48 protein-coding genes, 2 tRNA genes, 2 pseudogenes and 1 other annotated feature are annotated in these 52,319 nt (G+C 62.0%); of the genes and pseudogenes, 37 read left to right on the forward strand and 15 right to left on the reverse strand.

Annotation, left to right across the window (positions count from 1 at the left end):
- The 5 genes and pseudogenes from KW825_RS19565 to KW825_RS19585 form a co-directional block, all read right to left on the reverse strand.
- Window positions 1-82 (reverse strand): annotated as a pseudogene (locus KW825_RS19565) (ribulose phosphate epimerase); the annotation flags it as partial.
- A 103-nt stretch (window positions 83-185) separates the two neighbouring features.
- Window positions 186-1,136, reverse strand: a complete 951-nt coding sequence (gene tal, locus KW825_RS19570) for a transaldolase (RefSeq protein ID WP_218330152.1) — start codon at window positions 1,134-1,136, stop codon at window positions 186-188.
- Window positions 1,137-1,199: 63 nt separating this feature from the next.
- Window positions 1,200-2,699 carry an L-arabinose isomerase gene (gene araA, locus KW825_RS19575; protein WP_218330153.1) on the reverse strand — a complete coding sequence of 500 codons (1,500 nt, stop codon included), beginning with the start codon at window positions 2,697-2,699 and terminating at the stop codon, window positions 1,200-1,202.
- 15 nt (window positions 2,700-2,714) lie between these two features.
- Window positions 2,715-3,413 carry an L-ribulose-5-phosphate 4-epimerase gene (locus KW825_RS19580; RefSeq protein ID WP_305730759.1) on the reverse strand — a complete coding sequence of 233 codons (699 nt, stop codon included), beginning with the start codon at window positions 3,411-3,413 and terminating at the stop codon, window positions 2,715-2,717.
- Complete coding sequence (locus KW825_RS19585) at window positions 3,410-5,086, reverse strand: ribulokinase (RefSeq protein ID WP_218291817.1); 1,677 nt, start codon at window positions 5,084-5,086, stop codon at window positions 3,410-3,412. Before KW825_RS19585 ends, KW825_RS19580 begins: the two co-directional genes overlap by 4 nt.
- A 376-nt stretch (window positions 5,087-5,462) precedes the next feature.
- On the opposite strand from KW825_RS19585, the gene KW825_RS19590 reads away from it, so the two are divergent.
- The 6 genes from KW825_RS19590 (at window position 5,463) to KW825_RS19615 (ending at window position 12,851) form a co-directional block, all read left to right on the forward strand.
- Window positions 5,463-6,446, forward strand: a complete 984-nt coding sequence (locus tag KW825_RS19590) for an arabinose ABC transporter substrate-binding protein (RefSeq protein ID WP_218330154.1) — start codon at window positions 5,463-5,465, stop codon at window positions 6,444-6,446.
- A 73-nt stretch (window positions 6,447-6,519) separates the two neighbouring features.
- Window positions 6,520-8,016, forward strand: a complete 1,497-nt coding sequence (gene araG, locus KW825_RS19595; protein ID WP_218330155.1) for an L-arabinose ABC transporter ATP-binding protein AraG — start codon at window positions 6,520-6,522, stop codon at window positions 8,014-8,016.
- A gap of 49 nt (window positions 8,017-8,065) precedes the next feature.
- Entirely contained in the window at window positions 8,066-9,067 is a 1,002-nt protein-coding gene (gene araH / locus KW825_RS19600) for an L-arabinose ABC transporter permease AraH (RefSeq protein ID WP_218291820.1), read from the forward strand.
- Window positions 9,068-9,199: 132 nt separating this feature from the next.
- Entirely contained in the window at window positions 9,200-10,111 is a 912-nt protein-coding gene (araC, locus tag KW825_RS19605; protein ID WP_218291821.1) for an arabinose operon transcriptional regulator AraC, read from the forward strand.
- 372 nt (window positions 10,112-10,483) lie between these two features.
- Window positions 10,484-11,878: a glycoside-pentoside-hexuronide (GPH):cation symporter gene (locus tag KW825_RS19610; protein WP_218330156.1), complete on the forward strand. Its 1,395-nt coding sequence runs from the start codon at window positions 10,484-10,486 to the stop codon at window positions 11,876-11,878.
- A gap of 16 nt (window positions 11,879-11,894) precedes the next feature.
- A complete protein-coding gene (locus tag KW825_RS19615) occupies window positions 11,895-12,851 on the forward strand; it encodes a family 43 glycosylhydrolase (RefSeq protein ID WP_218330157.1) in 957 nt (318 codons plus the stop codon).
- 165 nt (window positions 12,852-13,016) lie between these two features.
- On the opposite strand, the gene KW825_RS19620 is transcribed toward KW825_RS19615, so the two are convergent.
- Window positions 13,017-13,093, reverse strand: a tRNA-Arg gene (locus tag KW825_RS19620).
- A gap of 50 nt (window positions 13,094-13,143) precedes the next feature.
- Entirely contained in the window at window positions 13,144-14,298 is a 1,155-nt protein-coding gene (locus tag KW825_RS19625; RefSeq protein WP_218330158.1) for a flagellar assembly protein FlgT, read from the reverse strand.
- A 345-nt stretch (window positions 14,299-14,643) separates the two neighbouring features.
- Here KW825_RS19625 and KW825_RS19630 point away from each other — a divergent pair, with 345 nt between their 5' ends.
- Complete coding sequence (locus tag KW825_RS19630; RefSeq protein WP_218330159.1) at window positions 14,644-15,267, forward strand: FlgO family outer membrane protein; 624 nt, start codon at window positions 14,644-14,646, stop codon at window positions 15,265-15,267.
- 15 nt (window positions 15,268-15,282) lie between these two features.
- Window positions 15,283-15,711: an LPP20 family lipoprotein gene (locus KW825_RS19635; RefSeq protein ID WP_218330160.1), complete on the forward strand. Its 429-nt coding sequence runs from the start codon at window positions 15,283-15,285 to the stop codon at window positions 15,709-15,711.
- Window positions 15,712-15,808: 97 nt separating this feature from the next.
- Here KW825_RS19635 and pheA read toward each other — a convergent pair whose 3' ends face one another.
- Entirely contained in the window at window positions 15,809-16,984 is a 1,176-nt protein-coding gene (gene pheA / locus KW825_RS19640) for a prephenate dehydratase (RefSeq protein WP_218330161.1), read from the reverse strand.
- 38 nt (window positions 16,985-17,022) lie between these two features.
- Window positions 17,023-17,145, reverse strand: a sequence feature (Phe leader region).
- A gap of 168 nt (window positions 17,146-17,313) precedes the next feature.
- Between pheA and KW825_RS19645 the strand changes: the two are divergent.
- The 20 genes and pseudogenes from KW825_RS19645 to galE all read left to right on the forward strand — a co-directional run.
- A pseudogene (locus KW825_RS19645) lies at window positions 17,314-17,418 on the forward strand (HAD family phosphatase); the annotation flags it as partial.
- A 136-nt stretch (window positions 17,419-17,554) separates the two neighbouring features.
- Window positions 17,555-18,427 (forward strand): hypothetical protein, encoded by an 873-nt coding sequence (locus KW825_RS19650; protein WP_218330162.1) that lies wholly within the window; start codon window positions 17,555-17,557, stop codon window positions 18,425-18,427.
- Between the two features lie 102 nt (window positions 18,428-18,529).
- Window positions 18,530-19,078: a DUF3157 family protein gene (locus KW825_RS19655; RefSeq protein ID WP_218330163.1), complete on the forward strand. Its 549-nt coding sequence runs from the start codon at window positions 18,530-18,532 to the stop codon at window positions 19,076-19,078.
- Between the two features lie 206 nt (window positions 19,079-19,284).
- The gene (locus tag KW825_RS19660) at window positions 19,285-19,914 is read left to right on the forward strand and encodes an outer membrane beta-barrel protein (protein ID WP_042654140.1); all 630 of its coding nucleotides are present in this window, start codon (window positions 19,285-19,287) and stop codon (window positions 19,912-19,914) included.
- Window positions 19,915-20,082: 168 nt separating this feature from the next.
- Window positions 20,083-21,027, forward strand: a complete 945-nt coding sequence (locus tag KW825_RS19665; protein ID WP_218330164.1) for a DUF523 and DUF1722 domain-containing protein — start codon at window positions 20,083-20,085, stop codon at window positions 21,025-21,027.
- A gap of 69 nt (window positions 21,028-21,096) precedes the next feature.
- Complete coding sequence (locus KW825_RS19670) at window positions 21,097-21,984, forward strand: MerR family transcriptional regulator (RefSeq protein ID WP_218330165.1); 888 nt, start codon at window positions 21,097-21,099, stop codon at window positions 21,982-21,984.
- On the forward strand, window positions 21,981-23,417 hold the full coding sequence (gene phrB, locus KW825_RS19675; RefSeq protein WP_218330166.1) for a deoxyribodipyrimidine photo-lyase: 1,437 nt from the start codon (window positions 21,981-21,983) through the stop codon (window positions 23,415-23,417). The genes KW825_RS19670 and phrB overlap by 4 nt, the downstream gene beginning before the upstream one ends.
- Before the next feature lies 1 nt (window position 23,418).
- Complete coding sequence (locus tag KW825_RS19680; RefSeq protein WP_218330167.1) at window positions 23,419-23,847, forward strand: nuclear transport factor 2 family protein; 429 nt, start codon at window positions 23,419-23,421, stop codon at window positions 23,845-23,847.
- Entirely contained in the window at window positions 23,844-24,578 is a 735-nt protein-coding gene (locus KW825_RS19685) for an SDR family NAD(P)-dependent oxidoreductase (protein WP_218330168.1), read from the forward strand. The genes KW825_RS19680 and KW825_RS19685 overlap by 4 nt, the downstream gene beginning before the upstream one ends.
- A complete protein-coding gene (locus KW825_RS19690) occupies window positions 24,575-25,834 on the forward strand; it encodes an NAD(P)/FAD-dependent oxidoreductase (protein ID WP_218330169.1) in 1,260 nt (419 codons plus the stop codon). The genes KW825_RS19685 and KW825_RS19690 overlap by 4 nt, the downstream gene beginning before the upstream one ends.
- Window positions 25,831-26,577 carry a DUF1365 domain-containing protein gene (locus KW825_RS19695; RefSeq protein ID WP_218330170.1) on the forward strand — a complete coding sequence of 249 codons (747 nt, stop codon included), beginning with the start codon at window positions 25,831-25,833 and terminating at the stop codon, window positions 26,575-26,577. The genes KW825_RS19690 and KW825_RS19695 overlap by 4 nt, the downstream gene beginning before the upstream one ends.
- On the forward strand, window positions 26,577-27,833 hold the full coding sequence (locus KW825_RS19700; RefSeq protein WP_218330171.1) for a cyclopropane-fatty-acyl-phospholipid synthase family protein: 1,257 nt from the start codon (window positions 26,577-26,579) through the stop codon (window positions 27,831-27,833). The genes KW825_RS19695 and KW825_RS19700 overlap by 1 nt, the downstream gene beginning before the upstream one ends.
- A gap of 2 nt (window positions 27,834-27,835) precedes the next feature.
- Complete coding sequence (locus tag KW825_RS19705; RefSeq protein ID WP_218330172.1) at window positions 27,836-28,315, forward strand: DUF2878 domain-containing protein; 480 nt, start codon at window positions 27,836-27,838, stop codon at window positions 28,313-28,315.
- On the forward strand, window positions 28,312-28,530 hold the full coding sequence (locus KW825_RS19710; protein ID WP_042654130.1) for a TIGR02450 family Trp-rich protein: 219 nt from the start codon (window positions 28,312-28,314) through the stop codon (window positions 28,528-28,530). Before KW825_RS19705 ends, KW825_RS19710 begins: the two co-directional genes overlap by 4 nt.
- A complete protein-coding gene (locus tag KW825_RS19715) occupies window positions 28,487-29,029 on the forward strand; it encodes a chalcone isomerase family protein (RefSeq protein ID WP_218330173.1) in 543 nt (180 codons plus the stop codon). Before KW825_RS19710 ends, KW825_RS19715 begins: the two co-directional genes overlap by 44 nt.
- 14 nt (window positions 29,030-29,043) lie before the next feature.
- Window positions 29,044-29,586 (forward strand): DUF3833 domain-containing protein, encoded by a 543-nt coding sequence (locus tag KW825_RS19720; protein ID WP_218330174.1) that lies wholly within the window; start codon window positions 29,044-29,046, stop codon window positions 29,584-29,586.
- A gap of 132 nt (window positions 29,587-29,718) precedes the next feature.
- Window positions 29,719-30,186: a Dps family protein gene (locus KW825_RS19725; protein WP_021140949.1), complete on the forward strand. Its 468-nt coding sequence runs from the start codon at window positions 29,719-29,721 to the stop codon at window positions 30,184-30,186.
- A 198-nt stretch (window positions 30,187-30,384) separates the two neighbouring features.
- Entirely contained in the window at window positions 30,385-32,034 is a 1,650-nt protein-coding gene (gene hcp / locus KW825_RS19730) for a hydroxylamine reductase (protein ID WP_218330175.1), read from the forward strand.
- A 111-nt stretch (window positions 32,035-32,145) separates the two neighbouring features.
- Window positions 32,146-33,147 carry a hybrid-cluster NAD(P)-dependent oxidoreductase gene (locus KW825_RS19735; RefSeq protein ID WP_218291841.1) on the forward strand — a complete coding sequence of 334 codons (1,002 nt, stop codon included), beginning with the start codon at window positions 32,146-32,148 and terminating at the stop codon, window positions 33,145-33,147.
- Window positions 33,148-33,232: 85 nt separating this feature from the next.
- Window positions 33,233-34,246, forward strand: a complete 1,014-nt coding sequence (gene galE, locus KW825_RS19740; RefSeq protein WP_218330176.1) for a UDP-glucose 4-epimerase GalE — start codon at window positions 33,233-33,235, stop codon at window positions 34,244-34,246.
- Window positions 34,247-34,315: 69 nt separating this feature from the next.
- On the opposite strand, the gene KW825_RS19745 is transcribed toward galE, so the two are convergent.
- The gene (locus tag KW825_RS19745) at window positions 34,316-35,065 is read right to left on the reverse strand and encodes a DsbA family protein (protein WP_042654124.1); all 750 of its coding nucleotides are present in this window, start codon (window positions 35,063-35,065) and stop codon (window positions 34,316-34,318) included.
- Between the two features lie 197 nt (window positions 35,066-35,262).
- On the opposite strand from KW825_RS19745, the gene KW825_RS19750 reads away from it, so the two are divergent.
- Window positions 35,263-35,350, forward strand: a tRNA-Ser gene (locus KW825_RS19750).
- 86 nt (window positions 35,351-35,436) lie between these two features.
- Here KW825_RS19750 and KW825_RS19755 read toward each other — a convergent pair.
- Window positions 35,437-36,411 carry an AraC family transcriptional regulator gene (locus tag KW825_RS19755; RefSeq protein ID WP_256354013.1) on the reverse strand — a complete coding sequence of 325 codons (975 nt, stop codon included), beginning with the start codon at window positions 36,409-36,411 and terminating at the stop codon, window positions 35,437-35,439.
- Window positions 36,412-36,540: 129 nt separating this feature from the next.
- On the opposite strand from KW825_RS19755, the gene KW825_RS19760 reads away from it, so the two are divergent.
- Entirely contained in the window at window positions 36,541-38,697 is a 2,157-nt protein-coding gene (locus KW825_RS19760) for a TonB-dependent siderophore receptor (protein WP_218330177.1), read from the forward strand.
- 118 nt (window positions 38,698-38,815) lie between these two features.
- The gene (locus KW825_RS19765) at window positions 38,816-39,856 is read left to right on the forward strand and encodes an alpha/beta hydrolase (protein ID WP_218330178.1); all 1,041 of its coding nucleotides are present in this window, start codon (window positions 38,816-38,818) and stop codon (window positions 39,854-39,856) included.
- A 125-nt stretch (window positions 39,857-39,981) separates the two neighbouring features.
- Here the strand turns inward: KW825_RS19765 and KW825_RS19770 are convergent, their stop codons facing one another.
- The 5 genes from KW825_RS19770 to phnR all read right to left on the reverse strand — a co-directional run bounded on the left by KW825_RS19770 (window position 39,982) and on the right by phnR (window position 46,204).
- Window positions 39,982-41,391, reverse strand: a complete 1,410-nt coding sequence (locus KW825_RS19770) for an FAD-dependent oxidoreductase (protein ID WP_218330179.1) — start codon at window positions 41,389-41,391, stop codon at window positions 39,982-39,984.
- 20 nt (window positions 41,392-41,411) lie between these two features.
- Window positions 41,412-43,142 carry a putative 2-aminoethylphosphonate ABC transporter permease subunit gene (locus KW825_RS19775; protein ID WP_218330180.1) on the reverse strand — a complete coding sequence of 577 codons (1,731 nt, stop codon included), beginning with the start codon at window positions 43,140-43,142 and terminating at the stop codon, window positions 41,412-41,414.
- On the reverse strand, window positions 43,139-44,203 hold the full coding sequence (locus KW825_RS19780; RefSeq protein ID WP_218291847.1) for a putative 2-aminoethylphosphonate ABC transporter ATP-binding protein: 1,065 nt from the start codon (window positions 44,201-44,203) through the stop codon (window positions 43,139-43,141). The genes KW825_RS19775 and KW825_RS19780 overlap by 4 nt, the downstream gene beginning before the upstream one ends.
- Window positions 44,204-44,376: 173 nt before the next feature.
- Complete coding sequence (locus tag KW825_RS19785) at window positions 44,377-45,396, reverse strand: putative 2-aminoethylphosphonate ABC transporter substrate-binding protein (RefSeq protein ID WP_218330181.1); 1,020 nt, start codon at window positions 45,394-45,396, stop codon at window positions 44,377-44,379.
- 100 nt (window positions 45,397-45,496) lie between these two features.
- The gene (gene phnR / locus KW825_RS19790; protein ID WP_218330182.1) at window positions 45,497-46,204 is read right to left on the reverse strand and encodes a phosphonate utilization transcriptional regulator PhnR; all 708 of its coding nucleotides are present in this window, start codon (window positions 46,202-46,204) and stop codon (window positions 45,497-45,499) included.
- Between the two features lie 188 nt (window positions 46,205-46,392).
- Here phnR and phnW point away from each other — a divergent pair, with 188 nt between their 5' ends.
- The 6 genes from phnW (at window position 46,393) to KW825_RS19820 (ending at window position 52,216) form a co-directional block, all read left to right on the forward strand.
- Window positions 46,393-47,535 carry a 2-aminoethylphosphonate--pyruvate transaminase gene (gene phnW / locus KW825_RS19795; RefSeq protein WP_218330183.1) on the forward strand — a complete coding sequence of 381 codons (1,143 nt, stop codon included), beginning with the start codon at window positions 46,393-46,395 and terminating at the stop codon, window positions 47,533-47,535.
- Window positions 47,532-48,947 carry an aspartate aminotransferase family protein gene (locus KW825_RS19800; protein ID WP_218330184.1) on the forward strand — a complete coding sequence of 472 codons (1,416 nt, stop codon included), beginning with the start codon at window positions 47,532-47,534 and terminating at the stop codon, window positions 48,945-48,947. Before phnW ends, KW825_RS19800 begins: the two co-directional genes overlap by 4 nt.
- The gene (gene phnX, locus KW825_RS19805) at window positions 48,922-49,764 is read left to right on the forward strand and encodes a phosphonoacetaldehyde hydrolase (protein WP_218330185.1); all 843 of its coding nucleotides are present in this window, start codon (window positions 48,922-48,924) and stop codon (window positions 49,762-49,764) included. The genes KW825_RS19800 and phnX overlap by 26 nt, the downstream gene beginning before the upstream one ends.
- Before the next feature lie 462 nt (window positions 49,765-50,226).
- Window positions 50,227-50,991 (forward strand): LuxR family transcriptional regulator, encoded by a 765-nt coding sequence (locus KW825_RS19810; protein WP_218330186.1) that lies wholly within the window; start codon window positions 50,227-50,229, stop codon window positions 50,989-50,991.
- Between the two features lie 232 nt (window positions 50,992-51,223).
- Window positions 51,224-51,742: a type VI secretion system effector Hcp1 gene (hcp1, locus tag KW825_RS19815; protein ID WP_010634822.1), complete on the forward strand. Its 519-nt coding sequence runs from the start codon at window positions 51,224-51,226 to the stop codon at window positions 51,740-51,742.
- A 186-nt stretch (window positions 51,743-51,928) separates the two neighbouring features.
- Window positions 51,929-52,216 carry a type VI secretion system PAAR protein gene (locus tag KW825_RS19820; protein ID WP_042653499.1) on the forward strand — a complete coding sequence of 96 codons (288 nt, stop codon included), beginning with the start codon at window positions 51,929-51,931 and terminating at the stop codon, window positions 52,214-52,216.
- The last annotated feature ends 103 nt before the right edge of the window (window positions 52,217-52,319 follow it).

Raw genomic sequence — 52,319 nt, forward strand, 5'->3', positions numbered from 1 at the left:
CCGGGTGACCGGAGTTGGCTTTTTGAACGGCATCCATACTCAATGCGCGAATGGCATTGGCAAGCTCTTTACGAGAAGGCATCTGTATCTCCTGCGATTGCTTCATTTGATGGCCAAGATTAAGGCGAATTACTGTCTAAAGCGGGCGCTCGAGGGCGCCCGACGGGGAGGGTGTACAAGCCCTATCAGAGGCGACCGGCCAGCATGGTTTCCAGCTTGCCCTGGTCGACGGCGAACATGCGGATGCCTTCGGCCAGCTTCTCGACGGCCATGGCGTCCTGGTTCAGTTCCCAGCGGAATTCGGCTTCGCTCAGCGGAGCCGGTTTGGCCTTGCGCTCGCCGGTGTAGTTCAGCTTGCGCACCACGGCGCCTTCGCTCTTGCTCAGCTCTTCCAGCAGGGCAGGGCCTATGGTCAGGCGGTCACAGCCGGCCAGTTCCAGGATCTCGCCGGTGTTGCGGAAGCTGGCACCCATGACCACGGTCTGGTAGTCGTGCTGCTTGTAGTAGTCGTAGATGGCGGTGACGGAGACCACACCCGGATCTTCGCTCGCGCTGTAGTCACGGTTGTGCTTGGCCTTGTACCAGTCGAGGATGCGGCCCACGAACGGGGAGATCAGGAAGGCACCGGCCTCGGCACAGGCGCGGGCCTGGGCGAAGGAGAACAGCAGGGTCAGGTTGCACTGGATGCCTTCTTTCTCCAGCACCTCGGCGGCACGGATCCCTTCCCAGGTGGAGGCCAGCTTGATCAGGATGCGATCGTTGGCGATGCCGGCTTCGTTGTAGAGACGGATCAGCTTGCGCGCCTTGGCGATGCTGGCGTCGGTATCGAAGGAGAGACGGGCATCCACCTCGGTGGAGATGCGGCCCGGGACGATGTTCAGCACTTCCAGACCGATGTTGACCGCCAGCTTGTCGCCCGCGTCGATGATTTGCTGTGCCTTGTCCTGGCTCTGGGCCTTGGCCCAGTAGATGGCGTCTTCGATCAGTGCCGCGTATTCGGGGATCTCGGATGCCTTCAACACCAGGGAGGGGTTGGTGGTGGCATCGATGGGCTGGTAGCGCTTGATGGCTGCGATATCGCCGGTATCGGCAACGACAGGGGTGACGGCGTTAAGTTGCGTCAGCAGACTGGTCATAACATTGTCCTTGGCAAAAATAAGAGCAATAAAAAGCCCCCGTGAGAGGGGGCTGGCAACGGTTTATTTGCAGAGCTTGTAGTAGACCTCGTTCCAGCGGATCTCCTGCTGGAAGGCCGGGATCCGGGTGGCTTCGTCGATCACCAGGAACTCGATGCCCATGATGTCGGCGAAGGTGCGCAGTTGCTCGATATCCACCGCCTGGCTAAACACCGAGTGGTGGGCCGCGCCGGCCAGGATCCAGGCTTCGGCGCTGGTCTGCAGGTTTGGCATCGGGTTCCACAAGGCGCTTGCCACTGGCAGTTTCGGCATGGCCTCTGGCAAGTCCACCACCTCCAGCTGGTTGACCACCAGGCGGAAGCGGTTGCCCATGTCGATGAGGCTGGCATTGACCGCCTTGCCCGCCGGGGCGGAGAACAGCAGACGGGCCGGATCGGCCTTCTTGCCGATGCCCAGATGCTGGGCATCCAGCACGGGTTTGCCGGCGGCGATGGAGGGGCAGACCTCCAGCATATGGGCACCCAGTACCAGGTTGTTGCCTTCTGCCAGATGGTAGGTGTAGTCCTCCATGAAGGAGGTGCCACCCGGCAGACCATGGCCCATCACCTTGAGGGTGCGCAGCAGGGCCGCGGTCTTCCAATCCCCCTCCCCACCAAAGCCGAAGCCTTGCTGCATCAGGCGTTGGCAGGCCAGCCCCGGCAGCTGGTGCAGGCCGTAGAGATCTTCGAAGGTGGTGGTGAAGGCACCAAAGCCGCCGTCGGTGAGGAATTTCTTCATCCCCAACTCCTGACGGGCCGCCTCATAGAGGGACTCCCGCTGTGGGCCGCCCGCCTGCACCGCCTCGGTCAGGGTATAGGTGGCCTCGTACTCCTCCAGCAGCGCCTCGATATCGGCGACCGGCACGGCGTCGATGACCTTGACCAGATCGCCGACCGGGTGATAGTTCACCTGATAGCCAAACTGGATCTGGGCCTCAATCTTGTCACCCTCGGTCACGGCCACGTTGCGCATGTTGTCACCAAAGCGGGCGACTTTCATGTGGCGGCTGTCGTGGATGGCGGCGGCGATGCGCATCCAGTTGCCGATCTTGGTGTGAGCCTCCTTATCTTGCCAGTGACCGACCACCACGGTACGGGGCAGACGCAGACGGGCCCCCATGAAGCCAAACTCGCGGCCGCCGTGGGCGGTCTGGTTCAGGTTCATGAAGTCCATGTCGATCTCGCTCCATGGCAGATCGCGGTTGAACTGGGTGTGGAACTGCAGCAGCGGTTTCTGCAGCTGGCTCAGGGCCGGGATCCACATCTTGGCCGGGGAGAAGGTGTGCATCCACACCATCAGGCCGACGCACTGCTCGTTGTGGTTGGCGTCGCGGGCGACGCTGCTGATCTCATCGAGGGTGGTGCCGGTGGGCTTGATCACGATCTTGATCGGCAGGCCGGCGTGCTCATTGAGCTGGCTGCTGATGGTGTGGGCGTGATCGGCCACCTGCTTGAGGGTGGTGGCGCCATAGAGATGCTGGCTGCCGACCAGGAACCACACTTCCAGCTGTTTCATGAATTCCATCTTGATGTCCTCTGTTTATGCTTTTGTCTGGCCGTAATAGGCGTGCTTGCCATGTTTGCGCTGGTAGTGTTTCTCCAGCAGGTAGTCGGGCAGGGCGTTGGCCTGCGGGTTGATCTGGCCGGTGAGCCAGGCCATGCGCGCCACCTCCTCCAGCACCACGGCGTTGTGCACCGCGTCGCTCGCGTCCTTGCCCCAGCTGAAGGGGCCGTGGTTGGCCACCAATGCTCCCGGCATGGTGAGAATGGGAGTCTGCTTGAGCGTCTCGACGATGAGATGGCCGGTCAGCCCCTCGTAATCCTCCTCGACCTCGCCCGGGGTCAGCAGGCGAGAGCAGGGGATCTCACCGTTGAAGTAGTCGGCCTGGGTGGTGCCGAAGAGCGGGATGGGGCGCCCCGCCTGGGCCCAGGCGGTGGCATGGGTGGAGTGGGTATGTACCACGCCGCCGAGCTCGGGATAGGTGCGATAGAGCACCAGGTGGGTGGCGGTGTCGGAGGAGGGGCGCAGGCTCCCCTCGACCTGCTTGCCAGCGAGATCCAGCACCACCAGATCTTCGAGCAGCATGCTGTCGTAGCTGACACCGCTCGGCTTGATGACCACCAGATTGCGCTCGCGATCGATACCGCTCACATTGCCCCAGGTGAAGGTCACCAGGCCGTGGCGCGGCAGATCCAGGTTGGCGGTCAGCACTTGCTCCTTGAGTGTGCGCAGGTTCATGCCAGGTCCCCCCGATTGTAGAGAGGCTCGGCGGCACTGCTCCATTGGAGATAACGCTGGTAGAGCCGTTCATATTCGGCGACTCGCTCGGGTTGTGGCTGGTGGGTGCGCTCTACCGCACTGGCCATGTCGCGCTGGGCCTCGGCCACATCGGGATAGATGCCGGCGGCCACGGCGGCGAAGATGGCCGCGCCGAGGGCGCAGCACTGATCCGACGCCACCACCTGGATGGGTCTGTTCATCACGTCGGCACAGGTCTGCATCACGGTGACGGACTTGCGGGCTATCCCCCCAAGGGCGATGACCTGCTCCACCGGCACCTGTTGGCTGGTCATGCACTCCATGATGCTGCGAGCGCCAAAGGCGGTGGAGGCGACCAGGGCACCAAACAGATCGGCGGTGCTGGATCCCAAGTTCAGACCCGTGATGGTGCCTTGCAGGCGTTGGTTGGCGTAGGGGGTGCGGCGGCCGTTGAACCAGTCGAGCACAATCGGCAGATGTTGCAGATCGAGTTGTGCATCCCAGGTCGCGGCGAGGTTGGGCAGCAACTGCTGTTTCTGGGCTTCGACGGCGGTGCAGAGTTCAGGGTATTGCTCCGCGAGTTGATCCAGTGGCCAGCTCAGCAGCCGTTGATACCATGCATAGATGTCGCCAAAGGCGGATTGTCCTGCCTCAAGCCCCACCATGCCGGGCACCACGCTGCCGTCTACCTGACCGCAGATCCCTTTGATCGCGCGATCGCCAATGGTGGCCTCATCGGCGATCAAGATGTCGCAGGTCGAGGTGCCTATCACCTTCACCAGCGCATTTTTACTGGCTCCCGCCCCCACCGCACCCATATGGCAGTCAAAGGCGCCTCCCGCGATGACCACCTCGCAGCTCAGATGCAGGCGCTCCGCCCACTCCGGCGTCAGGGTGCCGACCGGCAGATCGGCGGTCCAGCTGTCGGTAAATAGCGGGAAGTCGAGATCGTCGGTCAGCAACGGATCCAGGGCATTGAGGAACTCGGCGGGGGGCAGGCCACCCCAGCTGGGGTGCCACAGGGACTTGTGGCCGGCGGAGCAGCGCCCGCGTTTGATGTCGGCCGGGGCCTGGCTACCGCTCAGGATGGCGGGGACCCAGTCACACAGCTCAACCCAGTTGCAGGCCGCTTCACGGACGGCAGCATCTGCGCGCGAGACGTGCAGGATCTTGGCCCAGAACCATTCGGAGGAGTAGATGCCCCCGATATAGCGGCTGTAATCGGCAAACTGGCCACTGTGACAGAGCGCCGTGATGGCCTCGGCCTCCTCGATGGCGGTGTGATCCTTCCACAGCACGAACATGGCATTCGGGTTGTCGGCAAATTCGGGCCGCAGTGCCAGCACCCGCCCCTCGTTATCGATAGGTGCGGGAGTCGAGCCTGTGCTGTCGACCCCGATGCCACGTACCGCCGCGCGCTGCTCGACGGACAGTTGACCGACCACGTTGACCACGGCCTGCTCCATCGATTCGATGTAGTCGAGTGGGTGGTGACGGAATTGGTTGTGGACCGGCTGACAGTATTTTCCCGCTTGCCAGCGTGGGTAGTAGACAACGTGAGTTGCTAGTTCGGCGCCGTCGTGACAACGGACGGCGAGCGCTCTTACCGAGTCGCTGCCGAAATCGAGTCCGATGACGATGTGCTCAGACATGGTGTACTCCTGACCATCAATGAAATGGGATGACTGGGTGCAACCATAGGAGATGAGGCGGGTGAGTGGTTATCAATAGGCTGCTAAAAGTATGGATATTTAAGCTGGAAATGTAATGACGTGACCGCACTCGCGAATCAGATATATGACAAATTAGCTGAAAATATAGACTAAATAGCTATGGTTCCATAGCGAGATCCTGCTCTCAAATTCCTACCGAGAAAGCGGCTAAAACTGTGTCTGCTCATATGCACTGAATAGAATTTATATAATAACGACATGTTTTTTAATGGATTAATGTTCTCTGTGGATTGAGTGAATTAATAAGCCCTTCCTCGTTGATACATGGATTGATAGAGCAATTGGAGATACTCGCATGAACAAAATCGTTAAAAGTATGATTGCGCTGGGATTTGCCTTTGGTATGGCAAATTCTGCTTTCTCGGCCGAGGCGTTGAAGCTGGGCTATCTGGTCAAGCAACCGGAGGAGCCCTGGTTCCAGACCGAATGGAACTTTGCCGACAAGGCCGGCAAGGATCTCGGCTTCGAGGTGATCAAGATTGCGGTGCCCGATGGCGAGAAGACCCTCAATGCCATCGACAGCCTGGCGGCCAACGGCGCCAAGGGCTTCGTCATCTGCACCCCGGATCCCAAGCTGGGGGCGGCCATCATGGCCAAGGCCAACAGCATGGATCTGAAGGTCATCACCGTGGATGACCAGTTCGTCAACGCCAAGGGTCAGCCGATGGAACAGGTACCGCTGGTGATGATGGCAGCCACCAAGATAGGGGAGCGCCAGGGTCAGGAGCTCTACAAGGAGATGGAAAAGCGCCAGTGGGATCTGAAGAGCACCGCGGTGCTCGCCATCACGGCTGACGAGCTGGATACCGCCCGCCGCCGGGTCGAGGGTTCTCTCGGTGCCCTGAAGGCCGCCGGTTTCCCCGATGCCCAGATCTATCGCTCCCCGGCCAAGGCCAATGACATTCCGGGGGCGCTGGATGCCGCCAACTCCATGCTGGTGCAGCACCCCGAGGTGAAGAACTGGCTCATCGTCGGCATGAACGACAACACAGTACTGGGCGGCGTGCGTGCCACCGAAGGGCAGGGCTTCAAGGCCGAGAACGTCATCGGCATCGGCATCAACGGGGTGGATGCGGTGAACGAGCTCTCCAAGTCCAGCGCGACCGGTTTCCTCGGCTCCCTGCTGCCGAGCCCGGACGTGCATGGCTACAAGAGTATCCAGATGCTCCATGACTGGGTCACCAACGGGGTGGAGCCGGCCAAGTTCACCGAAGTGACCGATGTGGTGCTGATCACCCGCGACAACTTCAAGGTCGAGCTGCAGAAGAAGGGCCTGTGACCGGCCTGGTTAACCCCTGACACCTATACCGGCATGGCGTTGCGTCGTCATGCCGGTTGCCTGGAGTGAATCCATGAATCAAGTTCCTTATCTGGAGTTTTGCGGCATCAGCAAGGAGTTTCCTGGCGTCAAGGCGCTGCAGAATGTCTCCTTTTCCTGTCAGCAGGGCACAGTGCATGCGTTGATGGGAGAAAACGGCGCAGGCAAGTCCACCCTGCTCAAGATCCTGAGCGGCTTTCAGGCCCCCACCACAGGGGTGGTGAAGCTGGCCGGTCAGGAGAGGGTGTTTCAGAACACGGTCGATGCGTTGGAGAGCGGGATCGCCATCATCTACCAGGAGTTGCATCTGGTGCCCGAGATGAGCATCGCCGAGAACATCTATCTCGGCCAGCTGCCTACCCGGCGCGGGGTCATCGATCGGGAAAAACTCTATCAGGATGCGGCCAGGCAGCTGGCACGCCTCGGCATGGATGTGTCGCCAGAGACGCCGCTCAAGTACCTGTCGCTGGGCCAGTGGCAGATGGTGGAGATCGCCAAGGCGCTGACTCGCGACGCGCAGATCATCGCCTTTGACGAGCCGACCAGCAGCCTCTCGTCCCGCGAGATCGAGCAGCTGTTTCGGGTCATTCGCCAGCTGCGCGACGAGGGCAAGGTCATTCTGTATGTCTCTCATCGCATGGACGAGATCTTCGAACTGTGCGATGCCATCACCGTTTTCAAGGATGGTCAGTTCGTGCGCACCTTCGGCTCCATGGCCGAGGTCAACCGGGATCTGCTGGTCAAGACCATGGTGGGGCGTGAGCTCACCGATATCTACGGCTACAGCCCTCGCCCGCTGGGGGAGCTGGGCCTGCGGGTGCAGAACCTGATGGGGCCGGGCTTGAAGGCGCCGATATCGTTTGACGTCAGACGGGGGGAGATCCTCGGCATCTTCGGCCTGGTGGGGGCCGGTCGCAGCGAGCTGATGAAGCTGATCTTTGGCGCCGACAAGATGGTGTCCGGCGAGATCTCGGTGTTTGGCAAACAGGTGCCCATCCGCAATCCCATCGATGCCATTCACAGCGGGATCATGCTCTGTACCGAGGATCGCAAGGCGCTGGGCATCATCCCCATCCATTCGGTACAGGAAAACATCAACATCAGCGCCCGTCGCCACAAGGCGTGGGGGGGCTTCTGGATCAATCAGCAGTGGGAAGACGAGAACGCACGGCTGCGGATCCGTGACATGCGGGTCAAGACCCCGTCCCCCCATCAGGCGATCATGAACCTCTCCGGCGGCAACCAGCAGAAGGCCATTTTAGGTCGCTGGCTCTCGGAAGACATGAAGGTGATCCTGCTCGATGAGCCGACCCGTGGCATCGACGTCGGAGCCAAGAACGAGATCTACAACGTGATTTACGATCTGGCCAAGGTGGGCATCGCCGTGGTGGTGGTGTCAAGCGAGCTGCCGGAGGTGCTGGGCATAGCGGATCGCATCATGGTCATGCGGGAAGGGGTGATCGCAGGGGAGCTTTCCCATGCTGATGCCAATGAAATCAAGGCGCTGGATCTGGCCATGCCGGCCCGCTGAGCCGCCGACATGACCCGATAGCGATTCGAAACAATTCAGGAGAAATAGAATGATAACAACGACCTCTGTCAGCCAGGGAAGCGCTGCTTCGGTGGAGACCGGCGCCAGACTGCAACTTGCCCGGATCTGGGATCAGTACGGGATGCTGGTGATCTTCGCCATCCTGTTTCTGCTGGCCTGCCTGCTGGTACCCAACTTTGCCAGCCTGATCAACATGCGCGGGCTGGGACTCGCCGTCTCCATGTCGGGCATGGTGGCCTGCGGCATGCTGTTTTGCCTCGCCTCCGGCGAGTTCGACATGTCGGTCGGCTCCGTGGTCGCCTGCTCCGGCGTCGCCTGTGCCGTCGGGATCAATGCGACCGAGAGCATCACGGTCGGCATCCTGGCCGGCATGTCGATCGGTGTGCTGTTTGGGCTCATCAACGGCATAGTGGTGGCCAAGTTCAAGATCAACGCCCTGATCACCACCCTGGCGACCATGCAGATGGCGCGCGGGGTCGGCTACATCATCTCGGACGGCAAGGCGGTCGGCATTGTGGAGGAGGGCTTCTTCGAACTGGGCAACTCGGCCATGCTGGGGATCCCGACGCCGGTCTGGCTGACGTTAATCTGCTTCGTGCTGTTTGGCCTGTTGCTCAACAAGACCACCTTCGGCCGCAATACTCTGGCCATGGGGGGCAATGAGGAGGCGGCTCGCCTGGCCGGGGTCAATGTGGTGCGCACCAAGATCATCATCTTCACCATGACCGGGCTGATTGCCTCGATCGCGGGCATCATCCTCGCCTCCCGTATGACCTCGGGTCAGCCCATGACCTCCATCGGTTTCGAGCTGGTGGTCATCTCGGCCTGCGTACTGGGTGGGGTCTCCATGAAGGGGGGGATCGGCAAGATCTCCTACATTATCGCCGGGGTGCTGATCCTGGGGCTGATGGAGAATGCGATGAACCTGCTCAACATCTCGCCTTTTGCCCAGTACGTGGTACGCGGACTGATCCTGCTCGCCGCCGTCCTGTTTGACCGCTACAAGCAGGTGCGCAAGGCGCGACGCTAAACCCTCATGCCAGGCCAGCCCCCGCTGGCCTGGTTGCTAATACTGTGTTTAATATCAATGAGTGTGATCGAGCTCAATTTTTCCGTATCGCACCGACCGCCAGATAGCGCATTAAGAGGATGAATCTCTACAATGGCTGACGCTGATTATTTTACCGAAACGCTTTTCTCTGCCATGTCCTCGATACAAAAAGACAAGCCAAAACAACTCAACCCCTTGTTGCCAGGATATGCATTCAATGTGTTTCTGGTATCAGACATGACGCCTATCGAGAAAGACAGTGCGCTCGATTTCATCATCGATCGACCCGGCGGCATGAAGGGCTTCATCGTCAATCTGACCATCAAGGGCAAGGGGCAAATCTTCCAGGGCGATCAGGCCTTCACGGTTGAGCCCGGTGATCTGCTGCTGTTTCCACCTGCGTCCGTACACTACTACGGCCGGGCGCCGGATGCGCAGGAGTGGTATCACCGCTGGGTCTATTTCCGGCCAAGGGCATATTGGGCAGACTGGCTCAAATGGCCGCGAGTGCTGGAGAGGGTAGGGCGGTTGAGCCTGGGCGATAACCAGCTGATCCAGGAGTTTGATGATCTCTTCATCGATATCGAAGAGACGTACAAGCAGATCCGTCCCATGTCAGAGCAACTGGCGATGAATCTGCTGGAGCGCCTGCTGATCCGTTGCTATGAATTATCCTCCCAGACGGAATATGCCACAGTTGATCACCGCGTCCATGAGGCTTGCCAGATCCTGAGCGAGTCGCTCTCGGCAGAGATTTCGATTGATGCGCTGGCCGAACAAGTCTTCCTCTCCCCGTCTCGCCTTGCCCATCTGTTTCGAGACCAGATTGGGGTGAGTATCGTTCGCTGGCGCGAGGATCAAAGGATCATGCGTGCCAAACTGCTGCTGCAAACCACTCCTTTGACGGTGGCTGTCATCGGCCAGCAGGTCGGTTATGACGATCAGCTCTACTTCTCGCGAGTCTTCAAGAAACGGGTAGGAGTGAGCCCGACTGAATACCGTAAATGCGCCACCCCGCTCTGATGAAGCCATCCTTGCCTTATATCCGGGACCTGATATTGCTGAACGGCTCGGGCCTCGTGACATGAGGTGGTCCGATCTTGCCAGTGCCTGAATACATGGCAAATCAGGGGTGTCGGTGTTTCCTGCACCGCAGGGTGACCACCTGCTGTGCAGGCAGTATTTATAATTGAACTCGATTGACCCTTACATGAAGAAAATTCGATGATCTTATATCAGGAAATTTTCCGTGCTCTGCTTCGAACTGACGCAACCGACCTCACACTTCACTGCTAATGACAACATTATCCATATCGGCAGCAAATTTTTGGCAGGCAACTTCATCATTAAGAATGAATAATCTTGCCCACGACTTATCGCTCGGGAGAGTTGACGATGAAAAATAATAAGCTGTCGATTAAAGAAAAAATAGGTTATGGGATGGGGGATGCCGGCTGCAATATTTTGTTTGGCACCATAATGTTATTTGTTAACTATTTCTATACCGATGTATTTGGCCTTGCGCCAGCGCTAGTCGGTGTGCTGCTACTCTCGGTGCGAATTATTGATGCAATAACTGATCCCATCATGGGTGCCATTGCTGACCGAACACAGAGTCGTTGGGGACGTTTTCGTCCATGGTTATTATGGATGGCGTTACCCTTCGCCATATTCAGTATTCTGATGTTTACGACGCCAGACTGGAGTTATGAAAGTAAGGTTATCTACGCCTTTGTGACTTATTTCCTGTGTTCGCTTGCTTATACCGCCATCGGTGTGCCTTATTGCTCGCTGGGCAGTGTGATCACCAACGATCCTAAAGAGCGCGTCTCTTGCCAATCCTATCGTTTCGTCATGGTGGGTATCGCAACATTGATCCTCTCGCTGACGCTGCTCCCCATGGTGGAGTGGTTTGGTGATGGCGACAAGGCGAAGGGTTATCAATGGGCAATGGCGGTGTTGGCGATGCTCGCCGTGTGCATGTACTTGTTCTGCTTCTTTACTGTCCGTGAACGTATTCGTCCGGCCGTGCCAACGAACAGTGATCTGAAATCTGATTTGAAAGACATATGGAAGAATGACCAGTGGGTACGCATTCTGCTGCTGACGCTGTGCAACGTTTGCCCTGGTTTTATCCGTATGGCGGCGACCATGTATTACGTCACCTGGGTCATGCAGCAAAGCACCAGCTTTGCCACCATGTTCATCAGCCTTGGCGTCATCGGCATGATGGGCGGCAGCATGCTAGCCAAAACCCTGACCGACCGATTCTGCAAACTGAAGGTCTTCTTCTGGACCAACATAGTGCTGGGCTTCTTCTCTTGCGGCTTTTATTTCCTCGACCCGAATGCAACCGTGCTTATCGTGGTGATGTACTTCCTGCTCAACATTCTGCACCAGATCCCTTCCCCGCTGCACTGGTCGCTGATGGCCGATGTAGATGACTATGGTGAATGGAAAACCGGTAAACGTATCACCGGGATCAGTTTCTCCGGAAACCTGTTCTTCCTGAAGCTCGGCCTGGCGATAGCCGGTGCCATGGTCGGTTTCCTGCTTTCCTGGTACGGCTATGATGCGAGTGCCGAACAGCAAAATCCGGACACGGTCAAGGGTATCATCATGCTGTTCACCGTTATTCCTGGTATTGGATATCTGATCACCGCGGGTGTAGTACGTCTGCTTAAAGTCGATAGCGAATTGATGAAGCGTATTCAGGAAGACTTGAAAAAACGTCGAGTCAACTATCAAGAACTCAACACCAATAATGATGGTAAGCCTGCCAAGGCCTAAGCATAGGGAACATAGAATGACGCAGACAGTGTGGCCTAATCCATTCATTGAACAACGTGCCGACCCGTTTATTCTGCTCCATGAAGGTTGGTATTACTTTATTGCCTCAGTGCCAGAATATGATCGGCTGGAAATTCGACGTGCGGCCACTATCGGTGCGCTGGCGGACACAGAGGCGGTGGTTGTATGGCACAAACCTGAAATGGGCCCGATGAGCAATCTCATCTGGGCACCGGAGATTCATCATATCGATGGGCGATGGTACATCTATTTCGCCGCTGCTCATACGCAGGCACTCGATAGTCTGAATATGTTCCAGCATAGAATGTTCGTACTGGAATGTGTGGATATGGATCCGCTTGAAGGCCAATGGGTCGAGAAGGGACAAATTAAAACACAATTCGATACATTCAGTCTGGATGCGACTACTTTCCACCATCAGGGGAAACTATGGTATCTCTGGGCTCAAAAAGCTCCCGATATTCCTGGCAACTCGAATATTTATATCGCGGAGATGGATACACCATGGTCAATCAAGGGTGAACCCGTGTTGCTCAGCAAACCCGAATTACCCTGGGAATGTCGAGGATTCATGGTTAACGAAGGCCCCGCCGTGGTGAGTCATGGTGAAAGACTCTTTGTGAGTTACTCGGCCAGCGCCACGGATGAAAATTATTGCCTTGGACTATTGTGGATAGACATGACAGAGGACCCGACCAAGGCCGAAAACTGGCATAAGTCCCCGCACCCCGTCTTTACCACCAGCTATGAAAACAAGCAGTTTGGACCGGGTCACAACAGCTTTACCAAAACGATAGAAGGGGAAGATGTGCTGGTTTATCACGCACGGAATTATACGGAAATTGAAGGCGATCCGCTTTACGATCCCAATCGTCATACCCGTCTGAAAACGATCGCTTGGAATGACAACGGTATGCCTGAATTTGGTGTGCCGCCGGCCGACCACGGTTAAAGGAGAGTGCCCTCAGCTTGTTTCGCATCCTGAGGGATTATCTCGGCGTATTGTGGGTGATGTTTCGGCCAAGTACGTTAAGCGGCGTGGCTGATCCAACCAGTGCGCTAAAGCCAAAAACGACCAAGGGGTTGGCATCTGATGATGCCAACCCCTTGTCTTGTATGGTGTTCCCGACTGGAGTCGAACCAGTGGCCTGTCCCTTAGGAGGGGACCGCTCTATCCAACTGAGCTACGGGAACCTTGTGGCGGGCATTATACAAGAAGCCGCACTCTTTTAAACCCTTGATTCCTATTCCAATAGGGCCAGATCGCCGACTTGGACGTTAAACGGCGAATATTTGTTCTGGCTGCTGATAACGGCGCCATCCTCGAACACCTGCACCACCTCGAACAGGCCGTCGGCCGGGTTGCGCATCATGCGGGACTTGCCATAGGGGTCGACGAAGTCGGCGCTGTGCTGGATGCGGAACTGATCCCCGAGCCGGACGCCGTTGCGGCGGCCGAGGTTGATATGGGGGCCGCGTTCTTGCTGGCCCACCACCCGGGCGGTGACCGGGGCACAGCTCAGTTGGGAGACGATGTCCTGCGCCGCCTCCTGCAGCTGGTAGTTCACCTCCTGGCCGTAGCTGGACTGCCAGAATTGGCCGCTGTTGCTGCCTACCTGATCTCGCTTGGAGAAGGTCCAGTTGGCGCGCCCCTGGTACTCCTTGCGGCTGAGCAGGCTGCCGTTGATGCCGTCGAACAGGTAGAGCTGCATGCGGAAGTTGCGGATGGGATCCTTGTACCAGCTGGTCAGTTGATTGCCCTGGGGCTCGAGGGAGAGGTCATCTATGCTGCCGAGCACCAGATACTGGCTGTCGGTGCGCAGGCTGAGTGCCTTGATCTCCTCCAGGGCGCTGCGATCCCCCTGCTGCAGATGGAGCGGATCGATACGCAGATTCTCGTCCAGCCACTGACGGGCAACCACTCCCTGCGGCGTGCCGGCCAGGGTCTCGAACAGGTGACGGGAGAGATCGGCAGGCATGTCATCGAGGGCGCCGGTGCTGGCCTGATCCGGATAGCGCAGCCGCAGCCTGACCAGCGTCAAATCCTTGGCGTAGTGCTGGGTCTGGCAGATCTGGCGTTCCGCCTGGATGTCAGCCTTGATCGTGATGTACATGCGGCCGTTGCGCACCTCTTCCCGTTTGAGCCGATACTGACGGATGTCGCCGCCGGATCGGATCTGGATCTGCTCCGAGCGCAGGCTGCCATTTTCCAGGCGCTGGATGCTGGAGACGGCCGCGCCGCTCGCCAGCAGGGCCTGGCGCAGCGCATCACGGGTCGCCTGCTCGCGAGCATAGGCCTCGTCGCCACCGAGGATGGCGGCGCTGCCCTGGGCCTCGATGATCTCGGCCCGGGCCGACAGGCTGACCAGCAGCAGGGTTAACAGCAGCGGAACTTTCATAACAGACACCTTGAATAGACGGATTGGCAAAGGCCGCCGAGTTGACGCCAGCGGCCGATACGCAGCATGAACACGGGTCGGTTTGCACCCATGGTGCAAATAAAAGCAAGATCCATGCCTCATTCCAGCTCTCCGCCGTTCCTGTCCGTGCCGGTGGAGGAGAGGTGGCAGGATCCCTGGCATTCCGGCGGCTGGCAGGCTCTCATGACGGGCTGGGGAGGGGCGGTCAGCGGGGCACATTCAGGCTGGCGGCAGCGTGATGGCGGGCTACCTGGCGCATTCCTGCCTCAAGTGTTGGCCGCCGCGACCGATAACAGGTCAGGTGTAGATACAGGATAGGTATCCATGAACAGATTCATCACGGCGCTCGCGCTCGCGCTGGCCCTGGCCGGCTGCGGCTCCGCCGACCCCATCAAGCGGGATCAAGGGGATCCCAGGCAGGCCGAGAAGGGGATGGAGCTCAACTGGCTGGTGGCCCGCATGACCGATCAGCTGATGGAGCGCAAGTCTCCCACGACGGTGACCGAACCCATCGCCGTCGCCTCCTTCGTCGATCTCGACACCCTGAAAGACACGAACTGGATGGGGCTGCAGATCGAGGAGAGCTTTATCTACGAGCTCAACCGGCGCGGGGAAGTGGTGGTGGACTTCAAGACCACGGGCAACATTCAGGTGACGCCGCAGGGTGACTTCGTGATGAGCCGCAACTACCGGGATCTCTCCTCCCGTTTGCCGATCTCCCGCATCCTGACCGGCACCTTCAGCCGCAACTCGCAGGGGATCCTGGTCAACGCCCGCATCATCGATCTGCGTACCAAGATGGTGGAGACCACGGCCCAGAGCCTGATCCCGCAACAATATCTGTCCGGCGCCAGCAATTCGTTCGGCCGGGCCTCGGTCAATCGGGGTTACCTGATGCGCGGCAGCCAGGCCAGCACCAGCGGCCACCTGGTCAATCTGACCCCCTGACAAGGAGTGAATGCAATGAAAGTCCTGTTTGGTGGCCTGCTGGCCCTGCTGCTGACGGCGTGCGCCAGCGATAACTACGTGGTGGATTACGGGACAGGGGGGAAGCCCGACGACTTTCCGGTGCTCAAGGCGGTCGGCTATGCGGTGATCAACATCCAGCCGGGGCCGACCCAGTCAGAAAAGATGCTGCAGGCTATCCGCGCGTCCAAGATGGATGCCTACCGCGAACTGGCGGAGCAGCTCAATGGTCAGCAAGTCAAAGCCCATAGCAGCTACAAGGACCTGACCCAGACGTCCAACGCGCTGGATGTGTCGGTGGCCGGCATGGTGCGCGGTGCCAAGGTGGTGGCGACCTATCCTCGTGGCAATACTTATGCGACCGAGATGGAGCTCGATACCCGCACCCTCTATAACATCAATCAGCTGATGGCTGACCAGTTTTGAGATGAGTGGCCGGACGCGGCCCGCAGCGTGACAGCAAAAAGGCGAACCCAGGGTTCGCCTTTTGTCTATCTCGGGGGCGAGGAGCCTCAGCCGCGCATCACTGGTTGCCCAGCAGCACCGGCGGCACCGTGGTCGGCTTGACGTCTTCGCTCGGATAGCAGCCCAGCACCTTGATGTAGCGGGTGATCTTGGTCAGCTCCACCAGGGCCGCCTGCATGTCGGGGGTCTGCAGGTTGGCGGAGACATCCAGATAGAACATCTCCTCCCAGGGATTGCCCTGCACCGGACGGGACTCCAGCTTGGTCATGTTGATGTCGTGGCTGCGCAGCACCAGCAAGGCCTCCACCAGGGAGCCGGGGCGCTGGGAGGTGGACATGATGAGGGTGGTCTTGGCCGGGATCTGGGGCGCCACGTCGATGGGCTTGCGCGCCACCACGATGAAGCGGCTGTAGTTCTCCTTCTGGTTGGCGAGCTGCTCGGCCAGCACATCCAGCCCGTACAGTTCACCGCCGGCGGCACTGCCGATGGCGGCCGCCTCCGGGCTCCCTAGCTCCTTGACCTTCATCATGGCGCTGGAGGAGGAGTCGCAGATCTCGTGGCGGGCCCCTTCCAGCTTGCTCAGGTAGTGGGAGCACTGCTGGAACACCTGCGGGTGGGCGTAGAAGGTCTTGATGCGGGCGAGTTCGGTCGGCACCGCGGTGAGGATGCAGTGCTCTATGGGGTAGGTCAGCTCACCGACGATGGAGAGGGTGGTGTGCTGCATCACGTCATACACCTCGTTGATGGAGCCCGAGCTGGTGTTCTCGATGGGCAGCACCCCGAAGGCGGCGCGGCCAGATTCCACCGAATCCAGCACCTCGCGGAAATTCTGGCAGTTTACCTCGATCACCTGATCCTTGTAGCGGGCCAGGTACTTGCGCGCCGCCAGGCTGGAGTAGGAACCGCGCGGACCCAGGTAGGCGACGCTGGTCATGGGCTCCTGCTGCTCGGGGTTGAGCAGGCTCTGCAGATAGGCCTGCTGGGAGAGCACAGAGTCTTCGATGATGGTGTGATAGAGGCGGGTGATGTACTGGGCATCCAACCCGAGCAGCCGGCCCTGCTGGATCAGGGCGACCAGCAGATCCTGCTCACGCTGGGTGTCGCGGATGGGACGCGGGTTGGCCTGCTTGGCGCGGGCGACCTCGATGCTGAGGGTCTTGCGTTTGGCCAGCAGGGTGAGCAGCTCCTGATCCAACTGGGTGATGTCTTGTCTGATCTCGTCGAGCGTTGCCATTGTGGTTCCCTATCCAAGTAATCTGTGGTGGTAGCAGCAAAAAAAAGCCTCCGCTAGGGGAGGCTCGATTCGTCTTTGGTTTCTGTTGATGCGACGACAGGGCCTTCCCTCAAGTGGGCCGGATAAACGAGAAAACAAAGAAGAATGGTGTGTGCATGATCTTGTCCTGAATGTAACGTCATAACCATTAAGGGATTTGGCTGCCGGATGCAAGTAAAACTTGCCCGGGGGCGGCGAACGGGGCAGGGTAATTGGCTCGGGCCAGAGGCGGTGATCAGCGCCATGTTGGTCCTGTCTATGGTGAGGGCTGATATCAGGAGCGGGTGACGATGGCGATTATCTTCGATCTGGGACGGGTGGTGGTGAGCTGGGATCCGGTGGGCATAGTGCGCAGGGTGAGAGGGCCTGCTGGCGCCGAAGCGCTGGTCGAGCAGGGATGGCTGCCCGGCTGAGCCGGGTCGCGCAAGGAGATCCGCGCTCGACTCAAGCAGGCTTCGTTAGAGGCCTGATGAAATAAAACACGGTTTTATCCGCATCCTTTAAGGGTCTATTCAGCTTTAAAACGACAAAATGGCACCTAATTCACCATCCGGAGCTGTTGTCATGGATGCCAATGTTGTCGTGCTGAATCGGGGATACGATCAGACCTTTCAGGCCAGGGAACAGCTGCTCATCGAGACCCTGGCCGGTCATGGCGAACTGATCGTCTCCTTCTCCGGCCGGCTGGCGTCCTGTTACAGCATGGATCTGTGCCGCGCCAGCGGGGCCAGGATCCGGGCCATCACCCTGGACAGCCCGACCCTCAGCCGCCAGGCGGTCGCCCGGGCCAAGCGCTACTGCCGCCATTACGGCATAGAGCACAAGGTGCTCAAGACCGACGAGATCCTCATCTGCAACGCCCCCGGCCGTGCTGGCAAGGCGATCGATCCCATCCGTTACGTCTGTCAGCTGACGGCGCTGGAGAGCAACTGGGGTCATCAGCCGATCCTGTTGCCCGCCTCTGCCGAGGAGCAGTTGCGCTATCTGCACCACTTCGGCAGCCTGCCAGCCAACACGCTCTGGTGTTTCGCCGAGCAGGGCATGACGGATCGCGACTTTCGCTACGGCTTCAACAAGCGGCGGCTGGATCTCTGGGGTCATGGCGGCAACGGCTGCCTGAGCAGCCGCTTCGCCGATCCCGACTCCCTTGACCGGGATCACCTGCGGATGGTGGACATGGCCGAGGAGATGCTGGCCGACATGGGGCTGGACGGGGTGCAGGTGTTCTTCCACACCCTGGCGGATCGGGTGACCACCCTGGCCAGGGTGCGGGTGCCCCAGCGTATGCGGGCGCGGGCCTTCGACATGCAGGCCAGCATCCTCAAGGCCCTGCAGAGCACAGCGTTCGATCTGGTGACCCTGGACATGGTGCCGGGCGAGGATCCGCAAGAGCTGGCCGTCTGAGTCCAGGGAGGGAGAGCGCCGTTACGTGAGTCGGGTCATAGGCAAGCGGGTCCCGACTCTCTATACTGACGCCCTCCTGCATCTCTATCGAGTCACTAGCCTATGAAGCCCCTGTCCCGACTGCTGGTCGCCCTCTGTCTCTCTCCCCTGCTGGCCCAGGCCGCCCCCCTCAGCCAGGTCACTCTGCCGGATGGTCGCCAGGTTCAGCTCAACGATGACTTCACCTGGGAATATCTGCTGGTCAAGCCGGCGGCGACGGCCGGGGTGGCCAAGGGCGCCGTGGCGGCGCCGGTGCTGACCGAGCAGGCGCTGACCAACCCGGACATGCTCTCCCAGGCGAGCAAGGATGGCATAGGCGTCCAGCTGACCCAGATCGATGGCGACGATCCGCTGCAACTGCAATTCATGCTGAACAATAGCGGCAGTCGCAACGTGGTGCGGGTCAGCGGCAGCGTCACCCTGTTCACCGAGCAGGGCGTCCAGCTGACGAGCCAGGAGGTCAGGTTCTGGGCCGGCGAGAACCGCCTGCCCGACTCCTATCTGCGCAAGGGCGAGCAGCGTCCCTCGCGGGCCATCGAGCTGGCTCGCCCCGCGGGCCTCGGCGGCAAGCCGCTGGTGCGAGTGCAGATCGACGAAGTGGAATTCCGCTGACTCTTCGCCACACGGCGAGCATCAGCAAACAGGCTCCATCACGGAGCCTGTTTTCGTTCAATTGTTAACCCGGTCACGGCCAGCAATATTTGCTTACATCTGCAATGGTTTGGCAACAGCTTGCCGCTCGGCACCGTCCCCGCTAGCCGTCACAATGGCTCCATTCCAGCTAGGTCCTCACTAGCTCTACCTATGGAGTCAACAAAATGCAAAAAGTCGCACTGTCTATTCTGGTACTGGCCGGCCTCTCTTCCACCTCCGTCATGGCGCAGGATGCCTTCAGCTACGTCAAGGGCTCCGCTACCTGGGCTCACAGCAAGTCTGACTACGTCGGTGGCAAGGACAGCAACAACCGTGACTTTGGCGGTCTGAGCCTGGATCTGTCCAAGAGCTTCGGTTCCAACTTCTATGGCCGTCTGGGCACCGAATACACCTCGCGCAACAGCGGCAACGACAGCATGGCCATCACCAATCTGGGGATGGGGGTGTTCACCCCCCTCAGCTCAGGTCTGAATCTATACGGTGAAGCGGGCCTGATGGGCTACAGCATGGAGCGTGAGCTGGCCGCCGACGTGAACGACTCCGGCTGGGACAACATCACCCGCAAGGAGAGCGGCAGCCTGTACGGCGAAGTGGGCCTGCGTTACGACCTGGGAGTGATGGAACTCTCCACCGGCTATCGTTACGCCAACATGACCGATGACATGCACGATTTCAAAGTGGGCGCCGCCTACAAGGTGAGCCAGAACCTGGCCCTCACCGCCGACTACACCTATCGCAAGTGGGACCTGCAACAGGGATCCATCTCCAGCGTGGGTGTGAAGTACAGCTTCTAATTTTTCCATCCTGTCGTGTCTTTGCCCATGGCCCCGGTCATGGGCTTTTTCATTTTCCGGTGATCCTGTTTTCGCCCATGTGTCGTATCGGTCCTTAATAGTTATACAACTTCCATTCCTTTGTATAACTGCTATAACTGATCCAATTCTTATACAAGGGGCGAAGTCATGTACAAGATCAAGGTCGGTATCAGTGCCTGCCTGCTGGGGCAGGAAGTGCGGTTTGACGGGGGCCACAAGCGCTCCAGCTTCTGCGAACGGGATCTTGGCGCTCACTTCGACTATCACCCCGTCTGCCCCGAGATGGCCATCGGCCTCGGCGCGCCGCGCGCCGCCATCCGGCTGGTCAAGCGCCATGGGGAGGTGCGTGCCGAGGCGAGCAACGGCAGCTTTGACGTCACCGAGCGGCTCATCGCCTTCAGCGAGCAGAAAGCGCGCCAGCTCGATTTCCTCTCCGGTTACATCCTCTGCGCCAAGTCCCCCAGCTGCGGCATGGAGCGGGTGCGCATCTATGGTGCCAACAACGAGGGGAGCGCCAAGGAGGGGATCGGCCTCTTTGCCAAGGCGTTGATGGCGGCCAACCCATTGCTGCCGGTGGAGGAGGATGGCCGCCTGTGCGATCCCATACTGCGGGAGAACTTCGTGCTGCGGGTCTTCGCCTATCACGACTGGCAGCTGCTCTGCGCCCGCGGGATCACCGCCGCCGCCCTCATTCGCTTTCACTCCCGCTACAAGTATCTGGTGCTCTCCCACGCCAGCACCCACTACCGCACCCTCGGCAAGCTGCTCGGCAACCTCGGCAAGGCCAACCTGCAGCAGGTGGCAGACAGCTACATCAGGGGCTTGATGGCGGCGCTGACCCTGCGCGCCAATCGCCGCAGCCACACCAATGTGCTGATGCACCTGCAGGGCTACTTCAAGCGGGTGCTAAGTGGGCCCCAGAAGCAGGAGCTCTGCGACACCATCGACAAGTACCGCACCGGCATATTTCCGTTGCTGGTGCCGCTCACCCTGATCCGCCACCATCTGCGGGAATATCCCAATGCCTATCTCGCCGAGCAGGTCTATCTCAACCCGTACCCCGATACGCTCAAGCTGCGCTACGGGCTCTGAATCCTTGTGCTGCGACCCCGGATACGCATCAGCGCCGGGGCGTCCATACCCTGTTGAATGGAAGTAACCATGTCTGATTTACCGCAAGAAGTTGCTCCTCTGCCTGATGAGGGGATCTACCCCATCCGCGAGGTCTCCCGCCTCACCGGAGTCAATGCCGTCACCCTGCGGGCCTGGCAGCGCCGCTACGGGCTGGTGCAGCCCGCCCGCACCGACAAGGGCCACCGTCTCTACAGCCAGCAGGATATCCGCCAGATAGGCGAGATCCTGAGCTGGCTGGAGCGGGGAGTGAGCATAGGCCAGGTCAAGGGGCTGCTGAGCGAGCCCCACGCCCAGCCGGTGAGCGATCACTGGCTGCAGACCCTGGAGCGGGTCAGCCAGGCGTTGCTCGCCTTCAACCAGCGCAAGGCGGAGGCCGAGCTTAACGATCTGCTGGCGAGCTACCCCTTCGAGCTGGTGCGCAGCCGGGTGCTGCAACCGCTGGTGGAGCGGCTGCTGGGACTCTGGCGCGAGCGGCCGGACGGCGAGCTGCTGCAACAGGTGTGGCTGGGCTGGCTTCACACCCGCTTCGCCCGCCACCTGATCGAGCAGGAGAAGGGCCTGCCCGTCACCCTGGCGAGCTGGGGTCAGGTCGGCCCTCTCGATCTGGTCTGGGCGGCCTACGAGCTGATAGGTCAAGGCTATGAGGTGCAACTGCTGGGGGCAGTGGAGCCGCGCCACGTCGCTCTGCTGGAGGGGCGGGCGACCACCCCCTGGCGGGTGCTGCTGGGGGCCGGGCTGGGCAAGCCGGCGCTGGCCGCCGACTGGCCCGCCGGTACCCGCCTCTTTGGCGAGCTGGGGCGACTCTATGACGCGGATTGGTTGGCCGCCCACGGCTGGCGGGCGACCCTGGCCGAGGTGATGGCGGACCAGCCTGCCACGCGCGGCTTGAGCGGGCGTGTGAGGAAGCAACCATGAGGCTGGTCTGGTTTCGCAATGACTTGCGTCTGGCCGACAACCCGGCGCTGCGCTCGTGCTGCGGCAATGTCGGCGCCGATGAGGAGCCGGTAGCGGCTCTCTTTGTCATCTCGCCGAGCCAGTGGCGGCAGCACAAGATGGCCCCCATCCGCCAGCGCTTCATTCTGGCCCGGGTCGATGCGCTGGGCCTTGAACTGGCGGCCCTCGGCATCCCGCTCCATCTGCTGCGGGTCGAGACCTTTGCCGAGCTGCCGGCGGCGCTGGCGAGTCTGACCCGGGCGCTCGGGGTGACGAGCCTCTATGCCAATCAGGCCATCGAGCTCGACGAGCAGCGCCGCGACCGTGCCGTCGACACGGCCTTGGCGAAGCAGGGGACGAGTTGCCACTGGCTCAACGGCTGCTGCGTGCTGCCACCGGGGCGGGTGCTGACCGGTTCTAGGGAGATGTTCAAGGTGTTCACCCCTTTCAGCCGCGCCTGGCTCAAGGCGCTCGACGAGGATGGCTTCGTCATCCACCGGGCCCCGCCGCCGCGGGGCGAATCCCAGCCGTGGCAGCCGCTGGCCGAGAGGGCCTTTGTCGATGAGGCGATCGGGGACGTGACCCCGGATCCCCGCTGGCCCGTGGGGGAAGCCGAGGCAAGTCGCCGTCTGAATGATTTTCTGGAGCAGGCGGTGCTGGACTACGGCGAGACCCGGGACTTTCCAGCCCTGGCGGGCACTTCCGTTCTTTCTCCCTATCTGGCGGCCGGCATCATAAGTCCGCGTCAGTGCGTGGCGGCCTTGCAGCAGCGGCTCGGTTGCCGGCCCCAGTCCAAGGCGCAGCCCGGTTTCGTCTGGCTTAACGAACTCATCTGGCGCGAGTTCTATCGCCACCTGCTGGTGCTGGTGCCAAGCCTCTCCATGAACCTGCCCTTCAAGCCCGAGACCGGGGCCCTGCCCTGGAGCTGGGACCCGGATGCCTTCGCCGCCTGGTGCGAGGGACGTACCGGTTACCCCATAGTCGACGCCGCCATGCGCTGCCTCAACGCCACCGGCTGGATGCACAACCGGCTGCGGATGATAGTGGCGAGCTTTCTCACCAAGGATCTGCACATTCACTGGCGGCTCGGGGAGGATTACTTCATGAGCAAGCTGATTGACGGGGATCTGGCGGCCAACAACGGCGGCTGGCAGTGGGCGGCGGGCACAGGCGCCGATGCGGCCCCCTACTTTCGGGTGTTCAACCCGACCACTCAGGGGCAACGATTTGATCCACAAGGGGAGTTTATCCGTACCTGGGTATCTGAGCTTGCCGATCTGCCTGCCACCTGTGTGCACCAGCCCCACGACTGGCTGCAGCTCAAGGGGCGGCAGTATTACCCGGCGCCCATGGTGGATCATGCCGTTGCACGGGTGAGGGCCATCGCGATGTTCCGTGACCTGGAGAAGAAATAACATGAACGACGCGCTGGCCCATTTCATCGTCCTCTATCTGCAACTGGACAAGCATCAGCTGCATCGCCTGCCGGAGATCTATGCCGATCAGGTGGTGTTCATCGATCCGGCCCACCGCATCGAGGGGCTGGCCGCGCTCACCCGTTATTTTTCCTCCCTCTACGGGCGGCTCAAGGAGTGCCGCTTCGAGATCACCAGCCAGCAGCAGCAGGGCAATGAAGCCTGGCTCAGCTGGGTCATGATCTTCGCCCATCCCAGGGTCGCCGGCGGCCGACCCGTGCGGGTCGAGGGCGCCACCCGACTGCAGTTCGATGCCTGGGGCAAGGTCTGCCTGCACCGGGACTACTTCGATCTCGGCGCCATGATCTACGAGCAGTTGCCACTGCTCGGGCCCGTGGTGCGCACCATCAAGGGGAGGCTGGGAGCATGAGCGGACGTGTGCTGATCACCGGGGCCACCTCCGGAATTGGTCGCCAGCTGGCACTCGATTATCGGCGCTCTGGCTGGCAGGTGTGGGGCTGTGGCCGCGACGGCGAGCGGTTGCAGGCATTGGCTCATGAGGGGATCACCCCCCTGCAGTTCGATGCACGGGACAGCGCCGCCATGGCAGAGGTTGCCGCCGGCCTGCCCGCACTGGATCTGCTGATCCTCAACGCCGGCAACTGCGAATACATGGACCTGGCCCAGGGATTTGACGGCGCCCTCTTTGCCCGGGTGATCGAGACCAACCTGGTCGCCACCGGCCACGCCCTGGCCGCCTTCCTGCCGCGGCTGGCGGCAGGATCACGGCTCGCCATCGTCAGTTCCTCTGTCAGCTGGCTACCCCTGCCAAGGGCCGAGGCCTATGGCGCCTCCAAGGCCGCCCTCGACTATCTGGCCGCCACCCTGCGTCTCGATCTCGCGGCCCGGGGCATAGGGGTGACCCTGATCCGCCCGGGATTCGTGCAGACGCCGCTCACCGCGAAGAATGATTTTCCCATGCCCTGTCTGGTGACGGTGGAGCAGGCTTCCCGCGTCATCCTGAGCGGGCTGGCCGCCGGTCGCCACCAGATCCACTTCCCCCGTCGCTTCATCTGGCTGCTGCGCCTGCTGGGGGCGCTGCCGACGGGGCTCTGGCTGCGCCTCGGTCGCACCCTCATCTCGAAAGGATCCCCTTCATGAAGAAAAAGATCGCCATCATAGGCTCCGGGATCTCGGGGCTCAGCGCCGGTTATCTGCTCCACAAGCTGCACGACATCACCTTGTTCGAGGCGGCCCCCCTGCTCGGCGGTCATACCGCCACAGTGGATGTCAGCCTGGCCGGTCGCAGCTATGCCATCGACACCGGCTTTATCGTCTTCAACGATCGCACCTACCCGAATTTCCTGAAATTGCTGGAGCGGATCGGGGTGGCGCGCCAGCCCACCGAGATGAGCTTCTCGGTCAAGAGCCCAGAGGGGCTGGAGTACAACGGCCACAACCTGGATACCCTGTTTGCCCAGCGCAGCAACCTGCTGAGCCCGCGTTTTTACCGCTTCGTCGCCGAGATACTGCGTTTCAACCGGGAGGCCCGCGCCTGGCTGGCCGACGGCCAACGACATGGCGAGTGTCCCGCGCTGACCCTGGGGGACTTCTTGCAGGTGGGGAACTTTAGCGATTACTTCGCCCGCCACTACATCCTGCCCATGGGGGCGGCCATCTGGTCCTCCACCCTGGCGGACATGCGCGCCTTTCCGCTGGGCTTCTTCCTGCGTTTCTTTGCCAACCACGGGCTGCTCGATGTGACCAATCGTCCCCAGTGGTACGTGATCCCGGGCGGCTCGCGGGAATACATAGGCCCGCTCACCGCAGGCTGGCAGCCGCGGATCCGGCTGGCCTGTCCGGTGCAGGGGATACGGCGCACGGCCGAGGGGGCGCGGGTCCTAAGCGGCTACGGGGAGGAGCAGTTTGACGAGGTGATCCTCGCCTGTCACAGCGATCAGGCGCTGACCCTGCTGACGGATGCGAGCGAAGGGGAGCAGGTCATTCTCGGCACCATGGCCTATCAGGCCAACGACGTCTGGCTGCACACCGATGCCAGCTGCCTGCCCAGCCGTCGCAAGGCCTGGGCCAGCTGGAACTATCAGCTCGGGGATGATGACGAGGCGCGCCCCCTGGTGAGCTACAACATGAACATCTTGCAGGTGATAAGCTCGCCGCAGCCCTTCTGCGTCAGCCTCAATCCCCAGGGCCGGGTGGACGAAAGCAAGGTGCTGCGCCGCTTCGTCTATCACCATCCAGTCTTCAATCAGGCCTCCATCGCCGCCCAGCAGCGACGAGCCGAGATCTGCGGCCGGCAGCACACCCATTTCTGCGGCGCCTACTGGTACAACGGCTTTCACGAGGACGGGGTGCGTAGCGCCCTGGACGTGGCCAGTCGCTTCGGAGCCAGCCTATGAAGGCCGCCAGCGATACCATCAGCGCCATCTGGCAGGGCTCGGTGCGCCACCGCCGCTTCGCGCCGAGCCGCCACGCCTTCTCTTACGGCCTCTTCATGCTGGGGCTGGATCTGGACGAGCTGCCGCAACTCGATCAGGGGCGCTGGTTCGCCGTGGAGCGGGCCGGGCTGCTCTCCTTTCGCCGCCGCGACTATCTGAGTGGCAGCGAGGGCTGCCTCAAGCAGGCGGTGTGGGACAAGGTGACCGCCCTTGGTGGCAGTGCCGAGCCTGACGGTCGGGTGCTGCTGCTCGGCAACGTGCGCTGCCTGGGCTTCTACTTCAGCCCGGTCAACTTCTACTTCTGCTACCGGGAGGGGGAGGCGCGCTATCTGCTGGCGGAGGTGTCGAACACCCCCTGGAATGAGCGCCACTACTACCTGCTGGATCTGGCGGCTCTGGCGCCCCACGACAAGGCGTTTCACGTCTCCCCCTTCATGGGACTGGCCATGCGCTACCACTGGCGCATCAGGGCGCCGGCGCAGGAGACGCTGATCCATATCGAGAGTCATCCCAAGTCCGGCGAGGCCAAGCTGTTCGACGCCACCCTGGCGCTGCGCCGCGAGCCGCTGTCGCGCCAGGGGCTGGTGGCCCTGCTGGCCCGCTGGCCCTGGATGACCCTCAAGGTGCTGCTCGGTATCTACTGGCAGGCCCTGCGTCTTTTTATCAAACGAACACCGATCTTCAACCACCCGGAGAGCCGCTAATGGAACTTGCTCAATCAACCCTCTCTGCCTCTTTCATCGACAAGGGGGCCAGGCAACTGCTGCTCACTCTGCTGGGGCGTCTCGAACAGGGTCAACTGCTGCTGCGGGACGGCAGCGAGCGCCACAGCTTTGGGGTGGCGGGCACCGATCTCCATGCCGAGGTGATAGTGCAGGATCCGGCCTTCTATCGCCGCCTGTTGCTGGGGGGCAGCATAGCCGCCGGTGAGACCTGGGTGGAGGGGCTCTGGACCAGCCCGGATCCGGTGGCCCTGGTGCGGCTGCTGGCCCGCAACCTGACGTTGCTCGACAGCCTGGAGCGGCGTTTGGGCTGGCTCAGCTTCCCCTTCAACAAGGTGCGCCACTGGCTCAATCGCAATACCCTGACCGGCTCGAGATCCAACATCGCCGCTCACTATGATCTCGGCAATACCCTCTATCAGGGCTTCCTCGACAGCCACATGCAGTACTCGAGCGCCATCTACCCGAGCGCCGAGGCCACCCTGGAGCAGGGGCAGCAGGCCAAGCTGCGCACCATCTGCGAGCGGCTCGAGCTGGGGCCGGACGATCACCTGCTGGAGATAGGCACCGGCTGGGGCGGCCTGGCGGTCTATGCAGCCCGCCACCATGGCTGCCGGGTGACCACCACGACTATCTCCCAGGCCCAGCATGACTACGCAAAAGAGTGGATTGCCCGGGAGGGGCTGGGGGACCGCATCACCCTGCTGCTGGAGGATTACCGCAAACTGGAGGGGAGCTTCGACAAGCTGGTCTCCATCGAGATGATAGAGGCGGTGGGGCACGCCTTCCTGCCGGACTACTTCCGCCAGCTGTCGCGCCTGCTCAGACCCGGCGGCCGCCTGCTCATTCAGGCCATCACCATAGCCGATCAGCGCCACGCCCAGTATCTGCGCGGTGTCGACTTCATCCAGCGCTACATCTTCCCCGGCGGCTGTCTGCCGAGCGTCTCCCAGATGGCGGGGCTGCTCGCCCGGGAGACCGACATGCAGCTGGTGCGGCTGCACGATCACGGCCACCACTACGCCCGCACCCTGGCCCACTGGTGCGAACGCTTCCTGGCGCTGACCCCGGAGTTGCCAAGGCTCGGCTACAGCCAGGACTTCATCCGGTTGTGGCACTTCTATTTTGCCTACTGCGAGGGGGGCTTCTGGGAGCGGGCCATCAGCCTGGTGCAGCTGGAGGCGGCCAAGCCGGGTCCGCTCGGCTGGTCCGGTGATCTGCCAGTGAGCAGTCACTGACCATGTGGCAGTGGGCCCAGCTGCTGGGGTTCAACCTCTATTGGCTGCTGGCGGTGAAATGGCAGCAACCTGGCCCGCTGCTGCTGATGCTGTTGCTTCATTTCCTCTTCTCCCCCAGCCGCAGGCGCGATCTGCGGTTATTGCCGGTGGCCCTGGCCGGCAGCCTGCTCGACGGCCTGCTCTGGCGGCTCGGCCTGTTCCAGTTTCCGGCCGGTTTCCCGCTCTGGCTGGGGCTGCTTTGGCTCGGCTTTGCCCTCACCCTGGCCCATGGCATGGGCTGGCTGCAGCGGTTGCCCCGCTGGCAGCAGGCGCTCTTTGGCATGGTGGGGGGCGCCAGTTCCTATGTGGCGGGGGCTGCCATGGGGGCCGTACACTTACCCTGGGGCATCTGGATCAGCACGGCGCTGCTGGCGGTGATCTGGATGTGGTGGTTACCCGTACTGCTGTGGGTAACGGTGATGCTGGAGGGTGAGCCGAGATGAACGCCTTTTCGACCGACGCCTTATTGTTTTCCAAATGGACCAAGGAGAGCCAGTACGAGCTGGCCGATCGCTTCTACCTGGTGGTGGCCTGCCAGCGGGATGCGCGAGGTCAACTGGCGAGCGTGGTGATGCAGGATATCAATACCCTGCAGGAACAGGAGATGGACTGGCATGAACTGGAAGATCCTGCCCATTGGCACATGGGGTGGAATTAGTGCCTTGCTGGCGGCGCTGACGCTGCTTGTGGCCACTGCCGTGCAGGCCTCTGCCGTCCCCTGGCAGCAGCTGCGCGCGGTCGGGCAGGGGGAGATGAGCTGGCTCTGGTTCAAGCTCTATGACGCCACCCTCTACAGCGCGAGCGGCCGCTACGAGCCCGGTCGCTATCCGCAGGCCCTCACCCTGACCTATGCCAGAGCCATAGAGCGGGAGGATCTGCTGAGCGCCACCGCCGCCGAGTGGCAGCGGCTCGGGCTTGGCAGCGAGACGGATCGCGAGCGCTGGCTCGGCCGGCTTGCCGCCCTCTGGCCCGATGTCGGGGCGGGGGACAGACTGACCTTCTATGTGGACAGTGCGGGAGCCGGCCACTTCTGGTGGCAGGACAAGCCCCTGGGTTCCCTCGCCGATCCGCAGTTTTCCGCCACCTTTCTGGCCATCTGGCTCGCCGACAACAGTCGCGATCCCGCCCTTACCCGCCGCCTGCGCGGCCAACCCTGATGCTGGAGCCCCTCATGCCTCTCTACCGCACATGGCGCATGCTGCTGCTGTGGCCACTTCTGCTGCTGGCAGCTTGTGGTGCCAGCCTCGATGACTATCGAGGGCAGGGTCCGAACTGGGATCTCGCCCGTTTCTTCAATGGCAAGCTGGTGGCCCATGGCCTGGTGACAGACCGCAGCGGCGAAGTGACCAGTCGCTTTCGGGTCGAGATGCTGGGGCGCTGGCGAGAGGGTAAGGGGGAGCTGTTCGAGCAGTTCTATTTCGATGACGGCCGCCGGCAGACCCGCACCTGGTTTTTGAACAAGGGGGCGGATGGGCACTGGCGCGGCACCGCCTCGGACGTGGTGGGGGAGGCGGTGGGCAAGACGGAAGGCTTTGCCCTGAACTGGCGCTATCAACTCGATCTGGCCCTGCCGGACGGGGAGCTGGTGCGGGTGAGCTTCGATGACTGGATGTATCTGCTGGATGAAGATCGCCTGATCAATCGCGCCGAGATCAGCAAGTTCGGCATTCACCTGGGGGAGGTGATCCTCTACATCGAGCGGCTCGGGGGATGAGTCAGGAGCTGGAGCCCGCTGGGCGATAGCCATTCGCTATCAATGGGCAAGGCAGGGACGATTGTCCTTTGAGTCTGTGCGGGGATATGCTGACTCCGTTCCCAATAATGTTTCCCCACCTGGAGGTGAATGATGAAGAGCCCCATTGGTCTTGATACCGTTCAATCACAAGCCCTGGCCGCCGAGCTGAACAAGTTGCTGGCCAGCTACCAGATCCTCTACATGAACGTCCGTGGCTTCCACTGGAACATCCGCGGCAACCAGTTCTTCGAGCTGCACCTGAAATTTGAAGAGATCTACAACGACCTGCTGCTCAAGGTCGATGCCCTGGCCGAGCGCATCCTCACCCTGGATGGGGTGCCCATGCACAGCTTCAGCGACTATCTCAAGGTCTCCGCCATCCCAGAGCAGAAGGGGCTGCACGACGGCCGTGCCTGTGTCGAGTCGCTGCTGGAGAGCTTCCGCGAGCTGCTGGTGGCCCAACGCAGGATCCTGGGGCAGGCCGCCGAGGCCGGTGACGAGGGCACGGCGTCCATCCTCTCCGACTATGTGCAGCAGCAGGAAAAACTGGTCTGGATGTTGCGTGCCTATCTGGCCTGATCCGCTCTTCTCGTTACCGCACACCGAATTGTCTCTCCTTTAATCCACCTGCTTGCCGCCCTGTCTGGGCGGCTTTTTTGTTTTTGATCTGCATCAATGAAAACTTAATTGGCAAATTGAATGCCTATTAAGTTTTTCGCGAAGGGCATAGAATCGCCACAAAACAAGTAACTGAAATGTCCAATTAGGAGAGGCATGATGTTTTGTGTGCAATGTGAACAGACAATTCGTACCCCGGCAGGCAATGGCTGCGCTTACGCACAGGGCATGTGCGGCAAGACGGCTGAGACCTCGGATCTGCAGGATGTGCTGATCTATGCGCTGCAGGGCCTCAGTGCCTGGGCGCTGGCCGCCCGCGAGCACGGCGTCATCGACAACGAGATCGATGCCTTCGTGCCCAAGGCCTTCTTCGCCACCCTCACCAACGTCAACTTCGACTCCGCCCGCATCGTCGGCTATGTCAACCAGGCGCTGGCTCATCGTCGGCAACTGGCCGGCCGTCTGGCCGCGCTGGCGGTACAGGTTACCGGTTTGCCCGAGGCCGCCGGCTTCGAGCCGGGTGCCGAGCTGCTGGAGCAGCTGGCCCATGCGCCGCAGACCGCGGTCAACCGCGGCAAGAGCGAGGTGCACGAAAACATCATGGGGCTGCGTCTGCTCTGCCTCTATGGCCTCAAGGGCGCCGCCGCCTACATGGAGCACGCCCGGGTGCTGGGTCAGCAGGACAGTGAGGTGGCCGCCGAGTTCCATCGCATCATGAGCTGGCTCAGCACGGACCCGAGCGAGCTGGATCCCCTGTTCAAGTGCGCCATGGAGATAGGCCTGCTCAACTTCCGTGTCATGGAGATGCTGGATCTCGGCGAGACCAGCGCCTTCGGCCACCCTGAGCCGACCCAGGTGCGCGTCACCCCGATCCCGGGCAAGTGCATCCTGGTCTCCGGCCACGACATGGTGGATCTCAAGCTGATCCTGGAGCAGACCATGGGCACTGGCATCAATGTCTACACCCACGGCGAGATGTTGCCGGCGCTGGCCTACCCCTTCTTCAAGCAGTACCCCCATCTGGTGGGCAACTACGGCTCCGCCTGGCAGAACCAGCAGAAGGAGTTCGCGAACTTCCCCGGCGCCGTGGTGATGACCTCGAACTGCATCATCGACCCCAACGTGGGCGACTACAGCGATCGCATCTTCACCCGCTCCATCGTCGGCTGGCCGGGCGTGACCCATCTGGAGGGGGAAGATTTCTTCGCCGTGGTGGCGAAGGCACTGGCGCTGGAAGGTTTCAAGCACACCGAGCTCGAGCACTTCATCACCATCGGCTTCGCCCGCAACGCCCTGATGCAGGCCGCCCCCGCGGTGATCGACAAGGTCAAGGCCGGCGAGATCAGCCACTTCTTCCTGGTGGGCGGTTGTGACGGCGACAAGGCCGAGCGCGCTTACTTCACCGAATTTGCCAAGGCCGCCCCCCAAGACAGCCTGCTGCTCACCCTGGGCTGCGGCAAGTACAAGTTCAACAAACTCGACTTCGGCAACATTGGCGGCATTCCCCGTCTGCTGGACGTGGGCCAGTGCAACGATGCCTACTCCGCCATCCAGCTGGCACTGGCGCTGTCCGAGGCGTTCGAGTGCGGCGTCAACGATCTGCCGCTGACCCTGGTGCTCTCCTGGTTCGAGCAGAAGGCCATCGTCATTTTGCTCACCCTGCTGGCGCTCGGGGTGAAGGACATCCGCACCGGCCCGACCGCCCCGGCCTTCCTCACCCCGGCCCTGCTCAAGGTGCTGGAGGAGCAGTTCGGCCTGAAAGGCACCACCACGGCCGAAGCGGATCTGGCCGAGATCCTGGCGGCCTGACGCCGCAGGCTGTGCCAGCCTGATCATCTCAGCGTGTTGTAAGCCTTTGGCGAGCCCCCCGGCTCGCCTTTTTTCGAATCAGACCTTTTCATCAGACCGAGGAGCCTTGTGATGACCTCTCTCACCCTGCGCTGCATTGGCCGCCGTGCCGACACCCATGATGTGGTGAGCTGGCAGTTCGCCGTCGTCGATGGCGCCTTGCCCCCGGTGCTGGCCGGCCAGTGCCTGACCCTGCACACCGAGGTAGGCGGCGAGCCCAAGTGCCGCGCCTACACCCTCTCCTCCAGCCCGCAAGATCCTTTCTGGCAGGTCACCATCAAGGATGTGGGGCTGGTGTCCCATCATCTGCACCAGAGCCTGCAGCCGGGGGATGAGATCCGGGCCGACGGCCCCTTCGGCGACTTCAACCTGAGCGCCTTGCCCTGCGAGCGACCGCTGCTGCTGAGCGCGGGCTCCGGCATCACCCCCATGTGGGCCATGCTGCGCGACGAGCTGGCCAAACGCCCTGAGGCGGACATTCGTTTCATCCACAGCGCCCGCTCCCCCGAGGACGTGATCTTCGCCAGCGAACTGGCGGCCCTGGCCGAGGCTCATAGCGGGCTGCGCCATGCTTTAGTGCTGGAGAAAGTGCTGGAGCAGGACCAGACCACTCACCCCTGGCTCGGCCGGCTCGACCCCGCCATGCTGAGGGAACTGGCGCCTGACCTGCTCAGCCGTCACGTCTACCTGTGTGGGCCCGCGCCCTACATGGCCGCGGTGAGCACCATGCTGGCGGAGCTGGGCCTGCCGGTCGATCAACTGCATCAGGAGTCATTCGGCCTGCCCGAGGCGGCGCCGGTGGCCACCGATGGCGACCATTTCTGGCTGACCCTGAAAAAAAGCGGCAAGAAGGTGAAGATACTGCCGGGCCAGACCCTGCTGGCCGCCCTCGAGGGTGCCGGCGAGACCATGGCGGCCGCCTGCCGCGCCGGGGTCTGTGGCGCCTGCCGCTGCACCACGACCGGCGAGATCGAGCGCCAGAGCGTGGTGACGCTGAGCGCGCAGGATCTCGAGAGCGGGGTGGCGCTGGCCTGCTCCTGCACCGCCAAAGGGGACATCAGTCTGGCGTATTGAGGGCGTCATTGATCTCTTCGTCTTTTCCCTGTGGGGGCGGACGGGTAGACTCTGTCCCAGTTTCAGCAGAACACGGGATGATAAAATGACAATACTGGTCACGGGCGGCGCCGGCTATATCGGCTCCCATACTCTGGTCGAGTTGCTCAATGCGGGGCAGCGGGTGGTGGTGCTGGATAACTTGTCCAACGCATCGCCCGAGTCGCTCAAGCGGGTCGAGCGGATCACCGGCCAGGCGGTCACCTTCGTCGAGGGCGATATTCTCGACCGGGCCTGCCTGCAGCGGCTGTTCGCCGCCCACAAGATTGAATCTGTGATCCACTTCGCCGGCCTCAAGGCGGTGGGGGAGTCGAGCCAGATCCCGCTCACCTATTACCAGAACAACGTGACCGGCACCCTGGTGCTGTGCGAGGAGATGGCCAAAGCCGGCGTGTTCCGGCTGGTGTTCAGCTCATCGGCTACCGTCTATGGCGATCCCGCCTCTGTGCCCCTGCGGGAAGATTTTCCCACCAGCGCGACCAACCCCTATGGCCGCTCCAAGCTGATGGTGGAAGAGATACTGCGGGATCTCGCCAAGTCCGATCCGCGCTGGGCCATAGTGCTGCTGCGCTACTTCAACCCGGTCGGCGCCCACGAGAGCGGCCTCATCGGCGAAGATCCCAACGGCATTCCCAACAACCTGCTGCCCTACATCAGCCAGGTCGGGGTGGGCAAGCTCAAGGAGCTGGGGGTGTTTGGCAACGACTACCCGACGCCGGACGGCACCGGGGTGCGCGACTACATCCACGTGGTGGATCTCGCCATCGGTCACCTCAAGGCGCTGGCCCGCATCGCGAGCGACACCGGGGTCTTCACCTACAACCTGGGCACCGGCCAGGGTTACTCTGTGCTGGAGATGATAGCCGCGTTCGAGGCGGCCAGCGGTCGCCCCATTCCCTACCAGGTCAAGCCCCGTCGCCCCGGCGACATCGCCGAGTGCTGGGCCGAGCCGCACAAGGCCAGCACCGAGCTGGGCTGGCGCGCGGAGCGCGGGCTCGAGCAGATGATGGTCGACACCTGGCGCTGGCAAAGCCAGAACCCGAACGGCTATCAGGCCTGAGGGGCTGAAGCCCGAATAGCAAAACGCCCCGGCATGGCCGGGGCGTTTTTTTATCACAGCGTGGCGAGCTTACTGGATGCTCTTGCCTGCGCGCACGTCCTTGACGATGGCCTGCAGGCTCGCCAGATCCCGCGGTGCACCGCGCAGGATCTGGTCACCGATGATGAAGGCCGGGGTGCCCGAGATGCTCATGGCTTCGGCCAGGGCACGGTTGGTGCCGAGGTTCTGATCGATGCTGCCGTCCTTGAACTTGGCCTCGACCTTGCTCCAGTCCACCCCGGCGGCCGTGGCGATCGCTTTCACCTGGGCTTCGTCGGCCAGCGGGCCCTGATGGGCATACAGCTTGTCGTGGAAGGTCTGGTACTTATCAGGCTGACCCAACTGCACCGCCAGGGCGGCGCGGGCGGCATAGTAGGAGGTCTCGCTCAGTATGGGGAACTGCTTGTAGATGTAGCGGATCTCCTTGTCTTCACCGAGCAGCTGCTTGACGAGCGGGTGAGCGCGCTTGCAGTAGCCGCAGTTGTAGTCGAAGAACTCGACCACGGTCAGGCTGCCCTTGGGGTTGCCGCTCTCGGGATCCTGGTTGGAATAGAGCTGTTTGGCATGCGCCTCGATCAGGGATTTGTCGCTGGCGGCCTGCTGGCTCTCCTGCTTGGCGCGCAGGGCATTGGACATCTCGACCAGTATTTCAGGATTCTTGACCAGGTAGTCGCGCACGATCTGCTCGACATCCGTTTTGGTCAGCTCGCTCGCCTGCACCGGCGCCGCAAGCAGGGTCGCGCCAGTCAAGGCTGCGATCAGGGCATGTTTGATTCTCATAAGTCCATCTTGCTGGAATATCGTGGTGGCCACTATAGTGGGTGAGTCTGTTTTCAAGTCAAGTTATCCGGTCTAAAAAGCGCGGCTCATGCCCTGTTTGTGGGCTTTTTGCGTAGTTTAGCCCAATAAATCGGCAAACGAACGGGGCGGGGATTTACAAGCCGGATCGGCATGGGTAATATTCGGCGCACTGCTGCGGAGGGGTGGCAGAGCGGCTGAATGCACCGGTCTTGAAAACCGGCGATGGGCGACCATCCGTGGGTTCAAATCCCACCTCCTCCGCCATTCATTCAGAGCCCAAGCGATTCAATCGCTTGGGCTTTTTCATATCAGCGCGCCACTGAGTACGCTCATAAATGTGGGTGTCCAGGCTATCCGAGGGAACTTCTCTGGCCTTCGATGGCTTGGCTGTTCAGGGCGCAGCCATTTCCTATTTTTCCTTCGCCTTGCCTGAGGAGTTGCTTTGGTGAAAAGCCAAACAGCTTTCGAAACGCCGTAATGAAGTTCGAGGCATGGCTGTAGCCAGCGTGCTCCGCGGCTTCCTGCAGGGACATGCTTCGCGCTTCTAGCTTCACCTTCGCCTCCTGCAACTTTCGCTCGCGCAGATAACGCTGCAGGCTCATGCCCAGCTCTTTCTGTGCCGCTCGCTGCAAGGTAGACACACTCATTCCCAACCTATCGGCGATGTCGGCAAGTGCCATCTCGTCCACCCTTTCATCCATCAGCAACATTTTCAGACGGGTCGGCTGTTCGTTGTGGCGCTGGCCACAGACAAAGGCGATCTGCTGGATGTTGGTCATCAGGCTCTCCCATACGGTGAGGGCGAATGCCTCTCTCATCAGCATCTCGGGGGCATTCTGACTGCTGGTGAGGTTCAAGGCTTCCGCCATCTGGCCAAGGTGCGGCGGCAGCGACCAGTCGCAGCGACTCAAGTGATGGTTGAATATGCGTTCGAACCGCGCGCGGTGCTTGCCGATCAGGTGGCGCTCAAGCCAGGGCAGGCTGAGCGACAAGACGATGCTGCGGCTGCGCACATGGGCCTTGGCGGCGCCCTGCACCATGTCAGGTTCGGCATAGAAGATGGCGGTGGCGACAATGGGATCGGACTTGTGAAAGCGGCAACCTCTGAGCCTGTGGGTCGCGCCATAGGTCATCAGCGCCTTGCTCTCGAGCGGGATGGCGATGATCAGCTGCGGCGGCAGCTCTCGCTGGGTGGCGAAATCGGCCTTGTGAACGATGTCCTTGTTGTGGAAGAGGATGCCGTCCTGAATCATCAGGTTCTCTACTCTTCCGGTAAACAGGCCGCGTTTGCGAACGCTGGTATCTCTTGCCACTGTGTCAGTCATGCTTACTTTGACCATTTCGAAATATTAAATGACCGAACCGCAAAACTACTGCGGATTCTTGGATGCTATATTAGCCCCCACAAAATCAAATGAAAATGATTATCATCTCTGTTTGGGGTCACTCTCTCTATGGTTGTCTTTAAGGATAAAGCGCTCAGCCCGCTTGCTCTGGCCGTCTCTGCCGCCCTGGCTGTCACTGTTGCTTCTCCGGCTCTGGCGGAAGAGCAGAACGTCGTCCCGGATGAAACCCTCGTTGTCTACGGCAACCCGCTTTACGGGATGGCGCCGTCGGAGGAGACCGGGGGTTACAGCGTCGACTCGGCCACCGTGGGTACCAAGACCCCGGCAGCCCTGAAAGACATTCCCCAGTCGATCACGGTGTTGACCAATGACTACATCAAAGAGCGCAACTTCGTGGCGGTGGACGATCTGGCCAAATACACGCCGGGCCTGCGCACCATGGTCAACGACAGCGGCCGCTCCTCCATCTTCTCGCGCGGCTACGAATACGATGAAGTGAGCCTCAACGGCTTGCCATCGCCCATGCAGAGCAAATTCGGCACCCTGCCGTCGCTGGCCGCCGTCGACCGCGTGGAGATCATGCGCGGCCCCTCCGGCTTGTTTAACAGCACCAGCGAACTGGGTGGCGTGATCAACATGGTGCTGAAGCGTCCTACCGACGAGTTCAAGGGCTCGGTCACTGCGCGCTATGGCAGCTGGGATCGGCACTATCTGGAAGCGGACATGGGGGGGGCGCTCAACGAGGAGGGCTCGGTGCTCGGCCGCTTCGTGGTGAGCAACGCCGACATCAAGAACCAGGTTGACTACAACAACAACGATAACGGGACCTACTACGGCACCCTGGAGTTCGAGCTGTCTGATCGCACCCTGCTGTCGGTCTATGCCCTGCATCAAACCAAGGACATACTGCCGACCAATGGCCTGCCGGCGTACAGCGATGGCAGCATGCTCGACATCAGTCGCAGCACCTACCTCGGTTCTGACGAAGATTTCTTCGACGCGAACACCACCGATGTGGGCGCTTCCCTCCAGCATGCCTTTGCCAACGGTGGCGTCGGCCAGGTCTCGGCCCGTTACATGGATCACGACATGCGCCTGGAGCAGACCTATACCAACGGCCCGGTGGATGCCGCGGGGAACACCGGGCTGATGTTCAATGCCCAGGCGAACCAGCAGCAGAACGTCGCGCTGGATGCCAACTACAGCCAGATGTTTGGCCTGCTTGGGCACAAGAGCGAGTTCGTGCTGGGGTCTGACTACAAGCACTATGAATCCGATATTCAGACCTATACCAACCGCAATATCGGCAAGATCAATGTGTTCAATTTCGATCCGACCACGGTCGCCAAGCCAAACTACCAGTACACCAAGAACGACCACGAAGAGAAGTCAGAACTGGGTCTGTATGGCAAGGTGACCTGGCGCTTGATGGAGCCGCTGGCCGTGATCACCGGGGCCCGTGTCTCCTGGTATGACACCGAGGTCGTCAGCACGACCCTCAGCTCGGGGGCGCAGAACAGCGAGTCGGGTGATTTCAATGGGAAATTCACTCCCTATGCGGGGGCCGTCTATGACCTGACCGATGAACACACCCTGTATGCCAGCTATTCAAAGGTGTTCAAGCCGCAGACCAGTCAGGATGAAAATGGTGACATGTTGGCGCCTCGTGAGGGCAGCCAGTGGGAAACCGGCATCAAGTCATCCCTGCTGGATGGCCAGCTCAACACCCGAGCGACCGCCTTCCTGATGAAGGACAATAACATCGCGGCCCAGGCCTATGACGAGCAGGGGATCGCCATTTCCAATACCTACTGGGCGACTGGCAAGGTCGACACCCAAGGGGTGGAGCTGGAGGCGACCGGCTATCTGAGCCAGAACTGGATGGTCATGACGGGTTATACCTTTACCGATATCGAGGAGAAATCCGGCGATCACAACCCGAAATTCGATGCGATCCCGCGCCACTCCCTGTCCCTCTGGACCGACTACCATCTGGCGGACTGGGTGCCGGGCCTGCACCTGGGTGGCGGGATGACGGCGGTCAGCGACTACTCCTTCAACCAGAATGGAGTCACTACCCATCAGGGGGGCTATGCCCTGTTTGATGCGGCCGTGCGCTACGACATCACGGACAAGATGCAGGCGACCCTGAATGTCTACAACATCTTCGATCGCGAGTATTTCTATCGCGTCGGCTCGACGACCACCTTCAACATGTACGGCGAACCGGCCAATTTGATGGCGGGCTTTACCTACAAGCTGTAACCGTAATCGGCAACAGGGCCCGATGGCGCTGTTGCCGATTATCTGTGCCGCCCGGCGAACCCTGCGCCAGATGCCGCGCCAGAGGCTTATCCATGACGGTCTACTCTGGTATGACTCAATGAAACCACTCATCACCCTGCTACTCACTATGCTCAGTCTCTCTTCTGCCCAGGCAGACATGCTCCACTATGCCCAGCGCTTTACTCATCACTCGACCCTGCTCAATGAGGCGCGGCAATACAGCGTCTATCTGCCAGAGGACTATGAACGGCAGCCGCAGCAGCGCTTTCCCGTGCTCTATCTGCTCGATGGAGAGAAATTTCTGTTGCAGGTCGCGGGCATCACCCAGGCGCTGCGTGCCGGACTGAATCCGGCGATCCCGTCTCTCATCATCGTGGCCGTTCACAACACGGACAGGATGCGGGATTACACCCCGAGCCATACCATGGTGCTGCCCAATGGCGAGCCAGCGGGGGCCGGTTATGCCAAGACGGGTGGCGGCCCGGCGTTTATGCAATACCTGACTCGGGAGCTGCGCCCGCTCATCGAGGGCCGGTATCGCACCGCCTCGCCGGCACTGCTGGTGGGCCACTCCCTTGGCGGCTTGCTGGCCCTGGATACGGTGGCAAACGACAGCGGCCTGTTTCAGGGATACATCGCCCTGGATGCCAGCCTGTGGTTCGATTATCCGCACAACTACCAGCGCATCGAGCGGGCCCTGACCCATCCGCTCAAGCACGCTTCATCGCTGTTTATCGCGGTGGCCAACAACCCGTTCACGCCGGGATTCGGTCGCTCCGAGTTTCACCGGGACCACCTGCGGCAGTTTGCCCGGCGCGTGGCGGCGCAGCCCGCCGAAAACCTGAACGTCACCAGCCGATACTACGAGGAGGAAGATCATCATTCGGTTTATCACCTGGCGGTCTATCAGGGGCTGCAGTGGTTGTTTCGAGGATACCGGCTGGATCTGACGCCGGGTGCCTTCAGCCGGCAGGCGGTCATAGCCCGTTACGAGGCCCTGAACCGGCAGCTCGGCAGCCAGCTTCGCCCTGAACAGGAGAACTTGTTGGATATCAGGGACAAGGCCACCCGCTGGCCCCAGATGCAGATCTCCCCGGCGGAGGCCAGCGCCCTGCTTGACCACTACTACGGGCAATGATGAAGATGAAGGGCGTGCCCTGACAGGCGCCGCCGTTTGCCAACCCCGGACTGCCGGGGCGGCCAGTCCCCGCTCCATGCTTCGGATGAACTGCGCCTGATACCGGCTGGTTAGGGGGATAATGCCTATTTATCCGCCTTGCCGGCGGCATCGGCCAGGCTGGCCAGCCGCTTGTCGAGCCAGCGCACGGCCCGTCCCTCATCTTCCGCCCGCTCCTTGCGCCGGATGGCGTTGCGCACCAGCATGGCCCCCAGCCAGCGGATGGGTTCCGGCGGGAAGTAGCCGCGCGGGCCGCCGACCAGGGCGCAGTGGCGCCAGGGGGCATCCTCTTCCCGTTTATCCTCCCTGACCAGGGCCGCCAGGATGCGGCCGCCGATCCAGCTCTGGGCCACGCCGTTGCCCGAATAACCTAAGCCGTAGACGATGTTGGCGGAGTGGCGCCAGTGGCCGAAGAAGGGCAGGCCATCCACCGAACGATCCGAGGCGCCGCACCAGCTGGCGGCGATGGGCACCTGTGCCAGCGCGGGGAAGAAGCGGCGCAGCGCCAGGGTCAGCGGGGCCAGATAGCGGCTCGGCCGATCGAAGTCGGCCAGGTAGCGGTTGGCGAAGGTGAAGCGGTTGCCCCCCTTGCCGAGCATGAGGCGGCCATCCGGGGTCGAGCGATGGTAATAGACGAAGGTGCGCCCATCCACCACGCTGCGACCGTGATCCATCCCTTGGCGGGCCAGTGGCTCCGGCGCCGGCGCCGTGATCACCATGTCCGAGGAGACCAGCACTATGCTGCGGCGAAACTCGGCGAAGTGATCCACCGTGGCGCCGTTGAGGGCCAGCACCACCCGCCCGGCCTGTACTTCCCCCTGCGGGGTCAGGATGCGGGCCGGTTGCCCCGCCTCCAGGCGCAGCATGGGGCTATTTTCATACACCTCCACCCCCAGCTCCCGGGCGACCCGCAGCAGCCCGCGCACCAGCAGGGCGGGTTGCACCGAGCCCCCATGGGGGCTGAACACCCCCTCCAGGTGCGCCGACGAGCCGCATTGCCCGGCCAGATCCTGCTCCGCTATCGGCCGCCACTGGTTCAGCCCGGCCTGCTCCAGCTCGCTCATGATGGGCGTCATGCCGCCGCGCTGGGCCTCGCTGGTGGCGGTGTAGCAGCTGCCCTCCACCCGCAGCTGGGCTTCGATGCCGTGCGCCGCGCAGAAATTGGCTATCTCGTGCACCGCCTGTTCCGAGGTACGCACCAGCCAGGCGGCCTGCCGCTCGCCAAAGCGTTGGCGCAGGCTGGGGTACTTGGCCGACCAGGTGAGCAGGCAGCCGCCGTTGCGACCGGAGGCGCCGCTGCCGCACAGCCCCTTCTCCAGCACCAGGATGCGCAGACCGGGCTCCGCCTGTTTGAGGTGGATGGCGCACCAGAGCCCGGTGAAGCCGCCGCCGACGATGCAGACGTCGGCCTGCCGCTGGCTCTGCAGCGGGGTGGGCTCGGGAGAGGCTTCGGTGGCGAGGGCCTCGGCCAGCCAGAAGGGATGGGGTTGGCTCATGGAATCTCCTTGGTGGTTGCTCATGGGTGGCGCCAGCGCTGGGTGCGCTCCAGCAGGGTGCGACTGAGGTAGAGCTGCAGCAGCTTGATGCCGGCGGCGGCCAGCAGGATCAGGGTGGCCATGGCGGCGGCCGCCGCGGTATCTCCCGAGTCTTCCATGTTGAGCACTGCGATGGAGGCCAGCACGCTGTCGCTGGAGTAGAGGAAGATCACCGCCGAGGTGGTGGTCATGGCGTTGACGAACAGGTAGATGAAGATCTCCAGCAGGGCGGGCAGGCTGGCGGGCAGGGTGACGCGCCAGAAGGCCTTGAGCAGCGGGATGCGCAGTGAGATGGCGACCAGCTCCAGCTCCTTTGGCAACGGCTTGAGGCTGGTCAGCGCCGTCATGTGACCCACGGTGTAGTAGTGGATGATGCAGGAGAGCACCATCAAGGGCAGGGTGCCATACAGGCCGCCCAGCAGGCTGTCGGCCCGGTTGAAGAAGAAGATGTAACCCAGCCCGAGCACCATGCCGGGCACGGCCAGGGAGAGCATGGCGAGCAGGTGCATCAGCTGGCGCAGCGGGGCGAAGTGGCGTCCCTTCTCCTGCGCCCAGGCCAGCACCATGATGAGCAGGGTGCCGGTGATGGCGGTGAGGGCACCGAGCTTGAGGGTGTTGAGGAAGGGCTGCCAGCCGTAGACGCTGTTGCTGTCGAAGGCGTAGTGCTCCAGCGTCAGTGTCAGGTTGTAGGGCCAGAACTGCACCAGGGAGCCGTACACTGCCATGCCGACCAGGGCCAGGAACAGCAGGGCCCAGAGGCCGCACCAGAGCAGCGCCAGCAGATCCCGCAGCCGATGGGGCGTGGGGCTATAGGGCACGGCCTTGCTGTTGCTCTGCTCCTGCATCTTGCTGCGCACCCTGTGCTCCAGCGCAAAGCTGAGCAGCGCCGGCAGCAGCAGGGTCACGCTGGCGACCGCCCCCAGGGAGAAGTTCTGCATGCCGATCACCTGGCGATAGATGTCGGTGGCCAGCACGCTGTACTGGCCGCCGATCACCTTGGCCACCCCGAAGTCGCAGATGGTCAGGGTGAACACGGCGATGGCCGCGCTCAGCAGGCCATAGCGGGCGGTCGGCAGGGTGACGGTGAGGAAGGTGCGCCAGGCGGGGCTGCCCAGCACCCTGGCGGCCTCGTAGAGGCGGGCATCGCTGTGACCCAGCGCCGTGACCAGGATCATCAGGGCATGGGGGAAGCACCAGAAGCCGAGGCCGATGACGATGCCGATGGGGCCATAGATGCTCTCGCCCCCCAGCAGTTCCTTGGCGACGCCCTGGTTGCCGAACCAGTAGACCAGGCTGATGGCGGGCAACAGGGAGGGCATCAGCAGCGGGATGAGGCCGATCAACTTAAACAGGGGCTTGCCGGGCATGCAGGTGCGGGTGAGGGCATAGGCATAGCCGAAGGCGATGCAGACCACCAGCGTGGTGATGAGCAGGCCGAGCCAGAGGGTGTTGCCTATGGTGCGGGTCAGGTTGGGGGAGAGGAAGTAGTCCCGAAAGTTCGCGAGCCCCACCCAGTTGCCGTCCATGTCCTGCAGGCTCTTTTGCAGCATGGCGAGCAGGGGCAGCAGCAGGCCGCCGACCAGCAGGGCTATGCCCAGCAACAGCAGCGCCAGCTGGATGGCCCGATCGCGGCTCCCGCCGGCGAGGGCGCGTCGCCACCAGGGATGGACGGGTCGGGGAGCGAGGAGGGGGGCGTGCAGAGGGGCGGTCATGGGGCAGCCTCCTCAAACAGCTGCATGGCGTCGGCGGGCCAGTGCAGGGTGCAGGCCATGCCGCTGCGCCAGTCGCTGCCCCCATCGTTGGGGCCTTGCACCAGCACCCGCTGGGGGCCCAGATAGGTTTGTGCCACGCAGATCAGCCGCTGGGCGGCGCCGAGAAACTCCACCTGTGCTATCTCGGCCTGCAGCCCTTGCCGCGCTGGGGGCGCCAGGCTGATGGCCTCGGGCCGGATGGCGAGCTGCAGCTTGCTGCCGGCGGCCGCCCGGTTCGCCAGGGTGAGCGGCTGCTCGTTGAGCCGCACCTGCTGCGGGCTCAGCACCAGGGCATCGAGGAAGTTCATGCTGCCGACGAAGCTGGCCACGAAGCGGCTAGCCGGCTGGTGATAGATCTGCCTTGGCGTGCCTATCTGCACTATGGTGCCCCCCTCCATCACCACTATGCGATCCGCCATGGTCAGCGCCTCCTCCTGATCGTGGGTCACCATGATGGTGGTGATGCCGAGGCGTTGCTGCAGGGCGCGGATCTCGCTGCGCAGGTGGGTGCGCACCTGGGCATCGAGCGCACTCAGGGGCTCATCGAGCAGCAGCAGGCCGGGGGAGAGCGCCAGCGCCCTGGCCAGGGCGACCCTCTGCTGCTGGCCGCCGGAGATCTGGCTCGGGTATTTGTGGGACTGGGCGCCGAGGCCGACCAGTTCCAGCCAGTGCTGGACCGTCTCCCTGATCCGCGCCTTGTCGAGCCGCTGGTTCTGCAGGCCGAAGGCGATGTTGTCCGCCACCGTCAGGTTGGGGAACAGGGCATAGGACTGGAACACTATGCCGAAATCCCGCTGCTGGGGCGGCAGCAGGGAGATGTCGCGACCCCCCTGCCAGATCTCGCCACTGCCCGGCAGATCCAGCCCGGCGATCGCCCGCAGCAGGGTTGTCTTGCCGCAGCCGGAAGGGCCGAGGAAGCAGACGAACTCCCCCTGCTCGATGGCGAGAGAGATGTCCTTGAGGGCCTGGAAGGCCCCGAAGTGCTTGTTGAGGTGTTTGATGTCCAGATAGGGCCGGGTCATGATCAGACTCACTGCTGGTTTGGTATATACCAGTTTGAGTTTTAAGTGTGACCGAGGGATGACGGAAAGATGACAGGGCGGTGATGGCGGGTGACTCCCGCTCAGGGGGGCTAGCAAAGAACAAGGCCGGTTGAGGCCGGCCTTGTATTTGGGGTCGCGGCGATGCCTCGCCCTTACTGCTTGGCCTCCGACTTGCCGTCGAAGCTGGCGGTCCACTGGGTCAGGATGGCGTTGCGCTCCCGGGCAGCCCAGGCGAAGTCATTCTTGATCATCTGGCCGTTGATGTCGGCCGGGTAGCCGGCCCTGGGCTTGGCCACCTGGGGGATGGCCACCACGGCGAAGGACTGGTTGTAGAGGCTGTTGGCCTGCTCGGTGGCGGCGAAGTCGAGCAACTGTCTGGCGGCTTCCAGCCTGGCGGTGCCCTTGATGATGGCCGCGGCCTCCATGTCCCAGCCTGAGCCTTCGCTCGGGAACAGCACCTCGATGGGGGCACCCTTGCTCTTGAGGCTGGTGGCCGGGAAGTCGAACGAGATGCCGACCACCGTCTCGCCGCTGGCCGCCAGCTTGCAGGGGGCCGAGCCGGAATGGGTGTAGCGATCGATGTTCTGGTGCAAGCCGCTCATGAACTGCCAGCCCTGCTGCTCACCCATGGTCTGTAGCCAGCCCGCCACGCTCAGGAAGCCGGTGCCGGAGGAGCTGGGGTTGGGCATGATCACCTTGCCCTTGTAGATGGGCTTGGTCAGGTCGGCCCAGCTCCGGGGGGCCGGGATCCCCTGCTTCTCGGCCTCGACCTTGTTGAAGCAGATGGCGCTGAAGAAGGCATCCAGCCCAATCCAGTGCGGCTCGGCTCTGGGATCGCGGAAGCGGCTGTCGAGTTTGTCCAGCCCCTTGGGGGCGTAACCCGCCAGCATCTGCTGCTGATCGAGCTGCATCAGACTGGTGGCCGCCAGGCCCCAGACCACGTCGGCCTTGGGCTGGGCCTTCTCGGCCAGCAGCCGGGCCGTGACCACGCCGGTGGAGTCCCGTACCCACTTGATGTTGATGTCGGGGTGCTGGCGCTCGAAGGCGGTCTTCAGCTCACCGAGCTGCTCCGGCTCGAAGGCGGTGTAGACGGTGAGATCGGTCGCGGCCATCACCGGGGCTGTCATGGCGGCCAGCAGCGCGCTCGCCAGCAAGGGGGTTCCCTGTTTCATCCTCTTCTCCATCAAAGTTGGTATAAACCAGATTGGTCGAAGCAGAGGCTAGGCAATCTTTATGACGCTCAGGTGACGGCCGTGTGACGTTTTGATGAGCTCAATCCAGGGTGTCGACCTCGATCTCCAGGCTGTCGTGGCGCCAGTATTCCAGATCGAAGTCGAGCACCCGCCCGTGCTGATCGAAGTTGAGTCGCTCCAGGCGCAGGGCGGGCAAGCCGGCGGTGGCACCCAGCGCTTTGGCCACCTCGTCGGGCAGGGCGGTGGGGAAGAAGCGCACCTGCATGCGGGCATAGTGGAGATCGTAATGCACCTGGTAGAGCTCGGTCAGGCTGCCGGCCAGGTCCAGCTCGAGCAGGCCGGGCACCCGCTCCGGCAGGCAGTGGTTCTCGCAGTAACAGATGGCGCGCCCGTTGGCATAACGCAGCCGCTTGAGCAGGAAGAGGCTGTCAAAGGGCCTGAGCTGGAGCCGGCTCAGCAGGGCCGGCGGCACCGCCTGGCGGCTCTTCTCCAGCAGCTCGGTGCGTGGCTCACCGCCCTGTTCGCGCACTATCTGGTGGAAGTTGGAGGTGCGTCTTGGGTTGAGGCGAAAGCGCGGCGGGGTGACGAACCAGCCCCGCCGATCCTCACGATAGATGAGGCCGTTGGCCTCCAGTTGCACCAGGGCCTCGCGAATGGTGACCCGGGTGGTGCCATAGAGTTCCCCCAGCAGCCGTTCGGAGGGGAGCTTGTCGTTGGCCTGCAAGCCTCCTGCCTGGATCTGGGTGGCGAGGGCATCCTTGATCTGCAGGTACTGCGGTTTGCTCATGGTGATCCTTGTCGGTGTCAAAGTGCTTGGTAGAGACCAGTTCTGGTTACTCCGCTCGGGATGACTAGATTATCGCGATGAGGGCGCCGAAAATGAATTTTTTGTTGCACGATAGGGCACCCCTTTGACCTGGGAGGGGGAGTTATCCAGAATATGCTCAATCTGGTATATACCAAATGGAGCAAGCCATGACCCACATTCCTGCAGCCCCCGCTGCCGTCGATTACCTGCTGTTGACCCCGGGCCCCCTCTCGACTACCCCCACGGTGCGCGCCGCCATGCTGCAAGACAGCTGCACCTGGGATGCGGACTACAACCTGGGGGTGGTGGAGCCCATCCGCCGCGAGCTGGTGCGACTGGCGACCACCCCGGAACAGGCGGCCGACTACGGCGCCGTGCTGCTGCAGGGCAGTGGCAGCTATGTGGTGGAGAGCGTACTGGGCTCGGCGTTGGGGGCCGATGATGGCCTGCTGATCGTCAATAACGGCGCCTACGGCGCCCGCATGGTAGAGATGGCGCGCTGCCTCGGCCTGCGTCACCTCGAGCTCGACTGCGGCGAGACGGCGCGGCCCGAGGTCGCGGCCATCGAGTCTCTGCTCGGCCGGCGCCCGGAGATCACCCATCTGGCCATGGTGCACTGCGAGACCACCACCGGCATGCTCAACCCGCTGGAAGAGGTGGCGGCGCTGTGCCGGCGCCGTGGCATTCGCCTCATCGTCGATGCCATGAGCAGCTTTGGCGGCATCCCCATCGATCTGGGCCGCCTCGGCATCGAGTTTCTCATCAGCTCCGCCAACAAGTGCATCCAGGGGGTGCCGGGCTTTGGCTTCGTCATCGCCCGCCGCGCCGCGCTGGCGGCCTGCGCCGGACGGGCCCGCTCCGTCTCCCTCGATCTGCACGCCCAGTGGCAGACCATGGAGCAGCAGGGGGGCAAGTGGCGCTTCACCTCGCCGACCCACACAGTGCTGGCCTTCGCCCAGGCGTTGCGGGAGCTGGAGCAGGAGGGGGGGATCGCCGCCCGTCATCGGCGCTATCAGGAGAACCAGCGCACCCTGGTCGCCGGCATGGCGGCCCTGGGATTTGAGCCCCTGCTGCCCGCGCCCTGGCAATCCCCCATCATCACCGCCTTCCATTCGCCGACCCATCCCGACTACCGCTTCGCCGATTTTTATCAGCGCCTCAAGGGCCAGGGCTTCGTCATCTACCCGGGCAAGGTCTCCCAGGCGGACTGTTTCCGCATCGGTAATATCGGCGATGTGAGCCCGGCCCGGGTGCGCGAACTGCTGGCCGTCATGGCCGAAGCCTGCTACTGGCAGGAGGGCGCGCTATGAGCAGCCATGCCAGCCTGCCCGGCGGCGGCCTCGCCGATACCGAAGGGGACATCAACCTGGGGGAGGCGCGCCAGCGCTGGTGGGCGGCGCAAAGCGAGCCGGTACGGGAAGGGCTGGCCGAGGATGGCCGCTATTTTCTGCATCAGGCGCTCTCCACCCCCTGTCTGGATCTGCTGGCGGGGGCGCAGGGGACTGTGTTGACCAGCGTCTCCGGCAAGCAGTACCTCGACTTTCACGGCAACAGCGTCCATCAGCTCGGTCACGGTCACCCTAGTGTGGTGGCCCGGGTGCAGCAGCAGCTGGCGGATCTGCCGTTTGCTCCGCGCCGCTACACCCACCCGGTCGCCATCGAGTGCGCCCGCACCCTGGCGGAGCTGGCGCCGGGGGATCTCAACCGGGTGCTGTTCGCCCCAGGTGGCAGCGAGGTGGTGGGGATAGCCCTCAAGCTCGCCCGCTTCATCACCGGCAACAGCAAGGTGGTGTCACTGTGGGATGCCTTTCACGGCGCCTCCCTCGACGCCATCTCGGTCGGCGGCGAGGCCTGTTTCCGGGCGGGGATGGGGCCGCTGATGGCCGGGGTCGAGCGGATTCCGCCCCCCACCCGCTACCGCGGCGTCTGGTATCGCGGCGAGGGGGAGGATCTGCACTACGCCGACTACCTCGAATACGTGATCGAGAAGGAGGGGGGGATCGGCGCCTTCATCGCCGAGCCCATCCGCAACACCGATGTACAGGTGCCGTCGCGGGCCTATTGGCAGCGGATCCGCGGGATCTGCGATCGCCACAAGGTGCTGCTGATCGTCGACGAGATCCCCAACGCCCTCGGTCGCACCGGCCACTGGTTCAGCTTCGAACAGTTCGGCATCGAGCCGGACATCATCTGCCTCGGCAAGGGGCTGGGGGGCGGCGTGGTGCCGTTTGCCGCCCTCATCACCCGGGATCGCTTCAATCAGGCGGCCGCCATCTCCCTCGGTCACTATACCCACGAGAAGAGCCCCATCGGCTGCGCGGCGGCGCTCGCCACCATAGCGGTGATCCGGGAGGAGGGGCTGTTGGCCAAGGTGCGGGAGGATGCGCTCTTTATGGAGCGAGAGTTGACGGCACTGATCGACCGCCATCCGCTGATCGGCCAGGTACGGGGAACCGGCCTGCTGTGGGCGCTGGATCTGGTGGAAGATCACCAGAGCCGGACCCGGGCCAGCCAGGCGGCGGAACAGGTGCTCTACCGCTGCTTGGCACTCGGCCTGAGTTTCAAGGTATCCCAGGGCAATGTCATCCAACTCTCTCCCCCACTCACGGTCAGTCGTGCCGAACTCGCGCACGCCATCGTCATTCTCGATCTGGCGCTCGGCCAGGTCGAAGCCTCACTGGAACAGGAAAACTCTCATGTCTGCCAAACAACTGTCTGTTAAACCAGAGTCTGATATACAAGCGCTGATCCTCGACTGGGCCGGCACCGTGGTCGATTTCGGCTCCTTCGCGCCGACCTCCATCTTCGTGGAGGCCTTCGCCCGGGCCTACGACTTCCCCGTCACTCTGGACGAGGCGCGCCAGCCCATGGGCCTTGGCAAGTGGGATCACATCGCCACCCTGGGTCGCCTGCCCTCAGTGGATGCCCGCTGGCAGGCCCGCTTCGGCCACCCCATGAGTCGGGAGGAGGTGGATCACCTCTACCACACCTTCATGCCGCTGCAGATTGCCGCCGTGGCCCGCTTTGCCGCCCCCATCCCCGGCGTCTTGCCGGTGCTGGCGCGCCTGCGCGGGCAGGGGCTGCGCATCGGCTCCTGCTCAGGTTATCCCCGCCCGGTGATGGAGGCCCTGGTGCCGGCGGCGGCTGAGCACGGCTATCGCCCGGATCACTGGGTGGCCACCGACGATCTCGGAGCCGGCGGTCGTCCCGGCCCCTGGATGGCGCTGGCCAACGTGATTGAACTGGGGATCGATGCCGTGCATCGCGCCATCAAGGTGGACGATGCGGTGCCCGGCATTGCCGAGGGGCTGAACGCCGGCATGTGGACCGTGGGGCTGGCGGTCTCCGGCAACGAATTTGGTGCCACCTGGGAGGAGTTTTCGGCCATGAGTGACGACGAGATCACGGCGCGGCGCACCACGGCCGAGGCCAAGCTGCGGCAGGCGGGCGCCCACTATGTGATAGCCACCCTGGCCGATATCGAGCCGGTGATTGCCGATATCAATCGCCGTCTGGCGAGGGGGGATCGTCCCGCCTGACACGACCATGAGGGGCGCGATGAACTCGCTGCGCCGAGTGATAATGAAGCAAGGCGCCCACCCGGGCGCCTTGCTTCATTTGTCTGACCCTAGGCCAGACAGACCCTGCCAAGCCACGTGGCCCTCCCTCAGCGAGGGTGATTGCACCGCTCGGGGGACCATGGATAGGGTGATGCAGGTTTAATGTAGTGATGTTTCCGTGGTTTTTAAGTTCATTTGGTGTGAATCAAACATAAACATCCATACAATATATTGTAAAAATTAATTTTTCTGAATTTTTATAGAATATGTCAGATCTGATTGCCGGTGGTGCCCTCCACCTTTCCCTACAATCCAAGTGACTCAAGCACCTGGTTTTTTCGTTTTTGTAGCGCGCATGTTTCACGTTATTAACATGTGATTCAGCACCCATTGGGGTTCATGCTGAACAATATGGCTACCGTTTGAAAGCAGCATCATGACATGGATACATCTGACGCATTAGATTTCATCTCCCGGTTCGATCAAGCCGGCGATGAACGTACCATAGTGGCGCTGTTGCGCCAATTGACGGTACAAATGGGGTTTGATCATTTCCGGCTGGCCCTTATTTTTCCCAATACCATACAGCGACCGGATGTCACCATCTTCAATGGTTGCCCGCCTGCCTGGGTGGAGGCCTATACCAAGGAAAATTTTTTTGCGATAGATCCGGTCGTGCTACGCGGCATGGTGCAGAGCACCCCTATCCTGTGGGCGGACCTCATGGAGGAAGGGGCCTGTGATGAGCAGAGCCTGGCGGTGATGACACTGGCGCAGGAGGCAGGGCTGCGTGACGGCATCACCTTCCCCTGGCATGGTGCAAACGGCCATGTCGGCCTGCTCTCCCTGATCACCCGTGAACCCCGTACCGGGCAGCAGTGGCTGGCTGCCGTGCCTGCGCTGACCTGGCTCTCCATGCATATCTTCGAAGCCGTGGCGCGAGTGTGTCTGGTGGGCCTGTCTCCCCATGATGCCCTGAGCCTGCGTGAGCTGGAGGTGTGCCGCTGGGCGGCCGAGGGCAAACAGAGCAGTGACATCGCGCAAATACTCGGCATCACCCCGCGCACTGTGACATTCCATCTGAACAATGTGGTCGCCAAGCTGGGGGCAAGCAGCAAGTGTCAGGCGATTTCCTGGGCGCTCAAGCAGGGGGTCGTCAGGCTGAATGTCGAGCTGGCCTCGGTCGCCAATGTGGATGAGCGGTAGTGATTTAGTCTGCGTGGCGCAACTGTTTGCGCGATGTACAAGATATTGCACTGGTCAGGCAACGGGTAGTGGTTTAAAGAATGGAAAACCACAACTTGTTGCGCCGCGAGGCTGGGCGCTTGAAGTGCTGTTTTTATAACACATTGAAATAATTGAATTAAATGGAGTGGCATGGTCGCTGCTAATGGTTAGGTCGAGTGTCATTACCGTTCAACCAATCAGGAGCATACTCATGCCAACTCCATGTTATATCAGCATCGAAGGTAAAACCCAGGGCAACATCACCGCCGGTGCCTTCACCTCCGACTCCGTCGGCAACATCTTCGTGCAGGGCCATGAAGACGAGATGCTGGTGCAAGAGTTCCAGCACGTCGTTACCGTACCGACCGATCCACAATCCGGTCAGCCGGCTGGCCAGCGTGTCCACAAGCCGTTCAAATTCACCGTCGCGCTGAACAAGGCCGTGCCGCTGATGTACAACTCCCTGGCCTCCGGCGAGATGTTGCCGAAAGTGACCCTGAAGTGGTACCGCACCTCGGTCGAAGGCAAGCAGGAGCACTTCTTCTCTACCGTGCTGACCGATGCCACCATCGTCGACATCGACTGCCAGATGCCCCACTGCCAGGATCCGGCGAAGTCTGACTTCACCCAGCTGATCCAGGTCTCCCTGGCCTACCGCAAGATCGATTGGGAACACACCGTTGCAGGTACCTCGGGTGCCGATGACTGGCGTGCCCCGATCGAGGCTTGATCCTCGATTTTGTAGCAGGTCCTTCCTTGTAGTGCATTTTTGGGCCTGGCCGTCGCAGTGTCAGCGATGGTCAGGCCTGTGCAAGCTTTCTCCAGCCTGTCTCAGGGATTTGGCTGGAGCTTTTGTATTTTGCCATATGACCGCTGGCATCGGTCTTATTGCAAAGCACAACAGAGGTCAGTCGTGATGTGTCCCACTATTGCATTGCTCGGTGACATCGGCACCGACCACGAGGGGTTCCACCCCTCTCCGGTGATTGCTGCGAGCCCGAATGTCTTCCTCGACGGCAAGCCGGTGGCCCGTCAGGGCGACCCGCTGGCGCCCCACGACAAACCCAACAATCCCCCCCATCCGCGCAGCATCTCTGGCGGCGTCGGCTCAGTGCTGGTGAACGGCAAGCCCATCGCGGTGACCGGTACCGCCATCGGTTGCGGCGGCGTGGTGATTGGTTCGGGCAGCGGACAGGCAGGATAAGGAACCCTTCATGGCAGACAGCACAGGATTACAATTTACCGTCAAGGTGGGGGCGCTGCCCGAGACCACCTTCGTGGTGGCCGAGTTCATGCTGGAAGAGGCG

It is taken from the genome of Aeromonas sp. sif2433, from assembly GCF_019218705.1.
GTDB classification, from domain to species: Bacteria; Pseudomonadota; Gammaproteobacteria; order Enterobacterales; family Aeromonadaceae; genus Aeromonas; species Aeromonas encheleia.

Coding starts and splice junctions, on each gene's coding strand:
- araG (WP_218330155.1), top strand. CDS start 6,520: ATGAATCAAGTTCCTTATCTGGAGTTTTGCGGCATCAGCAAGGAGTTT.
- KW825_RS19725 (WP_021140949.1), top strand. CDS start 29,719: ATGAAGAGCCCCATTGGTCTTGATACCGTTCAATCACAAGCCCTGGCC.
- KW825_RS19720 (WP_218330174.1), top strand. CDS start 29,044: ATGCCTCTCTACCGCACATGGCGCATGCTGCTGCTGTGGCCACTTCTG.
- KW825_RS19755 (WP_256354013.1), bottom strand. CDS start 36,411: ATGACTGACACAGTGGCAAGAGATACCAGCGTTCGCAAACGCGGCCTG.
- phnR (WP_218330182.1), bottom strand. CDS start 46,204: ATGAGCAAACCGCAGTACCTGCAGATCAAGGATGCCCTCGCCACCCAG.
- KW825_RS19580 (WP_305730759.1), bottom strand. CDS start 3,413: ATGAACCTGCGCACACTCAAGGAGCAAGTGCTGACCGCCAACCTGGAT.
- KW825_RS19615 (WP_218330157.1), top strand. CDS start 11,895: ATGACGCAGACAGTGTGGCCTAATCCATTCATTGAACAACGTGCCGAC.
- KW825_RS19670 (WP_218330165.1), top strand. CDS start 21,097: ATGTCTGATTTACCGCAAGAAGTTGCTCCTCTGCCTGATGAGGGGATC.
- KW825_RS19735 (WP_218291841.1), top strand. CDS start 32,146: ATGACCTCTCTCACCCTGCGCTGCATTGGCCGCCGTGCCGACACCCAT.
- KW825_RS19820 (WP_042653499.1), top strand. CDS start 51,929: ATGTGTCCCACTATTGCATTGCTCGGTGACATCGGCACCGACCACGAG.
- hcp (WP_218330175.1), top strand. CDS start 30,385: ATGTTTTGTGTGCAATGTGAACAGACAATTCGTACCCCGGCAGGCAAT.
- KW825_RS19695 (WP_218330170.1), top strand. CDS start 25,831: ATGAAGGCCGCCAGCGATACCATCAGCGCCATCTGGCAGGGCTCGGTG.
- KW825_RS19770 (WP_218330179.1), bottom strand. CDS start 41,391: ATGAGCCAACCCCATCCCTTCTGGCTGGCCGAGGCCCTCGCCACCGAA.
- KW825_RS19665 (WP_218330164.1), top strand. CDS start 20,083: ATGTACAAGATCAAGGTCGGTATCAGTGCCTGCCTGCTGGGGCAGGAA.
- KW825_RS19590 (WP_218330154.1), top strand. CDS start 5,463: ATGAACAAAATCGTTAAAAGTATGATTGCGCTGGGATTTGCCTTTGGT.
- KW825_RS19585 (WP_218291817.1), bottom strand. CDS start 5,086: ATGTCTGAGCACATCGTCATCGGACTCGATTTCGGCAGCGACTCGGTA.
- phnW (WP_218330183.1), top strand. CDS start 46,393: ATGACCCACATTCCTGCAGCCCCCGCTGCCGTCGATTACCTGCTGTTG.
- KW825_RS19710 (WP_042654130.1), top strand. CDS start 28,312: ATGAACGCCTTTTCGACCGACGCCTTATTGTTTTCCAAATGGACCAAG.
- hcp1 (WP_010634822.1), top strand. CDS start 51,224: ATGCCAACTCCATGTTATATCAGCATCGAAGGTAAAACCCAGGGCAAC.
- KW825_RS19610 (WP_218330156.1), top strand. CDS start 10,484: ATGAAAAATAATAAGCTGTCGATTAAAGAAAAAATAGGTTATGGGATG.
- KW825_RS19800 (WP_218330184.1), top strand. CDS start 47,532: ATGAGCAGCCATGCCAGCCTGCCCGGCGGCGGCCTCGCCGATACCGAA.
- phnX (WP_218330185.1), top strand. CDS start 48,922: ATGTCTGCCAAACAACTGTCTGTTAAACCAGAGTCTGATATACAAGCG.
- KW825_RS19760 (WP_218330177.1), top strand. CDS start 36,541: ATGGTTGTCTTTAAGGATAAAGCGCTCAGCCCGCTTGCTCTGGCCGTC.
- araC (WP_218291821.1), top strand. CDS start 9,200: ATGGCTGACGCTGATTATTTTACCGAAACGCTTTTCTCTGCCATGTCC.
- KW825_RS19775 (WP_218330180.1), bottom strand. CDS start 43,142: ATGACCGCCCCTCTGCACGCCCCCCTCCTCGCTCCCCGACCCGTCCAT.
- KW825_RS19660 (WP_042654140.1), top strand. CDS start 19,285: ATGCAAAAAGTCGCACTGTCTATTCTGGTACTGGCCGGCCTCTCTTCC.
- KW825_RS19765 (WP_218330178.1), top strand. CDS start 38,816: ATGAAACCACTCATCACCCTGCTACTCACTATGCTCAGTCTCTCTTCT.
- KW825_RS19630 (WP_218330159.1), top strand. CDS start 14,644: ATGAACAGATTCATCACGGCGCTCGCGCTCGCGCTGGCCCTGGCCGGC.
- KW825_RS19705 (WP_218330172.1), top strand. CDS start 27,836: ATGTGGCAGTGGGCCCAGCTGCTGGGGTTCAACCTCTATTGGCTGCTG.
- KW825_RS19635 (WP_218330160.1), top strand. CDS start 15,283: ATGAAAGTCCTGTTTGGTGGCCTGCTGGCCCTGCTGCTGACGGCGTGC.
- KW825_RS19810 (WP_218330186.1), top strand. CDS start 50,227: ATGGATACATCTGACGCATTAGATTTCATCTCCCGGTTCGATCAAGCC.
- KW825_RS19780 (WP_218291847.1), bottom strand. CDS start 44,203: ATGACCCGGCCCTATCTGGACATCAAACACCTCAACAAGCACTTCGGG.
- KW825_RS19715 (WP_218330173.1), top strand. CDS start 28,487: ATGAACTGGAAGATCCTGCCCATTGGCACATGGGGTGGAATTAGTGCC.
- KW825_RS19700 (WP_218330171.1), top strand. CDS start 26,577: ATGGAACTTGCTCAATCAACCCTCTCTGCCTCTTTCATCGACAAGGGG.
- phrB (WP_218330166.1), top strand. CDS start 21,981: ATGAGGCTGGTCTGGTTTCGCAATGACTTGCGTCTGGCCGACAACCCG.
- araH (WP_218291820.1), top strand. CDS start 8,066: ATGATAACAACGACCTCTGTCAGCCAGGGAAGCGCTGCTTCGGTGGAG.
- pheA (WP_218330161.1), bottom strand. CDS start 16,984: ATGGCAACGCTCGACGAGATCAGACAAGACATCACCCAGTTGGATCAG.
- KW825_RS19745 (WP_042654124.1), bottom strand. CDS start 35,065: ATGAGAATCAAACATGCCCTGATCGCAGCCTTGACTGGCGCGACCCTG.
- KW825_RS19680 (WP_218330167.1), top strand. CDS start 23,419: ATGAACGACGCGCTGGCCCATTTCATCGTCCTCTATCTGCAACTGGAC.
- KW825_RS19785 (WP_218330181.1), bottom strand. CDS start 45,396: ATGAAACAGGGAACCCCCTTGCTGGCGAGCGCGCTGCTGGCCGCCATG.
- KW825_RS19655 (WP_218330163.1), top strand. CDS start 18,530: ATGAAGCCCCTGTCCCGACTGCTGGTCGCCCTCTGTCTCTCTCCCCTG.
- tal (WP_218330152.1), bottom strand. CDS start 1,136: ATGACCAGTCTGCTGACGCAACTTAACGCCGTCACCCCTGTCGTTGCC.
- KW825_RS19625 (WP_218330158.1), bottom strand. CDS start 14,298: ATGAAAGTTCCGCTGCTGTTAACCCTGCTGCTGGTCAGCCTGTCGGCC.
- KW825_RS19685 (WP_218330168.1), top strand. CDS start 23,844: ATGAGCGGACGTGTGCTGATCACCGGGGCCACCTCCGGAATTGGTCGC.
- galE (WP_218330176.1), top strand. CDS start 33,233: ATGACAATACTGGTCACGGGCGGCGCCGGCTATATCGGCTCCCATACT.
- KW825_RS19650 (WP_218330162.1), top strand. CDS start 17,555: ATGGCACCTAATTCACCATCCGGAGCTGTTGTCATGGATGCCAATGTT.
- araA (WP_218330153.1), bottom strand. CDS start 2,699: ATGGAATTCATGAAACAGCTGGAAGTGTGGTTCCTGGTCGGCAGCCAG.
- KW825_RS19690 (WP_218330169.1), top strand. CDS start 24,575: ATGAAGAAAAAGATCGCCATCATAGGCTCCGGGATCTCGGGGCTCAGC.